The following is a 55,796-nucleotide window of genomic DNA, read 5'->3' on the forward strand; positions in this document are numbered from 1 at the left end:
CCCCCCCCCCCCCCCCCCCCCCCCCCCCCCCCCCCGGAAGGCGCAGGATCATCCCGATCATCGGCGGAACGGTTACCGGAGAGCGGCTGTCGGGACGCATTCTGAACGGCGGGGCTGACTGACAGACGGTCTTTGCCGACGGGTCGGCCGAACTCGATGCGCGCTACATGATCGAGACCCATGACGGGGCGGTCATCGATATTCGCGACTTCGGCTATCGGCGCGGTCCGGCCGATGTGATCGCGCAGCTTGCGCGCGGCGAGGAGGTCGATCCCTCGCTCTATTACATGCGCACCACGCCGCAATTCGAGACCGGAGATCCGCGCTATGCCTGGCTCAATTATACGTTGGTGGTCGGCACGGGCGGGCGGCAGAAGGCGTCGGTGACGCTGACCTTTTACGAGGTTTTGTGAGGGAAGTGGGGCGCTTTCGGGAGACGTTTCGGGGAGCGCCCCGCGGATCTTCGCGAGCTTGGGGCTCAGCTCTTGGTCTTGATGCCGAGTACCGTATAGAGTGGGCACCAGCCTATCAAGGCGGTGACGAGCGGCACGACGCCGATCCAGCCCACCCATTTCCAGGCGATATCGGCCGAGCCGGCCAGCGCAAAGTCGATGAGCGTGATGTCCACGATGACGCGGTCCGCCGATCCCATATTCGCGGAAATTCCTGCCGTGCTTTCAAACTCCTCCTTAGCCGCACGCCAGAATACTGCGACGGCGGCTGTTTGCGGACGCTTTTTCTGCGTCGGAACATGTGGGTTAGATAGGGGATGCGGTTAGGTGGTGCTCCGCACCATATAGATGAATTCGAATTTTATAATATGAAATCGATACACCTGGAACAGGTTAAAACGTTCATTTTGAAGGAGATTACAATTCTTCTCGAATCCCGTTCGAATTTCCCTCGGCGATGATGAAATTTCTAGCAGGCGTCAAATCGCGCGAAACGCGACGTCGCCTGTGCCATTTCAGAAGCTTGTGCGGGGATAAATCGGAGCCCAATTCTTCCCCTACGTTTACCATTGCGCATAATTGTTACATGGAATAACAATATTGGGACGACGGGCGGGAGGAGCCGGATCCGTCGATATATGGACGCCAAGCAGGGAGGGCGACGTGTCCAGGGCATTTCAAGCCATTGCCGAGCCGGAATTCCGGCTCGATGCCTATCGCGCTGTCGATCTGGCCGTATCCGGAAAAGCTGACTGAGCGGCTCGATCATTGGGCCGAAATCGCACCCGATCGCACTTTCATCGTGATGCGCGACAAGGCGCAGGCCGGGGCGTGGCGCGAGGTGTCCTATGCCGAGACGCGCGCCGTGGTGCGGCGCATCGCGTAAGGGCTGATCAACCGTAATTTAAGTGCCGATCGGCCGGTCGCTATCCTGTCCGGCAACGATATCGAGCATGCGCTGCTCGGGCTCGCCTGCCTTTATGCCGGGGTGCCTTACGCGCCGATTTTTCCTTCCTATTCAACGTTTTCGACCGATCACGCGAGGCTGCGCCATATCATCAATCTGCTGACGCCGGGGCTCGTCTTCGCTGCCTATGGGACGCGGTTTGCCGGTGCGATCGAGGCCGTGGTGCCGCCGGATGCGGAGGTGGTCGTCACCGAAAATCCGCAGCGCGGTCGCGAGACTACGCTGTTCGCAGCACTCACCGAAACTTCCGAGAGTGCAGCCGTCGATGCCACGCATGCGGTGGTCGGACTCGATACGATCGCCAAGTTCCTGTTCACCTCCGGTTCCACCGGGTTGCCGAAAGGCGTCATCAACACCCAGCGCGTGCTCACCTCCAATCAGGTGATGCTGAATACGGTTCTGGCCTTTCTGAAGGGCGAGCCGCTCGTCATCGTCGACTGGCTGCCCTGGAACCACACCTTCGGCGGCAATCACAATGTGGGGCTGGTGCTGTTCAACGGCGGCACGGCTCTATATCGACGAAGGCAAGCCGATGCCCGGCGGCATCGAGGAAACAGTCCGCAACCTGCGCGAGATCTCGCCCCACGGTCTATTTCAACGTGCCGAAGGGCTACGAGGCGCTGGTGCCGTACCTGGAGGCGGAGCCGGATCTGAGGGAGAAATTCTTCGCCCGACTGAAGCTCAATTTTTTTGCCGGTGCCCGGCTTTCCGAGCCGGTGTGGAATGCGCTCGATGAAATCGCGATTGCTGCCGCGAGACGGGCAAGAAGATCGTCATGCTGACGGGGCTTGGAGCAACGGAAAGCGCGCCGTTTGCGCTGTCGTGCTCGCCGGAGACGACAGCGTCGGGCCGTGTCGGCATGCTTGTGCCGGGGCTGGAACTGAAGCTTGCCCCTGTTAACGGCAAGCTGGAGGCCCGGCTCAAGGGCCCCAACATCACGTCCGGCTACTGGCGCGATACCGTCAACACAACCAAGGCCTTCGATGAGGAAGGCTTCTACAGGCTGGGCGATGCGCTGAAATTCGTCGACCCGGCGCGCCCCGATCTGGGCTTCTTCTTCGATGGTCGCGTGGCGGAGGAATTCAAGCTGGCGATCGGCACGTGGGTCAGCGTGGGGCCGCTGCGAGCGAACTTTCTCAATCACTTTTCCCCTTATGCGCGCGACGTGGTGATCGCCGGGCTCAACCGGGATGGCGTGACCGCGATGGTCTTTCCCGATCTCGAGGCCTGTCGGCGTCTGGCGAGCGATCTGGGGCGCGATGCGAGCGCGGCGGATGTCCTGCGCCATCCGCATCTATGATCGGAATTCACATTCCTGCTGAAGGCCATGGTGGCAGAGGCGACGGGCTTGTCTAACCGGATCAAGCGACTGATGACCTGGAGGAGTCGCCGTTCATCGATGCGGGCGAGGTGACCGACAAGGGGTTCGATCAATCAGCGCGCTGTTCTGGCGACACGCACGGCGCTGGTGGAGGAGCTCTACGAGGAGCCATGCCCGGCGCATTTAATCGAGATCGGGTGAGGGGGGAGAGATCGGCGGTTTTCCGAATGTTGTCATCCCCGCGAAGGCGGGGATCCAGCATTCCAGAGACGGGTCAGTTGTGCACGATAACCGCTCCCTGTGGTTACTGGATTCCCGCCTGCGCGGGGATGATAATCGAGGGGAGGGCGAGGTCCCCTTCCCGAAGCGACATTCGAGTTAGGACGACCGGCACGGAAAGCCGGAGAGTTTGAGGAGATACCGATGGCCGCAGGCTTTTGTCCCACCTTTTCCGATGCCTGGCTGCTTGACGGGGCGCGCACGCCGTTTGTCGACTATAACGGCGCGCTGGGGCTGATCTCGCCGATCGATCTCGGCATCAAGGCGGGCCGGGCAGCTCTTAAGAAGAGCGGCATCGATTCGGCCGATAGTCGGCACGGTCGTTTGCGGCAATATGGCTCAGGCGAGCTATGACGTCTACATGCTGCCGCGCCATGTGGGGCTTTATTCCGGCGTGCCGCAGGACGTGCCCGCCCATCTGGTGCAGCGCGTGTGCGGTACCGGGATCGAGGTGGTGATGCAGGCCGCCGATACCGTCTCGCTGGGTCGGGCCAATGCCGCCTTGTGCGTGGGCGCGGAATCGATGAGTCGCAATCCGATTGCCGACTATACTCATTACGGCGGCTTCCGCATGGGTCAGGTGGAGTTCAAGGACTTCCTGTGGGAGGCGTTGCTCGATCCCTCCTGCTCCTGCACCATGGGAGATACGGCGGAAAATCTCACCAAGCGCTACCAGATCACCCGTGAGGAGGTGGATCGCTTCGCCGCGCGCTCGTTCAAGCGGGCGGTTGCTGCACGCGACGCCGGTTTCTTCGATGGCGAGATCGTCCCGGTGGCCTCGGAGCTCTTCGCGCTGGAAGGCTACAATGATCGCGGCATCAAGCTGCCGCGCAAGGTCGAGGCGGTGGAGGGCGACAGCCATGTCCGTCCTTCGCCGCTGGAGGTGTTGACCAAGATCCGTTTGGCCTTCGGGGGCGTGCAGACGGGCGGCAATTCGTCGGCCGTGGTCGACGGGGCCGCGGGCACGATCGTGTGTTCGGGCGATTATGCGAAGAAGGCCGGCAAGGTGTCGTTGGCGCGAATCGTCGCCGGGGTCTCGGTCGGCGTGCCGCCGGAGATCATGGACATCGGTCTGGCGCCCGCCATCTCGCGGCTGTCGGAACTTACCGGCGTGCCGATCTCCGAGATCGACCGGATCGAGATCAACGAGACCTTCGGTGCGCAGATTCTCGCTTGCATCCGGGAACTGGGGCTCGATGAGGACTGCGTCAACGTCAATGGCGGGGCGATTGCCATAGGCCATCCGCTGGGGGCGGCGGGCGTTCGCCTGTCGCTCACCGTGGCGCGCGAGCTGAAGCGCTACGGCGTGGCCTCGGCCTGCATCGGCGGCGGGCAGGGGATCGCGCTTCTGGTCGAGAACACGGCGGCGGTGAACTGATTGCCGCTTGCCCGAAGCGTGCCGCGCCCTGACACTGCGCATCCAACGTGGGAGGACACATTGCATGCGTATCGAGGGTGGGTGCCATTGCGGTGCAATTACCTTTGAAGTGGACGTGGATCCGGAGAAGGTCTACGTCTGCAACTGCACCGACTGTCAGGTCCTGAGCGGATCGCCCTACCGGATCGTCGTGCCGGCGGAGGTAGCGAAGGTGCGGCTTTCGGCTAAGCCGAAGATCTACATGAAAACTGCGCAGAGCGGGCGATCGCGGCAGCAGGCCTTCTGTGCCGATTGCGGCACGCCGATCTATTCGCGCGGTGTGGGCGAGGACGAGGGTCGGCTGGCTCTTCGCTGGGGCACCATCAGGCAGTGCGAGGAACTCAAACCCGTGCGTCGGGCCCGGTGTCGCTCCTCCCCGTCATGGATTGGCGAGGTGAACGATCTTCCCGCAAGCGAGACCGCGTGAGCGCGACGTGTCGCGAAGGATCTGACAGGGCCGGATACGAAAACGGGCGCCTTAGGCGTCTATTGTTTCTCATTCCATCGATGCCTTCGCGGCCTTAAGCGGTCTGCGGCATCGGGCGGATGAATTCCATCAACACCCGATAGGGCACCAGCAGCGTCAGGGACACGGTCATCTTGACCGAGAAGTCGCCGATCGCCCAGAAGATCCAGCGCGGGGCCTCAAGCAAGAAAAGGCCCAGGAGCGGCGCCTGACCGGCGGCGAAAGCGTCGCCATGGCCGAGGAAGGCGAAGGCCACGCCGAAAAACACCACCGTATCCAGGATCGAGCCGAGCAGGGAGGAGGTTAACGGCGCCTTCCACCAGCTCAAACGGCGCAGCCGGTCGAAAACGAAGATGTCCAGCATCTGCGCCACCAGGAAGGCGGACCCGGACGCCAGCGCAATGCGCGGATCCGACAGCGCCACCGACAGGATGACCGCCACGCAGAAACCGACGAACACGATCCGGCGCGCAGCCGAAGGCCTGAAACGGCGGTTGGTGAGATCGGTCACCAGGAAGGCGGCCGGATAGGTAAAGGCGCCCCAGGTCAGCAGATCAGCCAGGTCGTAGCTGCCGATCGTCACCTGGAAGGGATACTGGACTAGGATGTTGGAGGCGGCACGACAACGGCCATCGCTGCGACGTCGAGCGCCAGGAAGCGGGCCGAGAAAGGTTGTGTCGGGGACATGGGAGCCTACCTTCGTCAGAACACACAGATACAGTGGGCGCCCTGACAAGAAGGCGCCCGCCGTATCGCGAATCCTAGAATTCAAGCCGGAAATGTAAGCCGAGCAACGTCGCGTGATGCGCCGTCGGCATCCGGGCTCAGGCCGAGGCAGCCTGCTGCTTGCGCTTGATCTCGCGCTTTAGCTGAGCGGCCTTCAGCGACAGAGCTTCGGTCTTGGCCTTGCCCAGGAACGCGTCGAGACCGCCGCGATGCTCCACCGAACGCAGTGCGTGAGCGGAAATACGCAGGCTGAACGAACGACCGAGCGTGTCGCTGATGAGCGTGACGTTGCACAGGTTCGGCAAGAAGCGGCGACGCGACCTGTTGTTCGCGTGGCTGACATTGTTGCCGGTCAACACGCCCTTGCCGGTGAGTTCGCACCGTCGGGCCATGGGAACACCCTTTCTTAATTAACGCTCGAAGTCGCCTGCGCGACTCACAAACACCTCGTCGAGGCCGAAGAATGCAGCCGATGGTCCAGGCCCCGGAGTGGTCGCTCTCGTCCATAGTGGACGAGTGGAGTGAGTGGTAAAAGGCAGAGGTCCACCCCGCCGGGAACTCTCCTCAAGAGTAGTGAGGTCCCCCCGTGGCGTCAAGGCCGAATGAGCGAGAGAGGCGGATTCCGACATTCGGGCGTTTCTTCTCGTCTTGTTAAGGTTCCAGTTACCATGATGCGAAACAATCGTCCCTTCACGGATTGCGTCCCTGATGGCTCATGGGACTCGCCTTTGTGGTTAATGGCTATTCCGTAAATTTCGCGGAACGGGTACTCTGAACAGACGCCCCTTCCGTTCGGAGGTTTCGAGCGTGTTCAGGAAGTTCGGTCGGTTTCCTTTCCTCGGTGTTGCGAGCGCACTGCCGGGGCTTGTCTGCGTGCTCGGGCTCTGGATGGTGCTGGGAACGCCAGCCGATGTCGCGCCGCGCGGAACCCGGCTTGGCGCGATCTACGACATTTACTTTTCCGGTCTGAACCTTTGCCAAGGGGACGCTGTCGGTGGACCTCAATGGCAATGCCTACGATGCGCGGGTGGGCTTCCGCACGTCGGGCATCGTCAGGCTTTTCGTGGCCTTCAAATCGAATGCGGAGAGCAAAGGGCAGCTGAACGGCGCCCACGTGATTCCGACCAAATATTCCATGATCGCGGAGGAGGCGGAGGTATCCTCGCGGGTGTCCATGGACATGGGACGCGGGCGGGTGTGCGATTTCGCGGTGATCCCGCATCTGAAAAAGCGGCCCGATCGCATTCCCGTCACCCAGCCCCATCGTTCCGACGTGGTCGATCATCTGTCGGCGGCATTGATGCCGATGGCGCGCGGGCGGGGCGAGCTGTCGGCCGATGCCTGCGACCGGCGGATTCCGATCTTCGACGGTTGGCAGCGCTATGACGTGCAGCTCTCCTACCGGCGCATCGAGAACGTGTCCGGGCACGGCTATGACGGGCCGGTGGTGGTGTGCGGTGCGCGCTAGATCCCGGTCGCCGGGCATCGTCCGAACAAGCGTTCGGTTCAGTACATGGCCGCGAACAAGCATATCGAGATCTGGCTGGCGCCCGTTGCCGATACCACGTTGCTCGTGCCTTATCGCATTTCACTCAGGACCATGAGCGGCGATATCGTGGTGAGTGCGCGTCAGTTGACGATGCGCGAACGCGAACGCCAGCAGTCAGTGCGCTGAAGAATCGCAGGGACGGCCGCGCCCACACGTATGCCGCGTCCTTCCACGCCTTTGTTTCACGCGACGTTACGGAACTTGAATCCCGTTCTTAATCGTTTCACGCACTTGCCTTACCTGGTCGCTTGACAGATATGGATAGTGCGGCCAGTGTTGCGCCGCGTTGAGGTGCCTGCCCTCGATCGCATATGTCGGCCGAAGACGGGCATCGGCATGTGCCGCAAAGTGCTGACCTTCCACGAGCGGAAAATGTGATGCGTAGCTATCTGGAATTCGAAAAACCGGTCGCCGATCTCGAAGGTAAGGTCCAGGAGTTACGCACGATGAGCGGAAATGACGCCGCCGTCGATGTGGATGAAGAAATTTCCCATCTTGAGTCGAAGGCCAACCAGGCACTCAAGGACATCTACGCCAAGCTGACCCCCTGGCAGAAGGCATTGGTCGCGCGTCATCCCGACAGGTCGCATGCCGCGGACTACATTGACCATCTGATCGAGGACTTCACGCCGCTGGCGGGTGATCGCAAGTATGCCGAGGATGCGGCGGTAGTGACCGGCATCGGCCGGTTCCGCGGGCGGCGGGTGGCCATCATCGGTCAGGAAAAGGGCCACGACACGCAGTCGCGGCTGAAGCACAATTTCGGCATGGCGCGGCCGGAAGGCTACCGCAAGGCGGTGCGCATCATGGAAATGGCCGACCGGTTCGGCCTGTCCGTCATCTCCTTCGTCGATACTGCCGGCGCCTATCCCGGCATCGGCGCGGAGGAACGCGGCCAGGCGGAGGCGATCGCGCGTTCCACCGAGGCATGCTTGAAGCTCGGCGTTCCCAATGCGGCGCTGATCATCGGTGAGGGCGGCTCGGGCGGAGCCATCGCCATCGCCACGGCCAACCGCGTCATCATGATGGAACATTCCATCTACTCGGTGATCTCGCCGGAAGGGGCGGCCTCGATCCTGTGGCGCGACAGCGCGCGGGCTCAGGATGCTGCGGCCAACATGAAGATCACCGCCCAGGACCTCAGCAAGCTGGGCGTCATCGACGAGATCGTGCCCGAGCCCATGGGCGGCGCCCATCGCGACCCGGAAAAGGCGATCGGCAGTGCGGGCGATGCGCTTGAGCGCGCGCTTGGCGCATTCGACGGCCAGTCGGCCGATGCGGTCCGCCGCCAGCGTCACGAAAAGTTCCTGGTTATCGGCCGGAACCTCTGAACCGTCATCATATCGCCGGATTCAAATTCGATTGAGCTTGCATGGCGGGTTGTGCCTTGCGGGACGGGAGCGCGTGCGTCTACGTTTCCGGTGCCGCTGGGATGCCGCAAGGCGAGGAGAAGGGCCGTTTTATCCGGGATTTCCGTCGGTTGCGGAAAGTCGGATATGGCGTCGTCGACGGGAGCGGACTAATTTTCCCGGGCCTGTAAACCTTTGCGAAAGGTTAACGGAATACATTTTACCTGTTCCCGCAGTGCCGCCGCAGCGATGAACGCGCGGCGCGACGGCCTGCCTGAGGCAGGACGTGGGTGCCGGAATTGGGGACCGGCAGACGAGCGGTGAACGGTCAGCATGGACGGGGCCTGCAGCCTGAAGAGCGCGGGCGTCGGCGAGTATTGAGGTGGACACATGTCTGCTTGTGACGGGTTTCGCAAGGCTGGCGCACAGGGTCTGCACCGCGCGCGGAATCACGATCTGAATCGCGCCTTGAGCGGGCATGCGCATTTCGCCATCTGCCGGTTTCGCGACCGGATCAGATCGGTTGCGCGCTGGGGCCTGATCGCGGCAGGGCTTGTGGCGCTGGCGGGCTGCCAGGCGGATGAACTCGGCTACGGCGCCAAGGCGGAACGCCCTCTTTCCCATGCGATCAAGGCCGAGATGCAGGCCAAGAACATGAAGGCGTCCGGCCCGATATTGGTTCGCCTTTTCAAGGAAGAATCGAAACTGGAAGTGTGGAAGCAAACCAAGACCGGCCGCTACGCGCTGTTGAAGGGCTACGATATCTGCAAGTGGTCGGGAAAGCTCGGCCCAAAGAAGAAGGAAGGCGACCGTCAGGCGCCGGAGGGCTTCTATACGATCCGCCCGGCGCAGATGAACCCGAATTCCTCCTATCACCTGTCCTTCAACACCGGCTTTCCCAATGCCTATGACCGTTCGCTCGGGCGCACCGGCTCCAATCTGATGGTGCACGGGGCGTGTTCGTCGCGCGGCTGCTACGCCATGACCGACGAACAGATCCAGGAGATCTATTCGCTGGCGCGCGAGGCGTTTCGCGGCGGTCAGCGGGACTTTCAGCTCGAGGCCTTTCCCTTCCGCATGACGGCGGAGAACATGGCCAAGCACGCCAACGACGAGAACATGCCCTTCTGGCGCGTGCTGAAGCGCGGATACGACCACTTCGCGATCACCCATATTCCGCCCAAGGTCGACGTGTGTGACCGGCGTTATGTGTTCGATGCCCAGCCGGAGGAAAGCGACGCCCGTTTCGATGCCACCCGTGCCTGCCCGGCCTATGAGGTGCCGGAGCCGCTGCGCGTGGCGGTGGCGGCCAAGGAAAAGGCCGACGACCAGAAGATGGCGGAAATCGTTGCCCAGCTTGCGGCGCGGCGCGGGCGCGAGGAAGAGTGGAAGGACGGCGACACGTCGATCGCCAAGTTGTTCGGTCCGGGTAACGAGGCCGGTGAGGAAGCGCGCGGAGAAAAGGTCGATACGACCGGGTCCGTGCTTTCCTACGCGACGCCCGACGGCACACCCGCACCGGGCGCCCCGGTGCCTGCGGGCAATCCGCAGCGGGTGAGCAGTTCCAAGGCTGATGAGGGCAGCGGGTTCTTCTCCAATCTCTTCATGGGCAAGGATCGTGCGGCATCTCCTGTGGCGCCTGCTTCCGAGCGCCCCGAGGGGGCTCAGATGCCGAAGGCCGCGGTCGGGCCCGGTGCAGGACAACGAAGCGGTCGCGCAAGCGAATGCCGACGCCACTCCGACGGCCCTTGCCCAAGAAAGCGGAGACCGGCGAGGAGACGAAGGACAGTGCCGAGGAAGGCACCGGCTCCAAGGTCTCCAAAATGGTTTCGCGCTGGTTCAGCTTCGGCAAATCCGCCGATTGAGGTGGTGCGCGTTGTTCTGATTTTTTTTGAGGATTTCTTGCGTTCGGGGCGTGGTGTGGGGCCTTTGGGGCCCGGCTGCGAGCGGCTTGGTATCGGTTTTGGTGGGGCCCATCCCCGCGACTTTTCGCATTCTGTTGCTTGAGGGCATGTCCCCGAGCTCCACGCCGCCACGATCCCCCATTCCTGCCCTCAACCCACGAATTTCCCTCTCATACACTTTCTCAGTTGCAAACGATTTGCATTTGCAATTTAATGTCATTGCCATAATGTAAAGTGATTCTAATTTGCATGAATTGGCCCCCGATTTCCCGCGGCGGGCGAGATCGGAGGATGAATGATCGAGTTGTCAGACCCGAAGCGATGGAGTGCTGTGTTGGGCATTGCTGTCGGACTTGTAGCCGCGATCGGGATGGGCAGCGCGGCTGAGGCGAAGCTGAAGGTCGCGACCAGATTCACCATTCTGGCCGACATGGCGCGCAACGTGGCCGGCGATCACGCCGAGGTCGTCTCGATCACCAAACCCGGCGCCGAGATCCACAATTACCAACCCACGCCCGGCGATATCCTGCGCGCGCAAGGGGCCGATCTGATCCTCTATAACGGGCTCAATCTGGAACTGTGGTTCGACAAGTTCTTCAACAATCTCTCCGGTGTCGAGAAGGTCGTGCTGAGCGAGAGCGTGGAGCCGATGTCGATCGGCGAGGGGCCCTATGAGAGCAAGCCTAATCCGCACGCCTAGATGTCGCCGTCCGACGGCGTGATCTACGTGGAAAATATCCGCAAAGCTTTGGTGAAGGCCGACCCGGACAATGCGGATGCCTACAACGCCAATACCGTGGCCTATACGGCGAAGATCGAGGACCTGACCAAGCCGCTGCGCGAGGAGCTTGCCGCCATTCCGGAAGAAAAGCGCTGGCTGGTGACGAGCGAAGGGGCCTTTTCCTATCTGGCGTGAGATTTCGATCTCAAGGAAATCTATCTCTGGCCGATCAACGCCGATCAGCAGGGCACGCCCCAGCAGGTGCGCAAGGTTATCGATGCGGTGCGTGACCACAAGATACCGTCGTCTTTTCCGAAAGCACGATCTCGCCGAAGCCCGCCCAGCAGGTTGCAGGTGAAACCGGTGCGGCCTATGGCGGCGTTCTCTACGTCGACAGTCTGAGCGAGGCTGACGGGCCGGTACCCACCACCTATCTCGATCTGATCAAGGTTACGGCCGGGACGATCGCCAAGGGGCTGACAACAACGGTTGCGGCGAACGGAGAAAGTGCGCAGTGACAAAATCGCAGGCAACTCTTGCCGGCGTCGAAATGAGCAAGGCCACGCCTTCGGGCGACGGCCTCGCCGTGTCGGACGTGACGGTGATCTATCGAAACGGGCATACGGCGCTGGTCGATGCCAGCTTCACCATTCCGCGCGGGTCGATTACCGCGCTCGTCGGCGTCAACGGGTCCGGCAAGTCCACGTTGTTCAAGGCGATCATGGGGTTCGTGCCGCTGGCGGCGGGAACGGTCGATATTCTCGGCATTTCGGGCGCCCGCGCCCAGCGCCGGAATCTCGTTGCCTATGTGCCGCAAAGCGAGGACGTGGACTGGAACTTCTCCGTGCTGGTGGAAGACGTAGTGATGATGGGGCGCTATGGCCACATGAACTGGCTGCGCATTCCCACCCGCCGCGATCACGAGATGGTCGAGGCCGCGGTTGAGCGCGTCAACATGGCTGAGTTTCGCAAGCGCCAGATCGGCGAATTGTCGGGCGGCCAGAAGAAGCGCGTCTTTCTCGCCCGCGCGCTTGCCCAGGAGGGCGAGGTGATACTGCTCGACGAGCCGTTCACCGACGTCGACGTCACCACCGAGGCGCAGATCATCGAGTTGCTGAAGTCCCTGCGCGACGAGGGCAAGGTGATGCTCGTTTCCACGTACAATCTCGGTTCGGTGCCGGAATTCTGCGACCGCGCGGTGCTGATCAATCGCACCATTCTCACCTCCGGTCCGATTGCCGACGTCTTCACCCGCGCCAATCTGGAGCGCGCTTTCGGCGGGATCTTGCGCGAATTCACGCTGGGCGGTGCCGCTCTTCACGATGATGACGATCCGCGCCGTCTCTCCGTCTTCACCGATGACGAGCGTCCGGTAGTCATGTACGGCGACGACACCGGACGTCTGCGTACGATGGCGGAGGCGGATGAAGCCCGAAGCCAGGACGCGCGCGAAGGGGAGCATCAGCGATGACGACGGCGCTCGAACCTTTCGCTTACGGTTACATGGTCAACGCCATGTGGGTTTCCGCTCTGGTCGGCGGAACGTGTGCGTTTCTTTCCGCCTATCTCATGCTGAAGGGCTGGTCGCTGCTCGGCGATGCGTTGTCGCATTCCATCGTTCCGGGTGTCGCGGGGGCCTACATGCTGGGGCTGCCCTTTTCCATCGGCGGGTTTCTGGCGGGCGGTCTGGCGGCGGGTGCGATGCTGTTCTTCAACCAGCGCACCAAGCTGAAGGAAGATGCGATCATTGGGCTGATCTTCACCTCCTTCTTCGGGCTTGACCTGTTCATGGTTTTGCTGTCGCCGACATCGGTGAACGTGCAGACCATCGTTCTCGGCAACATTCTGGTGATTACGCCGAGCGATACGCTGCAGATTGCCGTCATTGTGGGCGTGACGCTCACCGTGCTGCTGGCAAACTGAAAGGAGCTGATGCTGACCTTCTTCGATGAGGCGCATGCGCGCTCCATCGGCTTGAAGTCGGAGGTGCTGAAGGTCGTTTTTTTCACGTTGCTGGCCGCCTCCACGGTGGCGGCGCTGCAAACGGTCGACGCGTTTCTCGTCATCGCCATGGTGGTGACGCCGGGGGCGACGGCCTATCTGCTGTGCGATCGCTTTCCCCGCCTCATCATCACGAGCGTTGCCATCGGCACGGTGACGAGCTTTCTCGGCGCCTATGCGAGCTATTTTCTCGACGGCGCGACCGGCGGCATCATTGTCGTGGCGCAGACGCCGATCTCCTGATCATCTTCATTTTTGCGCCCAAGCACGGGATGCTGGCCAGCTGGGCGCAGGCCCGTGCGGCATTGAGGGAGGAGCGGCCGGACGCTCTTACAAGCGAGCCGGAGGCTGCGGAATGAGCGAGACGCTTTCCATGACTGCAATGCCGTTCCTCTTCCCCTTCATGCAGAAGGCCTTCGCGATCTCGCATGCGGTTCTGCCGGGCATCGTTCTGGTCTATGTCGCCGATCTGCCGTTGGCGGTGGGCGCTTTCGGGGCGGGCATGACCTGCGCGCTTGCCTCCGGGTTTCTGAAGGAAAACAGCCAAATCAAGGAAGACACGGTGATGGGCGTCGTCTTCTCCGGCATGTTCGGGCTAGGGCTCGTTCTCTATGTTTCAATCCGGACCGACGTGCACCTCGATCACATCCTCTTTGGCGACATGCTGGGCGTGACCTTGGGGCTATGTTTCGACGAGCGGGTTGATCTCACTGGCGATCGTCGCCGCGCTGAAGGCGGTGGGGATCATCCTAGCGATTGCCGTTCTGGTGGCGCCGGGGGCGATCGCCTATCTCATTGCCCACAACTTCGCGCAGATGATGGCGATTTCGGTGCTGGTCGCCGTCGGCTCCACCATCACCGGCATCTATGCCAGCTTCTTCCTCGATAGTGCGTCTGCGCCGACCATTGTGCTGACCATGACGGCGGTGTTCATCGTCACCTTCGTGAGCGTGCAGGTGAGGGCGCGGACGCGGTAGAGGGAAACGGAGGCGCTTGCGCGCCGTCTTCCTCTACTTCCCCTCACAACGGCCAGAACACCAGGATCGCCGGAACGCCCGTCGCGACGATGAGGATTTCCAGCGGCAGGCCCATGCGCCAGTAATCGGAAAAGGCATAGCCGCCGGGGCCGAGAATGAGCGTGTTGTTCTTGTGCCCGATGGGAGTGAGGAAGGCACATGAAGAGGCCACCGCCATCAGGAACGGGTCCGGACTGACGTTCAGGCTGTGCGCAATGTCGATGGCGATGGGGACGCCGATCACCGCGGTGGCGGTGTTGTTGAGCACGTCCGACAGGGTCATGATCACTACCATCAGCACGAACAGAACGGTGGCGGCGGGAAGGCCGTGGGTGAGATCGACAATGCCTTCCGCGATCAACGTCGTGCTGCCGGAATCTTCCAGCGCCACGCCGAGCGGGATCATCGAGCCGAGCAGCACGACGACCGGCCATTCGATGTGATCGTAGACCTCGCAGATGGGCACGATATCCGTTGCCACGTAGAGAGCGACGACGACGCCGAGCGCGATGGGAAGCGGCACGACCGCGAAGCTGGCGGCAACGAGGGCGAGGGCGAAGATCGCCACGGTGAGGGCGGCGCGGTTGTGCTGGGTGACGTTGACGCCGCGCGCGGCCAGCGGCAGGGCGCCGAGCCAGCGGGTGATGTCGGCCAGACGATCGGCCGCGCCGTAAAGAAGCAGGATGTCGCCGGCGTGGATGGTGAGGCGGTCGAGATGCTGGTAGAAGCGCTGGCCGTGACGCGAAACGCTGAGCAGCCCCACGCCCTGGCGGTGCAGAAGCTGCACGCCGAGCACGGAGCGGCCTTCCAGGCGGTTGTCGCGTGGCACCACCACCTCCGCCAGTCCCATGCCTTCGCCGGTGGTCGATCCGGTGCGCTTTTCGCCCGCGACCTCCAGCTTGGCGAGCCCGCGGAACTTGTCGAGTCCCTCCGGTCCCGCCTCCACGATCAGCACGTCGCCGGGGCGGATTTCCAGATGGCGGTTGGAGGCGGAAAACCGCGTCTTGCCGCGCGCCAGGTCGATCACGGCGACGTCGGCCTCGTCCGTTTCCTTGTCGATCTCGCCGAGCTTTCTGCCGGCAAGCTTGGAATCCTCGCCCACCACCAGTTCGGCGATGTAGTCCTCCAGATCGAACAGGCTTTCCTCACCGCCGCCGGTGCGCACGCGGGCGGGCAGCACCGCCAGCCGATGAAGGTGACGAACAGCACGCCGATGCCCGCACAGACGAGCCCCACGGGCGCGAAATCGAACATGCGGAAGGGGGCATCGAGCGTGCGCGCGCGGATCTGCGAGATGATGATGTTGGGGGGGGCGTGCCGATCAGCGTGACCATGCCGCCGAGGATCGTCGCGAATGCCAGCGGCATCAGCGTCAGGCCCGGCCCGCGCCGCCCGGCCTTGTGTGCGGCCTGCATGTCGACGGGCATCAGGAGCGCCAGGGCGGCCACATTGTTCATGAAGGCCGACAGCACCGAGCTGATGCCGCCCATCATCGCGATATGGGTTCCAAGCCCCCGCCCCGCGCCGGAGACCTGACGGGTGATGATGTCGACCGTGCCGGAATTCACAAATCCGCGCGAGACGACCAGCACCAGCGCGACGATGATCGTGGCCTCGTTGCCGAAGCCGGCGAAAGCCTCTTCAACCGGCACTGCGCCTGCGAGAACGCCGATGAGAAGGGCTGCAAAAGCGATGAGATCGTAGCGTCAGCGGCCCCACAGCATCATCGCGAAAACGCAGAAGAAAATGGCGAACAGAACGATCTGATCAAAGGTCATGAGGGGCCTGTAGCCGGTAACGAGAGATGCACGATAGTGGATATGCGATGTGCGAGAAACCGGCATCAGCGCCGGGCGACCTGTCGATAAGTCGGATCGAGGGCGTTTGGTTCCGAAAGGATGGGCCACGTGTTCCGACCCGGCCCGCTCAGGCCCAGATCGCCATTCTGAGCCCCCCGGCGTCGCGTTCGGGCTCCGGCGGGAAGGACTGCGCTTCGCCCTTCAGGATCCGCTTGGCAATGATCGAATTTACCGCCGCATCGACCAGATCATCCGCACCGACGCCGGAAGGGGGCGGCTGGTGCCAGAAATCAGCCGGGAAGCCGAAGCGCTCCAGAAGCGTCCGGCGTTCCTCGATGCCGGGTATGGAGCCTTGGCTGCGGATCATTTTCGGCAGGCTCATGGGCCTTTCGCCGTTCAACCGCCAGAAGCCAAGTTCGGGATGAACCTCGAAGACGTGCACCTCAAGCTCGGGCGTCATCAGCGCGTCGATCTCGCGGATCTTGGGAAACAGGTTGAAGGCCTGTTTGGAGACCTTGCGTGGCGGCTCGGAGGTGGCAAGGGCTGCCGTGCAGGCCTCGCGATAGTCCTCGCACATCACAGCGGCGCGCGTAGGGACCGAGAAGACGGGAGATTGCCGTTCGCCGAGATGCGGGCAGGCGCAGCTTTCCGGGCCACGTTCGCCGGGGCCTGAGCGTTCCGCAAGGCCGATGGGCATGTCGATCGCGAAAATCGCCGGGGCGGGGCTGAGTGCCAGAAGGTCGGTAAATTGTCTGAAGAGCGCAAAGCGTGGAGAAAAATCCGGACCGATTTCGCGCATGACCGCGATCCAGTCGCCGGGGCAGCCGTCGACGCCCGCAACGAGCGGGCGGGTGCCGTCCTCACACACGTTCCCTCCGTTCCATGATCCGCCGGGAGGTCACCATCGCCATCGGGCGCACGATCGTCTGCTGGTATTCGGTCAGCATCTGTTCGTCCGAACCGGCCTTGGCACTGCGTGCCGCCATCTCGAAGGTGCCCGAAACAGTCCGCGCGAGAGCCGTCTCGTCATCGGAGCCCTGCAGCAGTTCGGCGAGGAACAGTGCGGCTAGAAGGTCGCCAGTACCGTGGGGTACGCCGTCCACTTCCGCATGTTCCACCGCAAAGGCGCTGTGCGGGGTGGCGAGCAGCGTTGAGAGAGATTTCTTGCGCAGAGCTGGCGCGGAGGAAACCATCACGCGGTCGGCGGGAAGGGTGCGGGCCGCGGCGAGGGCGGCCATCTCCGTCTCGATTGTGCCGCCGGTGAACCAGCTCAGTTCGAACAGGTTCGGCGTCAGGATGTCGGCGCGGGGCATCAGCTCGTTCTTTTGCGCAGCCACCGTTTCCGGCGGCACGTAGAGCGTGCCCTCGTCGCCGATGATCGGGTCGCACAGGTAAAGCGCGTCCGGGTTCTGCTTCTTCACCGCTGAGATAAGCTTGCCGAGCGTCGGGCCCTGATGGGCCGCGCCGAGATAGCCAGTCAGAACGGCGCCGACCTCGCCCAGCCAGCGCGCGCCGATGAGATCGTCGACGATCCCGGCGAAGGTTTCTTTGTCCGGGATGAGCCGGGTGGAGGGGCCATATTTCGGGTTCCAGCCGAGCAGGATCGTCGGTAGATGCCAGACCCGGAAGCCGAGGCGTTCCAGCGTGAACAGCGAGGAGCGCCCACCCACGGTGCCGCGCACCACCTGCGAGGTGGCGACGATGACGGCTGGTTTGGGGCGGGGAGAGGAGGGCGGTGTTTCGGGTGTGTCTGTCATGTTCACTGCGGTCACGCGGATTTGGCGGCCGGACGGCTTTCGCCGGGGCCGAAGCGGGCTTCGATATAATCGAGCACCATTTTCTTGAATTCTTCCGCAATGCCGGACCCGTGCAACGTCTTCACCTTTTCGCCGTCGATGAAGATGGGGGCCGAGAGCGTCTCGCCCGTGCCGGGCAGCGAAATGCCGATATCGGCATGCTTGGATTCGCCCGGTCCGTTGACGATGCAGCCCATCACCGCGACGTTGAGCGCTTCCACGCCCGGATATTTCTGCCGCCACAACGGCATGTTGTCGCGAATGTGATCCTGAATGTCGCTGGCGAGCTCCTGGAAGACGGTCGAGGTTGTGCGCCCGCAGCCCGGGCAGGCGGCAACCACCGGCACGAAGGCGCGGAACCCCATGGTCTGCAGTAGTTCCTGCGCGACCTGCACCTCGCGGGCCCGGTCGCCGCCGGGTTCGGGGGTCAGCGAGACGCGGATCGTGTCGCCGATGCCCTGTTGCAGCAGGATGCCCATGGAGGCGGAGGAGGCCACGATGCCCTTGGTGCCCATGCCCGCTTCCGTCAGGCCCAGATGAAGCGCGTAGTCGCAACGCTCCGCCAGATCGGCATAGATGGCAATCAGATCCTGAACGCTGGAGACCTTGGCCGACAGGATGATCTTGTCGCGCCCCATCCCCAGCTCTTCCGCGCGCTCCGCCGATAGGAGGCCGGAGCGGATGATCGCCTCGCGCATGACGTCGGTGGCGGGCACGGGATGCGCGCTGGCTGCGTTCTCGTCCATCAGGTGCGTGAGAAGTTCCTGATCGAGCGAGCCCCAGTTGACGCCGATCCGGACCGGCTTGTCGTTCTTCAGAGCGATGTCGATGATCTGCGAGAACTGCGTGTCGCGCTTGGCGCGGAACCCCACATTGCCCGGATTGATGCGGTACTTGGCGAGCGCCTCGGCACAGGCCGGGTGATCGGCGAGCAGCTTGTGGCCGATATAGTGGAAGTCGCCGATCAGCGGCACGTTGATGTTCTTCAGCATCAACCGGTCGCGGATATGGGGGACGGCGGCGGCGGCCTCGTCGCGATCGACTGTGATACGCACCAGTTCTGACCCGGCCCGCGCCAGCGCCGCGACCTGGGCAATGGTGGCTTCCACGTCGGCGGTGTCGGTGTTGGTCATCGATTGCACGACGACCGGCGCGTCACCGCCCACGGTGACGGAGCCGACCTTGACGGCAACGGAATGGTGGCGGGGCTTGAGCAGGGTGGGATGTGTCATCGCCGAAACGGGGTCTCTCGGATCAATCTTTGGGCAGGGCGCTTCCGCCTACGCAATTAGGGCGCGGCGCCGTGTGCGCTAGTCTTCTAATGCAAATCGGCCGCAAGTGAAATCGGATCTATGCGGATTAAGGGGAAGCGGAGCACCTGCGGTGTAGCTTGCCCACGCTGGATTCCGGATCTGGTCATGCAGCTTGCGCTGCAGACCGTCCGGAATGATGAGCACGTGAGGGGTTGTAAGCACACGCGAGCGATGTGTGAGCAGTATGCGGCGCGTGCTTAGAACTCAGGCCTCTCCGGCCATCTCCCGGCAGCGAGCGCACAGGCCGCGGATTTCCAGCACTGAGCGGCGCGGTTCGAAACCGGCCTCCCTGGCGATGGCAGCGATCGGGCCCGCAAGCTGGATGGAAGTGACTTCATCTGCCGCACCGCATTTGTCGCAAAGCAGGAACACCACCTCGCCGCCCTCGTGCACGTGGCAGCAGGCGACGTAGGCGTTGCGGCTTTCGATGCGATGGACGAAGCCCTGCTCGGCCAGGAAATCCAGCGCCCGGTAGACGGTGATCGGTGCGGGGCGCGGTCCGTCGGCGGCGAGCCGGTCGATGATGTCGTAGGCGCTTGTCGGGACATGGCTTTCAAGAAGCGCTTCTAGCACGCGACGGCGCTGGGCCGTGAAATTCACCCGGCGGTCGGCGCATGCCGTTTCCGCCCGTTGGAGCGCATCGCTTTCGCAGTGCGCATGATCGTGATCTTCGTGTTCAAACACAGGGCGCGGTCTTCGTTGGAGGTGGAAGGCCCGGTGTCCGGCCAGGCGGGCAGCGCGGGCTCATCTCCCTCAAATCTCGTCTTTCGACGCTTAACATATACGCATGACCCAGGCCATGCGGGAAGTGTTGCAAGGAACGGGGTGGAAAGAATATGCCCTAACGTCAACTATTTTGTTGCGACGCAGCATCTCAGATAATAAGTCATTTTCCTGAAACCGATGGGGCTGCTGGCACGTTGATTGGACAGATTCCAAGATCATATTTTGGGAGTTTCAAAGATGCTGAAAACAAGACCGCTCTCGTCACCGGCTCCACCTCCGGTATCGGGTTCGCCTATGCGCGTGCATTCGCGTCTGAAGGCGCCAATATCGTTCTCAATGGGTTTGGAGATACGGACGAGATCGAGAAAACGCGAACGGGCATCGAAAAAGAATTTGGCGTCATCTGTCGCTACATCGGAGCTGACATGACCAAACCCGATGAGATCGAGAAGATGATCTCGCAAGCGGAAGAGGAATTCAGCGCGATCGATATCCTTGTGAACAATGCCGGGATCCAGTATGTGGCGCCGGTTGACGAGTTCCCGCCGGAGAAGTGGGATCAGATCATCGCGATCAACCTGACCTCGGCCTTCCACACGATCCGCGCCGCGTTGCCGGCCATGAAGAAGAAGGGCTGGGGCCGGATCATCAACACCGCCTCCGCGCATGCGCTGATCGCCTCGCCCTACGTGGCGGCCAAGCACGGCATCGCCGGACTGACCAAGACGGTGGTGCTTGAGGTGGCGGAGACGGGCGTGACCTGCAATGCGATCTGCCCGGGTTACGTCTGAACACCGCTTGTGGAGGCGCAGATCCCCGACACGATGAAGGCGCGGGGCATGAGTGAAGAGCAGGTCAAACGCGACGTCCTGCTGGCCGCCCAACCGACGAAGAAGTTCGTCACCGTTGACCAGGTGGCCGCGATGGCTATCTTCCTGTGCTCCGATGCCGGTGAAACGATCACCGGATCGCTGATGAGCATGGACGGGGGATGGACCGCGCACTGATACGAGTGCCGCCTCGACCTTCGGGCCGGGGCCCCTCAGCGCGTCACGATGATCTGCGTATTCGCCTTGCCGTATTTCTTCACCAGTTCGAAAAGCTTGCGCGCATTGTCGGGGTGCAGCCGGACACAGCCGTGAGAGGCGGGGCTGCCCAGGTGACGGACCGCGTTCGTCCCGTGAATGGCGAAGCCGTGGTAGAAGAAGACCGAATAGGGCATCGGTGAGTGGTGGTACTTCTTGGAGTAGTAGCGCTCGTACATCCGCGTGGGGCGGAAACTGCCCTGAGGGGTGCGGTAACCACGCCTTGCGGTCGAGACTTTCCACGAATACCGCTTCCAGCCATTGACCGTTACTTTCATCCTCTGGTCCTTGAGGCTGATGGTGGCGGTCACTTGCGCCGCCTGCGCACCGTTATCCGAAAAGGAACCAACGAAGACAAGCAGAAAGACGATGGCGGTCGCGGCAAGCAACCGTCTGAACAAAAGCATCTATCCCTCCCAGCCGGGATTTATGATGTAGGCAATAAAAGCTCCCGGCCGGAATATTGCAAAGTAAACTAATCGTTAAAGTAAAAAAGTAAATGTGACGCAACGGCCACGGCGCTTTGCCGCACGAACGCGATCTCGCAGGCGTAAGCAAGCGCATTGTTACGACCGGTCTGACGTCGCTCATGAGTCGGTCAGGAGCAGTGTCTGGTCACCGTTTCCGGTTAGCAGGATTGAGAGCTTCAAGAAAACGAGGGCGGCATGATCGGCAGGTTCGGAAAGGTCGGAGGGATGTTTGCGGCGGGGATCGTGGCGATCGGGCTTGTGAGCCTTGTCGCCAGCGGCACGGCGCAGGCGGAGCGCATTTCGCACTTCAAAATCGGCAATTGGGACGGGGGCGCCTACACCCATTCCAAGACCGGCGCCTTCAGCCATTGCGCGGCCTCCGCCAACTACCGGAGCGGGACGACGCTGATCTTTTCCATCCACGAGGATCTGAACTGGGCCTTCGGTCTCGTCAATTCGAAATGGAAGCTGAAGGTGGGCGCGGAATACCCGGTGCGTTACTGGATCGACCATAGCCGCGACTATATGGGAACGGCCGAAGTGGTGGCCGAAAGCCAGGTGAAGGTGCCGCTGCCCGGCGATGACCGGCTGTTTGCGCGCGTGCGCCGCGGCCGCATGATGACGGTGCAGGCTGCCAACACCACCATGAATTTCTCCCTGACCTCGACCAACCGCATGCTGTCGTGGTTGTTCGAATGCGCCCGCTACTGGCGCAACCGCGATCTGGGAACGGAGATGAACCCCTTCTCCAACGACAATGGCGGTGGTTCCAACAATCCCTTCTCCGACGAGGAGGAGAACAAGGACACGGGCAATCCGTTTGCCCGGCCGGAGGAAACGTCCGCCGGCTCAATGCCCGGATCGCCCCTGCTCAGGGAGTTCAACCTGATCGAACGGTGACGCCGGGTGCTTCGCGAGAGTGTGCGTAGCGGGCCCGAAGTGCCTCGCCGACAACACTTTCCATGCTAAACTGCGGGATCGGGCGACGGTGATTCCTCCCCGGTTTAGGTGGCCGGTCCAGTTGGTAAGACCAGCCTAGCCTTATCGCATTGCCGGGCTTGAACCGTCCGCCACAACGCAGTCACTCAGAGAGTACCGGAATTCCTGCATGAGCCTCGCCCGCGACATTCCCTTGCTGCGCCAGGTGCCGCTTCTGGGCGAGTTTTCCGACGAGCAACTCCGTCTTCTCGCCTTCTCGGCGGAAAACGTGATGGCTACGCCCAATGATGTCATCTACCGCGAAGGCGAGCGTTCGGACGCAAGCTACGTGATCATCTCCGGTGAGGTGGCGCTGAGCACGGCCGGCAAGGCCGATGGCAAGGGCAAAGGCAAGAAGGACGGCGGAGAAGGCGAAACCGTCACCTGTGGTCCCGGTACGCTTCTGGGCGAAATGGCGCTGTTCATCGAAACGCACCGCCCAAACACGGCCGTGGCGGTCGAGCAGACGGAAATGATCCGGATCCGCCGCGCGCTGTTCAAGCGCATGCTGCAGGAATATCCCGAGATCGCCCAGGCGATGCATGCAAGCCTTGCCCAGCGTCTGCGCTCCACGACCGGGGAATTGCTGAAGGTCACGGAAACGCTCGACGCGCTGAACGTCACGCCGCTCAATACCAAATCGAAATAGAGAACGGGCCTTGGAGCTTTTTCCGCTTCGAAGGTGAGTTGCGGAAGTGTGTCCGTTTCAGTCGTATGGCCCATCCTTCGAGACGCGCTCTGACGAGCGCTCCTCAGGATGACGTTATCGTGGTGTTGGTTTTGAAGAAGCGAGCCCCACACACAACGTCATCCTGAGGAGCCCGCGCGAGCGGGCGTCTCGAAGGATGGGCCATACAGCAAGCCGGAGCCGCACCTTTTCACATCATGCGTTTGATGCGAGGGCGGCTCCCATTTTCAGGCGGCCGTTTCGTCCTTCATTTCCCACGGGCGATGGCACCAACTGGTCGTGCCGGCGGTGTCGTGCATCGGGGGCACGAGCTGGCGGCAGATGTCGGCGGCGCGGGGGCAGCGCGGGTGGAAGGTACAGCCCGGCGGCGAGGCGATCGGGGAGGGCAGTTCGTCCGTCAGCACGATGCGCTCGCGCTTGCCTTCGGGATCGGCCACCGGCGTCGCCGACAGCAGCGCCTGGGTATAGGGGTGCTGCGGGCTTTCGAAGATCGCATCGCGCGAGTCCTGCTCCACGGGGCGGCCTAGATACATCACCATCACCTCGTCGGCGATGTAGCGCACCACCGAAAGATCGTGGGAAATGAAAAGATAGGCCAGGTTATGGCGCTTCTGGATGTCGCGCAGCAGGTTCAGCACCTGCGCCTGAATGGAGACGTCGAGCGCGGAGGTCGGCTCGTCGAGCACCAGGATCGACGGGTCCAGCATCAGGGCACGGGCGACCGCGATGCGCTGGCGCTGACTGCCGGAGAACATGTGCGGATAGCGGTCGTAGTGCTCGGGGCGCAGAGCGACCTCGTCCATCATGGCGCGGGCCTTTTCCTCACGCTGCTTCTTGGACAAGGTTGGTGTTGATCAGAAGCGGTTCCTCCAGGGTCGAGCCGGTCTTCTGACGCGGGCTGAGCGAGTCGTAGTGGTTCTGGAAGACGATCTGGACCTTGGAGCGCAGGCGGGCGAGCTGGCTTTTCGAGGCGTGGACCACATCGGTGTCGCCGATCTGCAGCGAGCCGCCGCTGGCCGGTTCGATCATGGTGACGAAGAGCGCCAGCGTGGACTTTCCGCAGCCCGATTCACCCACGACCGCAAGCGTGCGGCCGCGCTTCAGCTTGAAGCTCGCCCCATCCACCGCCTTCAGGATCTTCGGCTTGCCGAAGCGCCTTGTGGAATCTCGTAGTACCGCTTGATGTCGTCGGCGACGAGAACGGTCTCGTCGAGCTTGCGCGTCGGATGGGGTCGGGATTCGTTTTCGAAGTCATTTCGGTCTCAGCCATCATGCGGCCTCGTTCTGCGGCTCGCCGGCCAGAAGCGGCGTGTGGCAGAGCCCACAGCCCAGTGCCTCGCCAGCGGGAGCGGGCTGGATCTGCCGGCAGCGCTCGGTCGCAAACGAGCAGCGCGGCGAGAACAGGCACCCGGTCGGGCGGTCGAACTGGCCGGGCACGACGCCCGGGATCGAGGGCAGTTCATCGCTCGTGGCGCATTCGGGCAGGGCGGTCAGCAGGGCCGCGGTATAGAGATGATGCGGGTCGCGGAAGAGACCCTTGACCTCCTGCTGCTCGACCTGCTGACCGGCATATTGCACGATCACGCGGTCGGCCGTTTCCGCCACCACGCCCATGTCGTGGGTATCAGGACGAGCCCCATGTCGGTCTCCTCCTTGATCTTCATGAGGAGTTCCAGGATCTGCGCCTGAATGGTCACTCACGTCGAGCGCCGTCGTCGGCTCGTCGGCGATCAGCAGCTTGGGGTCGCAGGCGATGGCCATGGCGATCATCACGCGCTGGTTCATGCCGCCGGACAGCTGATGCGGGAAGGACGTGATGCGGCGCTCGGGTGCGGGAATGCCGACCATGCGCAGAAGCTCGATCGCCCGGTTCTTGCGTTCCGAACCGAGAGATCGGTGTGCTTCTTCAGCGTCTCGGTGATCTGGAAGTCGACGGTGAAGCACGGGTTGAGGCTCGTCGTCGGCTCCTGGAAGATCATCGAGATGTCCTTGCCGATGATCTTGCGCTTGTCCCGGGGGCGCATCTTCAGCATGTCGCGGCCCTGGAATTCGAGCTTGTCGGCTGTGGAGTTGGCGGTCCAGGGCAGGAGGCCGATCACCGCCAGCATGGAGACGGACTTGCCAGAGCCGGATTCGCCCACGATGGCGACGATCTCGCCCGGATCGACGGTCAGCGAGACGTTGTCGACCGCCTTGAAGCCGCCGTTCAACGTCGCGAACTCGACGGATAGACTGGAAAATTCAAGGAGGGACATGATCACGATCTCTCCAGTTTGGGATCGAGCGCATAGCGCAGGCCGTCGCCGAACAGGTTGATGGCGAGAACGGTCCGCAGGATGGCGACGCCCGGGAAAGTGAGGACCCACCAGGCACGCAGGATGAATTCGCGCGCCTCGGCCAGCATGGTGCTCCATTCGAGAGTGGGTGGTTGCGCGCCGACGCCGAGGAAGCCCAGTGCCGCGGCATCGAGGATCGCCGTGGAGAAGGACAGGGCGGCCTGCACGATGAGCGGCGCCATGCAGTTGGGAAGCACGGTGACGAGCATCAGCCGGAGGCCCTTCACGCCCGCCACGCGGGCGGGCGTGACGTAGTCGCGCGACATCTCGCTCATGACGGCGGCGCGTGTCAAGCGCACGTAGTGGAGTTGCTGCACGATGGCGATCATCGCGTTGGTGAGCGAGGAGCCGAGGATGGCGACCAGAACCAGCGCCAGCAGCAGGCTCGGGAAGGACAGAATGATGTCCATCACGCGCATGATGATGGTGTCGACCCAGCCGCGCATGGCACCGGCGACAAGGCCGAGGCAGATGCCGACAACGAGCGCGACGGTGACGATCACGCAGCCGATGAAGAGCGAGTAGCGCGAGCCGTAGATCAGCCGGGAGAGCACGTGGCGGCCGACCGCGTCGGTGCCCAGCAGGAAGCGCGGATTGCCGCCTGCCGTCCAGGTCGGGGGAACCAGCAGTGCATCGCGATACTGGTCGGTTGTGGAGTGGGGCGCGATGAAATGCGCAAACAGCGCCACGAAGACGATGGCGATGAAGAAGAGCCCGACCACCGCGCCGCGGTTGGTCGAGAAATACTGCCAGAACTCCTTGAAGAGCGCGATACGGCCGGTGGACCGCGTCGGTCCGGAGGTGGCAACTGAGCTATCCGCCATGACTTACCTCGTGTGCCGGATCTTAGGGTTGATCAGTCCGTAGGTTACGTCGACCAGCAGATTGACCAGCATGACGATGATCGCAATCAGCAGAAGTCCGCCCTGAACGGTGGGATAGTCGCGGCGGAAGATGGAATCGATCATCCATTTCCCGATCCCCGACCAGGAGAAGATGGTCGGTCAGGATGGCGCCGGCAAACAGCACGCCGACCTGCAGGTCGACGGTGGTGATGACCTGGATCATGGCGTTTCTGAGCGCGTGCAGGCCGATGACGCGGATCGGCGGCAGGCCCTTGGCGTGGGCCGTGCGCACGTAATCCTCGTCCAGCACTTCCAGCATGGCCGAGCGCGTCTGGCGTGCGATGACGGCGAGCGGAATGGTGCCCAGCACGATGGTTGACAGGATCAGGTGACTGACGGCCGATTCAAAGGCGCCCGACTGTCCCGAAAGCAGGCTGTCGATCAGCATGAAGCTGGTGATATTGGGGAAATAGTAGAGCAGCGATATGGGGCCGGACACCGGGGTCCAGCCGAGAATGCCGGAGAACAGGATGATCAACAGTAGGCCCCACCAGAAGATTGGCATGGAATAGCCGACCAGCGCCGTGCTCATGACCGCGTGATCCGGGGTCTTGCCGCGAAACAGCGCCGTGATGACGCCTGCGGGAAGTCCGACGATCACCGTGAAGACGATCGCGCACAGCGACAGTTCCATGGTGGCGGGGAAGAGGGTGAAGAATTCGGAGATGACCGGCCGCCTGGTGGCGATCGACGTACCGAGGTCGCGATGGAAGATCCCGACGAGATAATCGAGATACTGGCGCCACAAAGGTTGGTCGAAGCCGAGGCCAGCAGGAGAACCGGGTCACCCGGCAGGAGCCGGATGAACAGGAAAGAGATCACGGTCACGCTGATGAAAGTCGGAATCAGCAGATCGATCTTGTTTAGGATCAGACGAAACATGAGGTACCGATGAACCTGTGGGTCGCTACCGCTGCCGTTCAGGCAAGGGAAATCCCGGCCGCATACACGGCCGGGATCAATTTGTCGAAGTTGCTTACTTGATGTCGACGTCATCGAAGCGGTGGTAACCCAGCGGGTCCTGCACGAAGCCGGTGACGTTCTTGGCAACGGGCATGAAGACGGTCGAGTGGTCAGTGGTTGCCCAGGGCGCCTGCTCCTTGAAGATGACCTGAGCCTCTTCATAGAGCTTGGTGCGTTCCGCCTCGTCAGAAGTAATCTTCGCCTTGTGGAGCAGCTCGTCGAAGGGCTTGTAGCACTACTGCGAACGGTTGGCGCCGCCGACGCCGTCACAGCCCAGTAGAACGGCCAGGAAGTTGTCCGGGTCGCGTCCAGCCCAGCAGCACCGCGCCATCGCGCTTCACGTCGGAAGAGCGCTTCAGATACTCGCCCCACTAATAGGAGACGATCTCGACCTTGACGCCGACCTTGGCGAAATCCGCCTGGATCAGCTCGGACATGCGCCACGCATTCGGGTTAATAGGGACGCTGCACGGGCATCGCCCGGATCTTCATGGAAAGATCCCTAACGCTGGCTTCCTCGAGCATCTTCTTGGCAGTTTCGGGATCGTACGGATCGTCCTTCACCGCGTCATTGTAGGACCACATGGTCGGCGGTATCGGGTTCTTGGCGATCTGGCCGGAGCCCTGGAAGACGGCGTCAATGATGGCCATGCTTGTTCATGGCCATGTTCAGCGCCTTGCGGACCTTCGGATTGTCGAAGGAAGGCATCTGGGTGTTGTAGGCCATGTAGCCGACGTTCAGAACGGCCTTTTCCATCAGGTGGTTGATGGAGGTGTCGACCTTCATGACCTCGATGTAGGCCGGGTTCGGATACGGCATGATCTGGCATTCGCCGGCCTTCAGCTTCTCGTAGCGAACGGAGGCGTTAGGCGTGATGGCGAAGACGAGATTGTCGAGGGGTTCCTTGCCCTTCCAGTAGTCCGGGTTCGCCTTGTAGCGAATGACCGCGTCCTTCTGGTAGGCGACGAACTGGAAGGGGCCGGTGCCCAGCGGCTGCTGGTTGAGAAGCTCGGGCGTGCCGTCGGCTTCCAGCTTGTCGGCATATTCCTTCGACATGATCGAGGCGAAATCCATCGCGAGGTTCGCGATCATCGGAGCTTTGGGACGGGTCAGGATGAACTTGACCGTGTAATCATCGAACTTCTCGATCTTCTTGATCAGGTCGAGCATCGACATGGCGTTGAAATATTCCCACGACCCGTTGGAATAATCGAACCACGTGCCTTTCTTCTTGGCCTGACGATCGAAGGAGAAGATGACGTCATCTGCGTTGAAGTCGCGCGTCGGAATGAAGAAGTCCGTCGTCTGGAACTTCACGCCCTTGCGCAGATGGAAGGTGTATACGGTGCCGTCTTCGGAGACATCCCAGCCTTCCGCAAGACCGGGTTCGGTCTCCGTCGAGTTATGCTTGAACTCGACAAGTCGGTTGTAAACCGTGCGCCCGGCGGCGTCGAAAGTAGTACCTGCGGTATCAAAGTGCCGGATCGAAACCCTCGGGGCTGCCCTCGGAGTAATAGACCAGGTTTTCGACAAGGCCGGTGCGGCCAGAAGCATCGCGACGGAGGCGATAGCTCCGAAACACGTCGTCTTCTTTATAAACATGATTGTTCCTCTCTACTGAAGATACCGGAAAAATATTTCCACCCTCCAAGGTGCTGTTTGCGGAAGTTCTGCGGTATTCAGACAGCGGATTGCACTCTGTTTCCCAGAAAAACAAGTCGTAATGACTGGAAAATGATGTCTTTTTGACACAACCCATCTTACATGGCGCGTTCGTGCAGTCGGAGTTTTACGTAAAGTTCCCGAGGTAAGACCTAACACATGAGAAAGCGTCAAAACACATTGTCATTTATGTGGAAAATCCGCCAGTCGCCAGATAGTCGCGCTCAGGTTGTGTGATCGTCCGCGATAGCACGTCGTTGCGATGGAGAAAGCGACCGAAGCGGCGGATGACGTCCATGTGGATCAGGGCGTAGAGATAGGTCGTCTGCTCTCCGTTCTGGCGGAAGAGGTTGACGCTCATCTCCTGTGCGGCCATGTCCTCTGCATGTTCGAAGGGTAGGAAGAAAAAGGTGCGGGCCTCGCGGAGGAAGGCGCGGTGAAAGCCGTGCGCGTCGTTCTGGAAGAGATTGCGGGAGAATTGATCGAGCACGAGGATGAGCGCCAGCGATCCGTGCGGGGTCTCCGCCCAGCCGTCGAAACCGCCCCTGGCGGCGACGGCGTTGATCTCGCCGAAACGCTCCCTGATCTCGGCGTCGAAGCCGTCGTCGCGGGCAAACCACTTCATCGCCCCGGCGCTCCACCAGAAATCCAGAATGTCGAAGGGATCGGCATGGGTCGTCGTCACGGGTTCCTCCTTGAACGCCATTGTCGATGATCCGGTTTTAGCCTTTTCAAGAAAGAGCGGACATGCTTTTGTCGCGCCATGACCGAAAGTAATCCTGCCTCAGGCTCCCGTCCGGCAGACCGTGCCGCGCGAGCTCGACCTGCGCGGCCTCAATTGTCCGATGCCGGTGCTGAAGGCCGGCAAGGCGCTGCGCGCGCTGCAGCCGGGCGAACAGATCGTCGTGCTGACGAGCGATCCGCTGGCCGGGGTCGACATTCCTCATCTGTGCCGGGAACAGGGCCATGAACTGGAGGAAAGCGGCCGGGAAGGCGGGATTTCGCGTTTCGTCATTCGAAAGCGCGGTTGAGCGGCGCTTCAGACAGCCTTGGCGAGCGCGTTCATGGCGCGGGCGAGATCGATATCCTTCTGCGTCACGCCGCCTGTGTCATGGGTGGACAGCGTCACCTCGGGCCTGTTGTAGACGTTGAACCATTCGGGATGGTGGTCGGCCTTTTCCGCCGCCAGCGCCACGCGCGTCATGAAGCCGAAGCATTCGGAGAAATCGGCGAACCGGAAGGTTCTGGAGATGGCGTTGCGTCTTTCCGTCGCGCTCCAGCCGTCGAGCCCGGCCAGCGCCGTTTCGAGATCCTGCGCGTCTAACGGTTTGATTTCGATCGGCATGGATCTTTCCTCCGCGGTTTGAAGTTGAAAGGCGAGAGTTCGGTTCAGATCGAAGATGTAGGGCGTGGCTGTTTCATTCCAGCCGTCGTGCGCCTAATCTTTTCTTAGGGCAGGGTTCGCTCCTGCCTGTCGTACAAGCCGTAGGGAGCGACTTGATGGGTAGTATCAGAATAGCTCACAACGCATGGGTTCTCGTAGGCGATGGGGAGAAGGCCCTGTTCCTGAAAAACGGGGGTGAGCCTTTTGTGCCTAAACTGAAGGTCATTCAGGTTCTGGAAGATGAGAACTCGCCGGACCGGGATCAGGCCGCGGATGCGCCGGGTCGTCAGGTCGATGCGCTCGGGCCCCATGTCAGCGCCATGGAAAACGCCGACTGGCATGTGCTGGAAAAGGCGCGGTTTTCCAAGGTTCTGGCCGAGGCGCTCAACAAGGCGGCGCTCGCCGAGGAATTCCACGATCTCGTTCTCGTCGCCCCGCCGCTCACACTTGGAGCTTTGCGCAAGGCGCTGCACAGCGAGGTTCTCACGCGCATTTCGGCGGAAGTCGACAAGACGCTGACCGGGCACAGCGTGGGGCAGATCGAAAAGATCCTGGTCGACAAGGCCTGACCTCACGCCCGCACGACATGAAGAGCTGACGGTTGTTGCGGCGCGTTTTACGAAAGACGCGCCGCGACCCGGATCTTCAGGTCACGACCTTCTCGAGTACCGGCTCACTGGACGCGATGCGCTCGTAGCCGAAGATGGAGAGGTCGAGGGTTTCATACCGTCCTAGAACGATCCATTCCGCCACCGCGCGCCCCACGCCGGGCGCCTGTTGCAGGCCGGGGCCGGAAAAGCCGTTGGCGAAGATCAGGTTCGTCACCTCTGGATCGGGGCCGATGATCGCGTTCTGGTCGAGCGTGTTGTAGTCGTAATGCCCCGCCCAGGCCGGGCCGCACCGCTTCGAAGGCGGGGACGCGGTAGGCGAGCGCGGGTCAGATGATTTCCTCAAAAAGCGGCCAGTCGGGATCGAAGTCGTCGTCGCGCGCGCGCCGGTTCGTTTCGGCCGACGGCGACATGCCGCAAATGAAGGTCTCTCCTTCCGGGCGTACGTAGACGCCGGAGGTGTCGACTATCAGCGGCAGACCTGGCACGGGGCCCTTGCAGCGGAAGGTGAAGATGGAGCGCTTGCGCGGTTCCAACGGCGGCGACATCGCTCGCCGAGGGGTCGGCGACGTTGATCACCAGCCCGCAGGCGATCGTCTCGCCTGACGCCAGCACGACATGAGTGAGCCGCGATCTGTCGCGCGTCAGATTGACGACCTGTCGGTGAGGATCTCCACGCCGTCTTCCTTGCAGGCCGTCTTCAGCAGCGACAGCAGCAGGTGGGCGTCGAAGCAGCCTTCTCCGGTGCGGCCCCAGGTGGCCGGCCGCGATGCCTTCGATGTTGAGCCAGGGGAAGCGTTCCAGCAGCGCGTGCGGCTCGTCGAAGACGATATCGGCGCCTTCGGTCGACTGGACTGCGTGGTTCTTCCCCAGGACGGGGCGGCCGGACTCTTCGGCCAGAACCAGATAACCGCTTTCGGTGAAGTCGATATTGGCTTCACGCCCGAAGCGGTGCTTGAGGTCGCGGAAGAAGTCGCGTCCGAAAAAGGAGAGGCGGATGTTTTCGGGGGTGAATTGCTGCCAGATGGAGGTGGCGGAAAGCGTCGCCGCCGCACGGGCATAGGCGGGGTCGCGTTCGATGACGGTGACGGTTCCGTCGTATTTCAGATCGCGCTTCAGAAAATGAGCGATCGGCAGGCCGATGGCGGCCCCGCCGACAATGCAGACGTCGCGTACGAGCACGGATTGGACCTCCGGAAAGAGCGGTTCGGTCTATTGTCGTGAAGTTTTCTTGTGCGAACCATTTGTCATTTGGGCTTGTGGCGCGTGCGCCATTCCTGGCGCAGGCGGGAAAGGAAATCCTCAAGGCTGTCCTTCAGCCAGAACCCGAGCCGGGTTGCGCCGGTATCGAGCGCCTTGTCGGTGAGCCAGGCGGGGGGGCGCTGGTAGAAGAGACGGTAGAACAGCAGGATCAGCAGTCCGTTCAGGCACCAGGCTATCAACGTGTCGGACAGGAAATGCCCGCCGAAGGCGACCCGGTTGAGCGACACCATCGCGCCGATGGTCACCGTCACATAGACCGCCGGGCGGCGCCAGGTGAGCGGCAGGGCGAGCGCGAAGGCGACGAGCCAGGCCCCCGACGAACCTTCGCCGGAAACGAACGAACAGTTGGACTGGCAGTAATCGGTGAAGCGCCAGACCGGCACGTAGGGAAGATCTCCGCCGAATAGGTCGACGTTGTGCGGCCGGGGACGGCCAGAGACGGCTTTCAGGATGCCGTTGGCCATCAGTCCCGGGCCGAGCGTCAGGGTGATCAGCAGGAAGAGCGGCCCGCGCAAGGGAACAAGCGGCGGGCGTTCGGACAGGACCAGCTTCAGGAAGATGACGAGGCCGGAGCCTATTGCGATCAGCCAGACGAACATGGGGCCGAGACTGCGCAGGCGCTGCAGAAAGTCGCTGTGGCGCGCGGTAAAGCCGCCGAGATCTGCGTGGTGATAGAGGCCCGAGGCCCACAGATCAATGCCGGGGAAGATCAGGAACAGGGCGGAGATGATCGCCGTCGTCCACAGCAAACCCGGCAGGGGATGGTTCCAGCCGGCGCGCAGAATCCGCCCCACGCCGCGATAAAGCGATCGCGTCAGACGCAGAAGGAGATTTTCGGGCGGCGTATCAGACATGAACGTTCCGGCGGTTGGTGGGTTAGATCGGCTCAGTGAATACATGTTCGCGTTCCGACGCAAGCGTTCTTGGCGTGCGGTCGCGATCGGCCTCTCAGGCTGGACCGGACGAACAGCGGATGGAATAGTCGCACTGAACTTACTCAGGGAGATCGTTCATGGCACTCGCCTTCTGGTACGAATTCGCCTCCACCTACAGTTATCTTGCCGCCATGCGGGTTGAGGAGGAGGGACGAAGCCGCGGGATCGAGGTCGAGTGGCGGCCGTTTCTGCTGGGCCCGATCTTCAAGCGGCAAGGGTGGGAGAGTTCTCCGTTCGAGGTCTATCCGCTCAAGGGCCTCTACATGTGGCGCGACGTGGAGCGGCAGTGCGAGCGCTACGGTCTGCCGTTCATGCGGCCGGAGGACTTTCCGCAAAACGGGCTTCTGGCAGCCAGGCTCGCCTTCATCGGGTGCGCGGAGGGATGGACGCCCGCCTTTTCGAGCGCCGTCTACCAGGCGGAATTCGGCGAAGGGCAGGACATTTCCCGGCCCGAATTGCTGGCGGGCATCCTGATCGATCTGGTGCTCGATGCGGATGCGCTGTTCGCGCGCGCCGGATCGGCGGAGGTCAAGGCGGCGTTCAAGGCGCAAGGGGCGGAGGTGGAGCGGTGCGGCCTGTTCGGTACGCCGAGTTTTGTCGCCTCCGACGGCGAATTTTTCTGGGGGGACGATCGGATGGAGCAGGCTTTCGAGTGGGAAGCGCGGCTCGGGTAGGCGAGGTTGCCGTATCCATGTGAGATTGCATCCCCTCACCCTCTCCCCATGGGAGAGGGGATCTGTTCGTGCCGTGTTGGGCCTTCGGGGCAGTCGTCTTCGGAATGTGGTTCGTGGCACCATCTCTCCCTCGTCATCCCCGACTGGATCGGGGATCCATTGGCGGTGCGACTTTCTGCTGGCCTGAGACCGGTGCGCCGTTCGACGCACGTGATCGGTCCGGATAGTGCGGCGCGAACCGGGCCGAAGCTGCGCAGGAACCGCGCGCCGGAGCAGGTGCCATACCGAACGGATAGGACAATGGATCCCCGATCAAGTCGGGGATGACGGAGGAGAGTTCGGGAGAAGGCGCGCGCTTGTCGGCGATTGTTCCTGTCAGTTCCCGGCTGTCTGCCCGAGATAGGTCGCGCCGACGATGGGGCCGGGATGGCCGTTGGCATCCCGGCCCTGGATGAGGATCGCGCAGCCGCGCGCGCCGGACTTCATCAATTCGCCCTTCGGCATCTCGTAGGAAGCGGCCTTGCCCTTCCACATGTCGATCGTCTGCATGCGGCGCACCACGTTGTGATAGGTGATCTTGCGGCCCCGGTTTTCGCCGCGCCGGATCGTGATCTGACGGGCACGATCGAACAGGACTAGCCAGATGGTTGCCATCATGCCCGGCGTCCGCCCATCTCCAACGTCGACGGTCAGGGAATCGTTCGTCATGTGGGCGTTGACGTCGACGGGCAGGTCGCCGGAGGTCTTGACCGCGATGGAAATGGCGCGTTCGTCGGAGCCGATCGCATGGCGGCGACCGTTGATGACGGCTTGCGGGGTGTGGACGGTACGGTTGCCGCGCATAGGCGCACTGGTGGGCGCTGTTTTCCGGGTTGGCGAGCGTGTCCTTCCAGCCGAGATAACCCCAATAATCGATGGGCAGCGACAGGACGATCAGGTTCGGGTCCTCGGCAAGCGTGCCGAAGAGACGGCCGGCGGGTGGGCAGGAGGAGCAGCCCTGGCTGGTGAAAAGCTTGACGACCGCCTTGGGATTTGCATCCGCGGATCCGGTGAACAGGGCGCAAGGAACAGAAGGCCCGCACACAGGGCGATCGTGCGGCGTGAGATCTTCCTTCTCAAGATGTCGGCGGTCCCGTTCGACGGATTGGTCCGTTCCAGCATCCTCGTTTCCGTTCCTGACCCATTGTTGGTCCCGTTCGGGACCTGTTCTTGAGATGATTTCGGCTCACTCGCTCCCGCCGTCGCATGGGGGCAGGATGGCGGCGACACTAGTCACGGCCCGGATCAATGGAAAGTCACGTTGGGGTGACACGTCCGGTGTCTGCGGTCAACGGTCGCAAAGGGAGCGGGACGCGCAAGGAACGGGGGCGCAACGGCAGCTGGCCGGGCGCTTTCGCTCCCGACCGCTCCTGTCGGCGAGGGTCACTTTTGCGCGAGCACCGCGTCGATCTTGGGGATTAGGACTTCGCGTAAGGATTTGGGGTTGAGCGGGCCGATGAACTTGTAGCGGATGCGGCCAGTGCGATCGACGACGAAGGTCTCCGGCACGCCGTAAACGCCCCAGTCGATCCCGGCCCGACCCTTCTCGTCCACGCCGACGGCGTCATACGGATTGCCGAGCGTGCCCAGGAAGCGCAGGGCATTTTCCGTCTTGTCCTTGTAGTTCAGACTGACGAGGCGCACCTCGGGCCGTTCCGCCAGCGTTTCCAGAACCGGGTGTTCTTCCCGGCAGGGCACGCACCAGGAGGCGAAGATGCTGACGACCGTCACCTGATCCTTCAGGGCGGGACCGGTGCCGTTGTCGCCGATCAGATCGGCGGTGGAAATGCCCGGTACCTGTTTGCCGTCGCGCTTGAGACCTGCCAGTTCCGGCAGGTCGAACTGCGGCGCGGGCCGATTGATCAGAGCGGAGGGGATCTCGTTTGGGGCGCGGCCAACCTTCAACTGCATCAGGAACAGCGCGGCAAGCGCTGCAAAGATGATCAGCGGCAGCAGAACGAGGACCGGAACGCGACGGAGCTTTGCCGTCTCCGGCACGCCTTTGGTCTGCGGCGTCTCGGTTGCGTTGTCCTTCGACGACGTATCGTTCATGCCTTGGGATCCTTTGCGGCCGACCGGCGGCGCAGTCTGCGCGCTTCAAGCTCGGCCAACAGGGATTTCTGGTGGCGGAAATCGTACCGGATCCAGGCGATCAGCCCGCCGATGAGCACGAGCGAGACCGCATAGGATGCCAGGATGAAACCGGGATGATTGCCGAGATCTGGCAGCATCAGGACGGAGCCTCCACGGGGGCCTTGTTCGTCTTGGGCGAATGGGCGCTTGCCGTTGCCTGCACCGAGGTTGTTGCTCTGGCAACGCCCGCCGCACCTGCCGCCTCGTGCTGGCGCAGGGTGCGGATGCGACGCCGCAGGATTTCGCTGCGCATGGCGATGAAATGCAGCGTCATGAACAGGAGCGTGAAGGCGAGCGCATTTACGAGCAGCGGGATCAGTATGGACGGCGGCATGGACGGGCCGTCCATGCGCACGACAGATGCGGGCTGGTGCAGCGTGTTCCACCAGTTCACGGAGAACTTGATGATCGGGATGTTGATGTAGCCGACCAGGGTCAGCACGGCGACCGCCTTGCCCGCGCGGATCGGGTCTTCGATTGTGCGCCACAGGGCGATTATGCCGAGATACATGATGAACAGCACCAGCACCGAGGTGAGGCGCGCATCCCACACCCACCAGGTGCCCCACATGGGCTTGCCCCACAGCGAGCCGGTGACCAGGCACAGGAAGGTGAAGGCCGCGCCGATGGGGGCTGCGGCCTTTGCGGAGACGTCGGACAGCGGGTGCTTCCAGACGAGCGTGCCGAACGAGGCGATCGCCATCACCGTGTAGGCGAACATGGAGAGCCAGGCGAAGGGCACGTGGATGTACATGATCTTGACCGTCGCGCCCTGCTGATAATCCTCGGGCGAGACGTAGAGGGCGAGATAGAGCCCGATCGCCATGGAGACGACGGTTGCGCCCACGAGCCAGGGCAGCAGCCGGTCGGTCAGGCGCATGAAACGGGTCGGGTTAGCCAGATCGATGATTGCCATGGAATTGTTCTAATCCCGCATCGTTACGGCATCAATGCGGCGATGTGCGAAAGAGGGCCATGAGATTGGTCAATCGGACGCAAAACGCAGCGCGGTTGCAGCCGCATAGGGCTCGACGACGGCGGAAATCAGCGTCAGCGCGCAGAGAATCGCAAAGGGCGTTGTGAAGGGTAAAGTCAGGTTCAGCGCGGCGTTGGAGGCGCTGACGCCGAAAATCAGCACCGGAATCGTCAGCGGCAGAACGAGGATGGCGAGGAGCAAACCTCCGCGACGTAAAGACACGGTCAGCGCGGCGCCGATCGCGCCGATCAGGGTCAGTGCCGGGGTGCCTGCGACAAGCGTCACCGTCAGCGCGGCGGTGGCGATCGGGTCCATGTTCAGGAAAAGCGCGAAGACGGGGGCGGATATGACCAGCGGCAGGCCGCTCGCCGCCCAGTGCGCCAGGCATTTGACGAAGACGACCAGCTCCAGCGGCGTCTCCCCCATCAGCAGGAGATCGAGCGAGCCGTCGTCGCGGTCGGCCTGAAAGAGGCGGTCGAGCCCCAACAGCGAGGCAAGCAACGCGCCGATCCACAGGATCGCCGGGCCGATGCGCGACAGAAGATTGAGATCGGGGCCGATGCCGAAGGGCACGACGACGATCACGCACAGAAAGAACAGAACGCCCATCCAGACGCCGCCGCCGATGCGAATCGCCAGCTGCATCTCGCGCACGAAAAGGGAGGTAAGGGCCCTCATGCCGTGACCTCCGCCGTCTGGAACCGCAGGTGACGGGCCGGGGAAACGGGCAGGTCCTGATGGGTGGTGGCGACGATCAGTCCGCCGTCGGCCAGATGGGCGTGCATCAGCTCAAGAAGCTTTTCCTCCGAGGCCGCATCGAGCGCGGAGGTCGGCTCATCGAGCAGCCAGACCGGGCGCCGGGAGACGAGAAGACGGGCAAGAGAGAGGCGACGGCGCTGGCCCGCGGACAGATATCCGGCGGGCAGGTGGTCGATGAAATCGAGGCCGACGGCAGCGAGCGCCTCATTGACGGTTGCCGCCAGTTCGCCGTTGTATTGCCGCCAGAAGGCGAGATTTTCGGCGACCGTGAGCGGCGGCTTCAGGGCGTCCGCATGGCCGAAATAGTGGCACTGGGTGGGAACGCTCGTGTCCGCCGCGCCCCCTTCCAGCAACATCGAGCCGGAGGCTGCGGGCACCAGCCCGGCCAGAACGCGCAGGAGGCTCGACTTGCCGACGCCGTTGGGGCCGGTGATGATCAGCGCCTCGCCGGTCTCCACCTCGAAAGTGAGATGGTCGAACACACGGCGGCCGCCGCGTTCGCAGGCGAGATTTTCCGCGATCAACTTCACCGGCAGGCCCCCCGTCTCGTCAGAGCATGGTCTCGTTGCTCAGGCGATTTGCCTGAACGGAAAGTGCTCCAGGTCGCCGAGGCACTTACGCCGGTTTTGCGGTTGTAATCAAGACTGAAGACGCGGACGGGGCGTCAATCGGGGCAAACGAAAACGGCCTGCGAGGAGAAAATCGCAGGCCGCACGGCTTGTGGGACGCCTTGTGTGACGTAACGCATCACCCCTTGGATAACCGGTTCGGGCGCCGGTGCCGGGGCCGCGTTTCGTCAGGCGGCGCGGACGGTGCTTAGGAAGCGGTCCAGCTCCGCCTGCAGGTTTTCCGCCTGTTCCGATAGGGCATTGGAGGCGGAGAGAACGTCGTCCGCCGCGTCGCTCGATTCCTGGGCCATATCTTCGTCACGGTGGTGATGGAATCCGTCACCTCCATCGTGCCGACGGAGGCCTGCTGCACGTTGCGGGCGATCTCCTGGGTGGCGACGGACTGTTCCTCCACGGCGCCGGAAATCGCGGTCGAGATTTCCGAGATCTGATGGATGGTCTCCGCGATGCTGTTGATGGCTGTCGCGGAATCGGTCGTCGATCCCTGGATCTCGGACACTTGCGTGGAAATCTCCTCGGTCGCCTTGGCGGTCTGGTCGGTACGCTGCTTGACCTCGGCTGCAACGACCGCAAAGCCCTTGCCCGCTTCGCCGGCGCGGGCCGCCTCGATGGTGGCGTTGAGCGGCAGCAGGTTGGTCTGTTCGGCGATCTCCTGAATGAGCGAGACCACGTCGCCGATCTTATGGGCAGCGTTGGATAGGTCATCGATCTTGGTGGCCGCCGAATCCGCGTCGGTCACCGCCTTGCCGGAGATCTTGCTGGAGTTTGTGACCTGGTTGGCGATCTCCTGCACGGAGGTCGTCAATTCCTCGGTGGCGGCGGCAACGGTCTGCACGTTGCCGGAGGCCTGCTCAGAGGCGGCGGCTGCGGACCCGGAACGGGCAAATGTCTGCTTTGCGTTGTCCGTCATGGTCCGCGAGGAGGCCTTCATCTGGCCTGCGGAGGCGGAAAGGGTTTGAGCGATGCTGCCGACGGCAAATTCAAAGTCGTCGGCGAGCTTGTGAAGCATGCGTTCGCGTTCTGCTTCCGCTTTCGCCTTCTGAGCCGCGGTCTCCTCGCTCATGCGGGCGTTCTGCAGGGATTGCTCGCGGAAGAACTCGGCCGCCTTGGCCAGAGCCCCAACCTCGTCGGCCCGGTCCGTGTCGGAGATCTCCATGTCGGTGCGTCCCTCCGCCAGGTTCTTGAGGAGGGTGACGACGCCGTTGATGGGTTTGGCGATGCCGAAGCGGGCGATCCACAGACCGAAGCCGACGCCGAAGAGAATCGCCAGGATCGCCGTAACGATCAGCGTGTCGGCGGCCGACTGGGCCTCCGAGATCGCTTCCTCGCGCTCGGCGTTCATGTGCTTCGCGGTGTACTGGCTGTAGACCTTGATCGCGCTCGTCACCATGCCCTGGCCCTCAAGGGCCGATTGCAGGGTCGCATCGATCCGCGCCTTGTCGTCGGGGGTGTTCTCGACGGTGTCGATCATGGCGTCGATGCGGGTGAAGTAGCTCTTCAGGGCGCTTTCGACGGCTTGGAGTTGGTTCTGCTGGTCCACGTCGGCGGCGGCGCGCAGTTTCGGCAGGCGACCGAGCATCTCGTCGGCGCGGCGTTTGGCTTCGGCGCGGAATTCGTCCGCGGCATTGACTGACTGGGCGAGCTGGTAGGTCATGCGGCTGATCGCGATGATGTCGATGCGCAGATCCATTGCCTCGCGGGCGGCCTTTTCCGTCACGCCGATCCGATCGAAGGTTCGCGTCAGGGCATTCAGGCTGGAATAGGAAACCCAGGCGATTCCGGCCGCGGAAAGGCCCATAATCGTCACGACTGCAAGGATCTTGCGGACGATCGTAATGTTCTTCAACAACGCGACGTACTCCTCGGGAGGGTCAGGGCGCTTTCCAGAAGGTCTGAGGACCATATTTCTTCAATGGGATTATGTATTGTGAATATTAATCAATTATATTTTTGAAACGATGAGAAAAAACGAGTTTTGATGGTGAGAAATGACAATTTTGGAAAATGGACGCAAGATTGCGTTGGTCCGATATTTTACGTAGGCAACGTATTTGCGAAATATATTGTAAATCATTGACCTATAAAGGATGCCGCAGAGCGTGAAACGAGGGGCCGGAGCTTCGGCTCGTCGGACTAATCCAACGCTGAATTCGGCCGGGTTTCAGCGACATGCCGCAGGGAAAATCACCGGAATAAATCGGATAATGGCCCGCGGACGCGGAATTCGGGTGGGCCGGGTGACGATGCGTGATATTCCGCTTCGGAAGGTGTCCTGTGCGGAATGTGCCCGGAATGCGCATGGTATGTCGGCCTTGCGTCGCGTCTTCGTCGTTTCAGGGAAGAAGGCGCCGGTGCCGAGGTCGGAGAGATAAAACGGTCCGTGGGGCAATTGGCACGTGATTTTTGTATACCATTGTATATAAAGCGCGCCGAACGGACCCGAAGACGGGGTGGACAAATGTATCGTTTGGCTCTTGCCGCACTGGTGCCGTACCGCAAGATTCGTATCACCGGCCATCCGGATACGCTCACGGCCATTCTTGCCGGGTGCTTGAAACGGATCGTATCGTCGTTGCGATCGTGATCCCGTCAGATTGCAACGATCTGACCGGATCAGGATCGATGGGTTGGGTTTGAAGCGTCTGCCTGTCCCTCGGACGTGATCGTCCGGGCGACAAGTGCTCCAATACCTGCCGTCGGTCCGGCCACCGATCTGGTGGGAGCCGGGTCGTCAACAGGATGCTCTGCCGTCGGCGAATGGCGGAACGTTCTTGAATGAAAGGGGATCGCCAGCCGTGACAAAATCGCTCGACACCTTCAAATGCCGCAAGACGCTTGCCGTCGGCGACAAGACCTACACCTACTTTTCGCTGCCCGATGCGGAGGTGAACGGGCTTGAGGGTATCTCCAAGCTGCCGTTCTCGCTGAAGGTCCTCCTGGAAAACCTGCTGCGCTTCGAGGATGGGCGCACGGTGATCGCAGACGACATCTGCGCGATCGCAGACTGGCTGAAGGAGCGCAAGTCCTCGCACGAGATCGCCTATCGTCCCGCGCGCGTGCTGATGCAGGACTTCACGGGCGTTCCGGCCGTGGTCGATCTGGCCGCGATGCGCGATGCGGCGACCAAGCTCGGCGGCGATCCGAAGAAGGTCAACCCGCTGGTGCCGGTCGATCTCGTCATCGACCACTCGGTGATGGTCGACTATTTCGGCACCACCGCCGCGTTCACGCAGAACGTGGAGCGCGAATACGAGCGCAACGGCGAGCGCTACGAGTTCCTGCGCTGGGGCCAGTCGGCTTTCGACAACTTCCGCGCTGTGCCGCCGGGAACCGGCATCTGCCACCAGGTGAACCTCGAATATCTGGCCCAGACGGTCTGGGCCAAGGACGAGGACGGCGAGACGATCGCCTATCCCGACACGCTGGTGGGTACGGATAGCCACACGACGATGGTCAACGGTCTGGCCGTTCTCGGCTGGGGCGTGGGCGGTATCGAGGCGGAGGCGGCCATGCTCGGCCAGCCGATCTCGATGCTCGTTCCTGAAGTCATCGGCTTCAAGCTCGACGGCGAGCTGCCGGAAGGCGTCACCGCCACCGACCTGGTGCTGACCGTCGTCGAAATGCTGCGCAAGAAGGGTGTGGTCGGCAAGTTCGTGGAATTCTACGGCCCCGGCCTCGACAACCTGTCGCTGGAAGACGCCGCGACCATCGCCAACATGGCGCCGGAATACGGCGCTACCTGCGGCTTCTTCCCCGTCGACGACGACACGCTGGAATATCTCACTGCCACGGGCCGTGCCGACGACCGCGTCGCGCTGGTAGAAGCCTATGCCCGCGCACAGGGCATGTTCCGCGACACTCATTCCGAGCCGGTCTTCACCGACACGCTGCAGCTCGATCTTTCCTCTGTCGTTCCCTCCATCGCCGGGCCGAAGCGTCCGCAGGACCGCGTTCCGCTGGACATGGCGCCTGAAGGCTTCGCCAAGGTCATGGACGAGGAGTTCAAGAAGGCGGAAGAGTTCGGCAAGCGTTATGCCGTTGAAGGTCGCAACCACGATCTCGGCCACGGCGACGTGGTGATCGCGGCAATCACTTCGTGCACCAACACCTCCAACCCCTCCGTGCTGATCGGTGCGGGCCTGGTGGCGCGCAATGCGCTGGCCAAGGGCCTGAAGGTGAAGCCGTGGGTGAAGACCTCGCTGGCACCAGGCTCGCAGGTGGTGACCGACTATCTGCAGCGCGCCGGCCTGCAGGACGATCTCGATGCTCTCGGCTTCGATCTGGTCGGCTACGGCTGCACCACCTGCATCGGCAATTCCGGCCCGCTGCCGGAGGAAATCTCCAAGTCGATCAACGACGACGATCTGGTGGCCTGCTCGGTTCTTTCGGGCAACCGCAACTTCGAGGGTCGCGTCAATCCGGACGTGCGCGCCAACTACCTGGCTTCGCCCCCGCTGGTCGTCGTCTATGCGCTGGCCGGATCGCTCAACGTCAACGTGGCGAAGGATCCGCTCGGCGAGGACAAGGACGGAAAGCCGGTCTATCTCAAGGACATCTGGCCCTCCAGCAAGGAGATCGCCGATCTCATCCGCACCTCGATCACCGAGGAGATGTTCCGCGAGCGCTACGGCGATGTCTTCAAGGGCGACAAGCACTGGCAGGCGATCAAGATCGAGGGCGGCCTTACCTATGACTGGTCCGCGACGTCGACTTACGTGCAGAACCCGCCGTATTTCGAAGGCATGACCATGGAGCCGAAACCGCTCGAGGAGGTCGAGAGCGCGGTGGTCCTGGGCCTGTTCCTGGATTCGATCACCACCGACCACATCTCGCCGGCCGGTTCCATCAAGGCGGAGAGCCCGGCCGGACAGTATCTGGTCGAGCATCAGGTGCGTGCGGTGGACTTCAACTCCTACGGCTCGCGGCGCGGCAACCACGAGGTGATGATGCGGGGCACGTTCGCCAACATCTGCATCAAGAACCAGATGGTTCCGGGCGTCGAGGGCGGCGTCACCATGAAGGACGGCGTCGAGAAGTGGATCTACGACGCGGCGATGGAATATCGCGATGCGGGCCAGCTGCTCGTCATCTTTGCGGGCAAGGAATACGGCACCGGTTCCTCGCGCGACTGGGCGGCCAAGGGCACGCGCCTTCTGGGCGTGCGCGCGGTCATCGCGCAGTCGTTTGAGCGTATCCACTGCTCCAACCTCATCGGCATGGGCGTGCTGCCGCTCACCTTCAAGGAAGGCGAGAGCTGGCAGAGCCACGGCATCACCGGCAAGGAGAAGGTCACGATCAAGGGCGTGGCCGACCTCAAACCGCGTCAGATGGTGAACGTCGAGGTCGAGTACGAGGGCGGCACCAAGAAGACGATCGAGGTGCTGTGCCGGATCAATACGCTGGACGAGCTGGACTACATGAAGGCCGGCGGCATCCTGCACTACGTTCTGCGGAACCTGGTGGCGTAAGGGCCCCAGGTTTTTCGCCAGTTTGTGAGATGACATGGGCCGCCCCAATGGGGCGGTCTTTTTTCTTTTCCAATAATCTGAAAATATTTCTAGTTTTCTTCAAAAGGGTCTTGATCCATTATCATCAAATGATTCCGCTTTGTTATACATGTGCTCTATTCCTTTTCGTATTTTTTGCGAAAACTGAATTTTTCATTTAGTATGACAAACGTGCCTGCGAATGGGCCAACTAACTTGAAAATCTTGGCAGTCGGTTCATCCGCTAATTTGTGATGGCCCACTAACGCACTCGGGAAGTAATGCCCTGCTTCATGTTCAAGGAGAAATTTGTCAAGTCTTTCGTCAAAATGCTCAAGCGCATTGCGTAAACTGCAGTCTCTTAGAGCGAAACAATCTTGGGCGCCAAAGGCTTCTTTCAATCTCGTTGAGTGAATTTCGTAAATTAGCTTCTGCCTCGGGGGCCAAAAAAACAAGACAACGCGGCTGCGTGCGACAACGACTCATTTATTGGCGAAACTATTTCTTCTTCTGTCGTTGCGTTTATTGACATTTCGTCATATCTAGAGAAGGCAGCGTTTGACCTGCTTGAGGGATATAGAATTGAACTGATATATATATAGAATTGAACTGATATAAAAGACCTCATTATAGGGGAATATCCCGCCATGATCCTCAGCAATGCTTATTCTTCTGGAAATTTCTGATTTTTCCATATCTAAATCTAGGGCTTCTTGTTTTCTAAGATATTGAAACTCTCATGTCGTAGCGGAGCGATTCTACAAGGTGTTAAGGCTTATTGATCGAATTGCAAATGTCAATCCGAGGAAGTCAATGAGATTCATTTCCTCCGCTGGATTGCGCTTTCCGACAGGCGACCGCTTCGTCGCGATGTTTCCTGGCGTCCCGGAGGCGATTACCGGCGGAGGGCGTGCTCGCCGTTGCGCTGCTCGGCTGGCTCGATGATGGCGTGCCTCTTCCCGCAGCCACGCCTCTCGACAAGGATCGTGTTTCCATCGCCGTTCCCGATCACAAGACCAAGCTGCCGGCACTTGACGAGACGTTGAAGGCACTCGGCAAGCGGCTGGTTGTCAGTGTCGAGTATGCGGCCTGAACGAGGGCGTCTGAATACGTGCCGGATCTTGCGTTGTTGCACATTCTGGCTCTCTCCGTCGTCATCCCCCGGCGAAGTCCGGGGGATCCAGCACTCTCCGCATATGCTGGTACCCGCTGGATTGCCCGGACTTCGCCGGGCAATGACGGAGGAAAGTATCGGCCGGGGGAATGAACGAGAGTTGCGCCGCAGGGGGGTAGAGGCGTGTTGCGGACGAAGACGCGTTCTCTCTCGCCATCCCCCGTCCCCCCGCTCTAAAACCGCTCCCGCTGAACTCAACGGGAGGTAACGTTCATGCTCGTTTCAAGCCGTGACATCCAGATCGAGTGGGGGGATTGCGATCCGGCGGGAATCGTCTGGTATCCGCGCTATTTCGGCATGTTCGACGCCTGCACCGCCGCGCTCTTCCACAAGGCGATGGGGTTGAAGAAGATCCAGCTCATCGAGAAGTACGATTTCGTCGGTTTCCCAATGGTCGACACGAGTGCGAAGTTAGTGGTTTCGTCGGCGTTCGACGATGAAATCCACATCGACACCACGGTGACTGAACTCGGGCGCTCCTCCTTCAGCATCCTGCACAAGGTGATGAAGGGCGATCAGCTTGCCATCGATCGAGGCGACGGAAAAGCGGGTGTGGGTGGGCAAGCATCCGGACGACCCGGCGCGGATCAAGTCCAAGCCGATCCCCGATGAAGTGGTGGTGGCGCTCAAGGGTTAGCGCGTTTTAACGTTCATTTTCCATTTTCCAAATTCGACCGCAAAATCAGGTGATGCAGCGGAACGAGCCGTTGCGTAAATCGCGTTCGCACGGCACGCTCAACTGATATGGCCGACCGCCGTTTGCGCGTGACGGCTTTTCTCGCGCGTCGACGGATATCGCGCGAACCGACCGACGGACCTGACCGTGAACCGCTGCCTTCGCCTATTTGTCCTTCTTGCATGCTGCCTGATCGGCGCCAGCGTCGTGTCGCAGGTGCATGCCCAGTCCGCAAGCCAGATCATCGAGCGCGCCCTGTCGCCGGCCGACAAGGGGAGCGATGCGGCAAGCAAGACGGCCTCGGGAGAAAAAGCGGCGGCCGGGAAATCGGCGGCCGCCGAGACGACTGACTCTCAAACGGCCGACACTCCGGCTGCGGATGTGGGCAAGGCTGCGGCCGACGGCGACAAGGACGACACGAAGGCGGCCGCCGCCGTTCCCCTCGATCCCACGTTGCAGACGACGCTCGACGGTGCGCAGCGTCGCATTGACGGCTGGGGCAAGCAGCTCGACCGGATCGAAGCCGATCTGCAGCGCAAGATCATCGAGGCGCAGCGGGTGGACGAGATGCGTTCTCAGGTTTTGGACGTGCGCTCGGCCGGTGAAGAGATCCAGTCCAATCTGAAGCCGCGTGGGGAGGCCATCGAGAAGCGAGTGAAGGAACTGTCTCTGGCGGAAGGCTCGAAGGAAGCCGTGTCGGATGCGGTCACCGCCCAGCTCGACGATCAACAGGCCCAGCTGGCGGCCGTCAACGGCGTGCTCAAGCAGGTGCAGGTCGTCCAGCTTTACGCCGACGAGCTGTTGACTCGGATCATCCAGTATCGCCGCGATCAACTTATCCGCCGTCTGCTGACCCCGACCCCAAGCATTCTGGAGCCGCATTTCTGGTCGCGTGTGGCGCATGATCTGCAGCCGACGGTGAAATCGGCCGGATTGCTGATCTCCGACTGGTTCGGCCTGATCTATGCGCGTGCGGGCGCCTGGGCCGTGCTGCTGGTGGTCATCGCGCTGATCGGCACCTATGGGCTGATCTGGCCGGTGAGACGTCTGCTGCTCGATCTAACGGCGCGCGATCCTGGTGCGGCGCCGGTGGCCCCATGCATCGCTCCACCGCGCCGGGCGATCTCGTTCTGGCGCTGTAATCGGTGATCGCGGTCGTGCTCGGCTTCCTCACCATCGCCGGGTGGAAGGCGGTGGCGCGCTCGTCGAACCCGGAAGCCGAAACCATCGAGAACGGGGACTTGAGCTCCGTTGCGCGCTGGGTGATGCCGCTGTTCTGGCTCGGCGCACTCACGACGCTGTGCGCGCCGCTCATCGGCTATATCCGCGTCTCTTCTTTCGTGACCCAGCAGATCGTGTGGTCGGTGTCGGTGTTCGGCGTCACCCACCTGCTGCTGATGGTCACCGATGACGTGGCAACGGCACTGTTTCGCGGCGATACGCGGCTGGGCCGGGCCATGCGCGAAACCATGGCCCTGGGCAATGGAACATCGAGCAGATCGGCGTGCTGCTGTCCGGCATCCTGCGCATCCTGCTGATCGCCAGCGCTGTCATTTCTCTGCTGGCGCCGTGGGACGTTTCCACCGGCGACGTGACCGGGCTGGTGCGTCAGGCGATCTTCGGGTTCAAGATCGGGTCCTTCACCTTCTCGCTGTCCGATATCGTTCTGGCGCTGATGATCTTCATCGTCGGGCTGGCGGTGACGCGCGCCATGCAGCGCTGGCTGGAGCGCGGTATCTGCCGCATACAAGACTCGACGTGGGGCTGAAATCCTCGATCCGCACGGGCTTCGGCTATGTCGGCGTGATCGTGGCGGGCATGGTCGCCTTCTCCTACATGGGGTTGAACCTCCAGAACATCGCCATCGTCGCCGGTGCGTTGTCGGTCGATGTCGACTTCGGCCTGCAGTCCATCGTCAACAACTTCATCTCGGATCTGATCCTGCTGGCGGAGCGGCCGATCAAGGTGGGCGACTGGATCGTCGTGGGTGAGGCCCAGGGCTATGTGCGCCACATCAACGTGCGGGCGACGGAAATCGAGACCTTCGACCGCCAGACGGTGATCGTGCCGAATTCCGATCTGATCTCCGGCGTCGTGAAGAACTGGATGCACGACGACACGTCGGGCTGCATCATCCTCACTGTGGGCGTGTTTTATGACAGCGATCCCGAGCAGGTGCGTGATATCATGATGCAGATCGCGCGCGACAATTCCGAGCTGCTCGCCTATCCGGCGCCGGTCGTCTATTTCATGGATTTCGAGGCCTCGTCCCTCGATTTCGAATTGCGCGCCTATCTCGCGCAGAGCGATTATTCGCTGTCGGTGAAGTCGGATCTGCGTTTCGAGATCATGCGCCGCTTCAGCGAGGCGGGGATCGAGATTCCCTTCCCGCAGCGCGATCTCAACCCGCGCGACATGGACCGGCTGGAAGACGTCATTCGCGGTCGTGGCGAGACGAGCCGGAACCTTCAGCCGACCTCTTCTGCGGCGGGTGAAACGTCCGGAGCTCCCAGCTCCACGCCGCACAAGCAGATACCCTCGACCCACGAAAGCCCCGCCGATGCAGATGGCGACGGAGACGCCGTATGACGAAGACCTTTCGCCACCTCGCCCTCGCGGTTGCCGCGACCGGGTTTTGCCGGTTGCGGTCCCGAGGCCACGGTGACGCCGCCGTTCTACCTGGATCTCGGGCGCAGCGGGGTTGAGGTCGATGCCGCTGCCGCCCGCACCATGATTTCGTCCTACCGCGAAAAGCACGGCGCTCCGGCGCTCAGCGTCGATCCGGAACTGACGAAGGTCGCCGAGGCGCAGGTGCGCGACATGGCGGCACGGTAATCGGTCGATGCATCTTTGGAAAAGGGCAAGGCGGCGCGGGCGCGTCTCGATGCGGTGGGCTATCCCAAGGGGCCCGTCGTGACGAACGTTTCGGCCGGATACCGGCGGCTGGCGGAAGCCTTCTCCGGCTGGCGAGATTCGCCCCAGCACAACGCACATATGCTGGACAAGCGCATGACGCGGATGGGCATTGCAACGGCCTATGCGCCGGGTTCCAAGTACAAAGTGTTCTGGTCGCTGGTTCTCGCCGCACTGGAGGAGTGAGGGGCGAAGCTCCACGCTCTCGCGATCTCTCCTCCGGGATGACGGCGGAGAGATCGCCCAAAGATGCTACGTCCGCATGCGGCGACGCGCAGGCTTCCTCCATCCCGAAACTCGTCTATGCTCCGCGAGCCAAGAACAAGATCGGGTTTGGGAGGAATCATCATGCTTACGCGCACCGACAGCTATGCCGACCTTTATGCAAGCTTCCGCTGGCAGATCCCCGACTTCTACAGCATCGCCGCCGACACCTGTGATTGCTGGGCCGGGGCAGATCCCGAGCGAATCGCGCTGATCGATCGCCGGGCTGACGGGCGCATGCAGGAAATCAGCTATCGGACCTTGCGCGAAAAGGCGAACCGGCTGGCCAATGCGCTGGCGTCGCTCACGATCACGCGCGGCGACTGGGTGGCGATCCTGCTGCCGCAGATGCTGTTTGCTTATCTGGCGATCTACAAGCTTGCCGCCATTCCCTGCCACTCGCCTCGTTCTTCGGCGTGGAGGCACTGGAACACCGGCTCGGCAATGCGGGCGCGAAGGCGATCATCACCGACAGCGCAGGGCTCGCGAAGGTCGCGGAATTGCGCGACAAACTGCCGGAGCTGGAGGTGGTTCTCACGGTCGATGATCCGGCGAGCACGCCGTTTGAAGGTGTCGAGAGCTTGTCGGGATTGATGGAACAGGCCTCCGACCGGTTCGAAACTTCGGTCACACGACCCGACGATCCGGCGCTGATGATCTACACCTTCGGCACGACGGGGCTCGCCAAGGGCGCGTTGCACGGGCATCGGGTGCTACTTGGGCATCTGCCCGGCGTGGAGATGCCGCACGAATTCCTGCCCCAGCGCGGAGATCGCTTCTGGACGCTTGCGGACTGGGCTTGGGCGGGCGGTCTGCTGAACGTCCTGCTGCCCTCGTTTCATTTCGGCATTCCGGTGGTCGCCTACAGGGCGGCGAAGTTCGATCCGGAGGAAGCGCTGTCGCTGATGGCAGAGATGGGGGGGGGGGCGCAATGCTTTCATTCCGCCGACCGCGCTGAAGATCCTGCGTACGGTGGAGCGTTCGAGCGAACGGTTCGATCTGAAGATCCGGTCCATCGGATCCGGCAGCGAGTCGCTCGGTCGGGAGGTCTACGAATGGGCGCAGGAGGGGCTCGGCGTTACCATCAATGAATTCTACGGTCAGACGGAGTGCAATCTGGTGCTCTCCTCCTGCGCGTGGTTCGGCGTGTCGCAGCCCGGCGCCATCGACAAGCCGGTGCCGGGGTACGAGGTTGCCGTGATCGGCGTGGACGGCGAAGCGCTGCCTGCCGGCGAAAAGGGGCAGATCGCCGTGAGGCGGTCGGATCCGGTGATGTTCCTGGAATACTGGAAGCGGCCCGAGGCCACGGAGCAGAAATTCGCCGGAGACTGGATGCTGACCGGCGATCAGGGCGTGGTCGATGAGGACGGCTATTTCCATTTCGTCGGCCGCGACGACGACGTGATCACATCTGCCGGGTACCGCATCGGACCGGGCGAGATCGAGGATTGCCTGATCGCCCATCCGGCGGTCGCGCTTGCCGCCGTCGTCGGCAAGCCGTATCCGGTGCGCACTGAGATTGTCAAGGCGTTCATCGTGCTGAAGGAGGAGGCGGAGGCGACGCCGGAAACGGCGGAAGAGATCCGCCGTTACGTGCGCGACCGGCTCGCCGCTCACGAATATCCGCGCGAGATCGAATTCGTGGAGGATCTGCCGATGACGACGATGGGCAAGGCCATCCGCAAGGCCTTGCGCGAACGGGTGCGGGCGGAGGTCGTTTAGGGGCGCGAGCTTCGGGGGCTGACTCAGGCGCGGTATCATAATGCCTCAACTTCGCAATATCGGCATGTGTCTGTGTCGAGAGCCACAGGCACAATTGTCATCCCCGCGCAGGCGGGGATCCAGCATCCCGTGGGCTCGCATTCTTGCCCTCAGCGCTTGATCCTGTGGTTACTGGGTCCCCGCCTGCGCGGGGATGACGATCGAGCGAGTGAGGACTCGTGCAATCAGCACCGAACATTGCGCCGGATGCACGGTCGAAATCCGGCTTCTGCCCCGCCTCCTCAGCTTATTCCGTGCATGAGGTAAACGGCGGCGAGGACGATGACGATGGTGAGCGCCTGGGCGATCACGCGGGCGCGCATCAGGCGTTGCGAGACGTCCGGCGAACCTCGGCGCAGCATGTTGAACAGTCCCGCAATCAGAATCAGCCCGACGATGCCGATCCCGACCGGAATGAGATTGTAGAGAATCAGTCCCATCGAGCCCCCCCTCTCCGGGCACGAGCGTTTCCCTCCGCAACCCGTGCCCGCGTCTTGATCGAATTCACGTCAATTGATGACGGAAAACTTCCCTTACGTCCAATATCATTGTTCGCGGTCTGAGGCGCCGCCGAGCAGACGGTCCAGAAGGCGGCCGGGAATGAGGCGGCGCGCGACCGTCGCCAAATGGGCGGGGACGGTGACCGGATAACGCAGTTTCGGCCGTTCCGCTTCAAGAGCTTTCGCGATTCGCTCCACCACCGCTTTCGGGGGAAGCTTGAAGCGTTTGCCGCCGCCGCGTTCCATCCGCGCCTTGCGCTTCTCATAAACTGCGCGGTGGACGGAATGCTTCGCATCGATGTGCAACCGGAACTGTTCGGCGGCGTTGGCCGAGAACCGCGAGGCGATGGGGTCGGGCTCGACCAGCACCACATAGATGCCGGACCCGGCAAGTTCCAGGCGCAACGTGTCGGTGAGCCCTTTGAGCGCGAATTTCGAGGCGATATAGGCGCCACGATACTTCATGGCGATGAGGTCGAGGACGGAGGAGATCTGCACGATCCGTCTCTGTCCGCGCGCCCGCATGGCCGGGATCATCCAGCAGGTGAGGTCGTGCCAGCCAAAGAGATTCGTCTCGAATTCATCCCTGAGAGCAGCGCGGGACGTCTTCCACCGCACCCGGCTGGCTGTAGGCGCCGTTGTTGATGAACCGTAAAGCGCCCCGTCGGTGGCCTTCAGGGCCGCCTCGGCGGCGCGCGTCACGCAATCGAGATCCTGATAATCGAGATGGAAGGCCTCGAAGCCGTCTGCCTTCAGGCGCTCCACGTCCTCCGGCTTGCGGACGGAGGTGAGCACCCGGTAGCCGCGCGGCCCTCAGGCCCGTTGCGGCTGCAGCGCCGATGCCGGGCGAACAGCCGGTGATGAGGACAGGGCGTCCCTGGCCGCTTTCTGCATCGACAGATCGTGCCACCTCAGATGGTTTCGCCGGTGAGAAGCCGGGGCACCTGACCGGCAAGCCCGGCGGCCTCACGGATGAACATGCGCTTCATGCCGGGCATCCGATCGACGAGCCCGAGGCCGAAATCGCGTGCGGCGCGCAGGATGTCCGATTCGTTGGAGAACAGACGGTTCAGCACATCGGTGACGACGCCCATCTGGAAGGTGTCGAACCGGCGCCAGCGCGCATATTGCTCCAGCACGTCGAAGGCGCTGATATCGCGGCCGAGGCGGCGGGCCTCCACGATCACTTCGGCAAGTGCGGCTGCGTCGCGGAAGCCGAGATTGAGTCCCTGACCGGAAATCGGATGAATGCCGTGCGCCGCATCGCCGACAAGGGCGAAGCGCGGCTTGATGAAATCGCGCGCCAGCGTCAGCGACAGCGGATAGGCATGGCGGCCGCCCGCGATCTTCAGTTTGCCCAGGTGATGGCCGAAACGGCGCTCCAGCTCCATCTCAAAGGTGAAGTCATCGCCCTTGACCAGCGTTTCGGCGACCGACGTCTTCTCGCTCCACACGAGCGAGGAGCGGTTGCCGGTGAGCGGCAGGATGGCGAAGGGCCCGGAGGGCAGGAAGTGCTCTTCTGCCCGGCCCTCGTGCGGGCGTTCGCGCTCGACCGTGCACACGATGCTGGACTGGCCGTATTCCCAGCGCACGGTGGAGATACCCGCCAGATCGCGCAGGCGCGAGCGCACGCCGTCGGCGGCCACCAGAAGACGCGAGGTGCGCATCTCCCCGCTTGCCAGCTCGATCTCGACGCCCTCGCCCTTTGTCTCGAAACTGGTGACGCTGTCGGGGGCGATCATCTCCACACCGACCGCAACCGCCTTGTCGTGCAGCGCGCCGACCATGTCGGCATTGGCGACCATGTGGGCAAACGGCTCGCCGGCTTCCACCTCGCCGGAGAAGGTGAGGAACACCGGGCGCACCGCATCGCGCAGGCGGCTGTCGGTGATGATCATTTCCTTGATCGGCTGGGCGCGGTCGGCGAATTCCTGCCAGACGCCGAGGAGGGTCAGCATGCGTTCGGCCGCCGATGCGATGGCCGAGCAGCGCAGATCCTTCGAAATGGCGTTGCGCGGACGGGTATCGACCACGGCGACCGCGATATCCGGGTCCGATGCCTTCAGCGCCAGCGCCAGGGAAAGCCCGACATAGCCACCGGCAACCAGAACGTCCAGCGTTTCCGTCTCATGTTGGGCATCCGTCATTTCCGTTCCTTACGATGTGCGAACCACTGCGGGGCCGCTTGCGACTTGACTTTTTCGCCTCGCCCCGCGCAGGGTTCCGCCGGTCGGCCTGCGGCGACGTCTTTTGCGTCTGCCGTTCTATCTAACGTTTTTCCCGCTCATTGGAAGCTTTGGGGACGCTTCGGCTGCAAAGCGTCGCCCGTTCGCAATGGGCAGGCCACAGGAAGCAATCGCATATGAGTACGGCTGTCGAGACCCTTCTGGAAATCCTTGATCTCGAAACCCTTGAATGCAACCTTTTCCGTAGGAGCAATCCGCAGTCCGGCTGGCAGCGGGTGTTCGGCGGACGGGTGATCGGGCAGGCGCTCGTGGCGGCCTCGCGTGCGGTCGGCGAGGAACGCACCGCCCATTCCATGCACGGCTATTTCCTGCGCTCCGGCGATCCCTCGGTTCCCATTCTCTATGACGTGGAGCGCATTCGCGACGGCCGGTCCTTCACCACGCGCCGGGTTAAGGCGATTCAGCACGGCGAGGCGATCTTTTCGATGGCCGCTTCCTTCCATGTCGCGGAACAGGGGCTGAACATCAGGCGAAAATGCCCGAGGTGCCGATGCCGGAGGATCTGCCCAGCGAGGAGGAGCTGAAGGAAAAGATCATCAAGGGCGCTGCGGGAGGGGCGTCGGAATCGGTGCGCCGCTATTTCGAGCGCGACCATCCGATCGAGTTGCGCCCGGTCGATCTGCGCCATTATTTCACCAACGAGAAGCTGCCAGCCGAACAGTATGTCTGGGTGCGCGCCACCGACACGCTGCCCGACGACAACCGCATCCACCGCTGCGTGCTGGCCTATGCTTCCGACATGACGCTGCTCGACACGTTGTTGTTCGCGCACGGTCTGTCGATCTTCTCTGACCGGATCCAGCCGGCAAACCTCGACCATGCACTGTGGTTCCATCGGCCGTTCCGTGCCGATGACTGGCTGCTCTATGCTTCCGACAGCCCCTCGGCAGGTGGCGCGCGCGGGTTCAGCCGCGGCTCGTTCTTCACGCGAGAGGGAGAGCTCGTGGTCTTCGCCACGCAGGAAGGATTGATCCGTCAGCGCAAGGACTGGTTCTGAGGGGAAGAGTTGGCGTAAGGGGTTTGTCGTAGCCCATCCTTCGATACGCTATCTTGCGACGGCTCCTCAGAATGACGTTATGTGTGTTGTTGGTTTGATAGAAATTTCAATACGATAACGTCATCCTGAGGAGCGCCGAAAGGCCCATCTCGAAGGATGGGCCGCGCATTCAAACCACAGCCCGTTGGCAAACCGCGGCCCGTTGGCGTTGTGCTTTACCCTTCAAGCGTCGCCAGGACGGGGGCGTGGTCGGAAGGACAGTCCCAGCCGCGGGCCTCGCGGACCACTTCCACGTTGACCACCTTTGGGGCCAGCGGCGGGGTCACCCAGACGTGGTCGAGCCGGCGGCCCTTGTTGGCCGCCTCCCAGTCCTTCGCGCGGTAGCTCCACCAGGTGTAGAGCTTTTCTTCCATCGGCACGAAGCAGCGCATGGCGTCGACGAAGGGGCCGGCCTTGCGCACATCCTCCAGCCGTTCGCGTTCCAGCGGCGTGTGGCTGACGACGCGCGAGAGCTGTTTCGTCGACCAAACGTCCTGCTCGTAGGGGGCGATGTTCAGATCGCCGACGACCATGCACGGGAAGGTCGTGGCTCCTAGCCAGTCTTCCATCTCGTCGAGAAAATCGAGCTTGTGCTTGAACTTGTCGTTGATGTGCGGATCCAGCTCATCGCCGCCTGCGGGGACGTAGAAATTGTGGATCCGGAGATGGCGCCCGCAAAAGGGCACGTCAGTGGCGATGTGGCGGCAATCGCTGTTGTCGCAGAACTTGCGCCGCTCTGTTTCCGTCAGCGGTCGTTTCGAGATCGTGGCGACGCCGTGATAGCCCTTCTGACCCGAAATCTCGATGTTCTGGTAGCCGGCCTTGCGCAACGGCGCGAAGGGGAAATTGCCGTCCGGACACTTGGTTTCCTGAAGGCACAGGACGCCGGGCTGATACGTCTTCAGGAAGCGCTCGACGATCGGCAGGCGCAGTCGCACCGAGTTGATATTCCAAGTGGCGATCGTCAATCGGTCGGTCATGGCCTTCGGGGAGTTTGAAAGAGGGCGGGAGCGTCGTTTGCGACGGCGCGAATAACGGCAAGATCCTACCGCTTTGTCGGCGTACAATCCAGTCCATTGGCCAGCCAAATTTCGGAAGAAGACAAGCGCGATTTCGTGATGAGCCTCGGCGCCAAGGGCGTGATCAACCGCAAGGACTTCGACTGCTGGGGCCAATTGCCGAAGGTCAACTCGCCCGAGTATCAGAAGTGGTTTTCCGAGGTCCGCAAGTTTGGCAAGGCGATCTGGGACATCACCGGCAAGGGCGTGAACGTCGATTTCGTCTTCGAGCATCCCGGCGAGCAGACCTTCCCCGTCTCCACCTTCGTGGTGAAGCGCGGCGGCATGGTGGTCTTCTGCGCGGGTACGACGGGCTTCAACATCACGTTCGATGCACGCTACGTGTGGGTGCACCAGAAGCGCATCCAGGACTCGCATTTCGCCCATCTGAA

The 55,796-nt window shown here is 62.2% G+C and carries 51 protein-coding genes and 15 pseudogenes (1 of these 66 running past the window's edge); 33 read left to right on the plus strand and 33 right to left on the minus strand.

What is annotated here, in order from left to right; genetic code table 11:
• A pseudogene (locus QNJ43_RS13180) lies at window positions 1-413 on the plus strand (DUF3237 family protein); the annotation flags it as partial.
• Window positions 414-478: 65 nt separating this feature from the next.
• Here the strand turns inward: QNJ43_RS13180 and QNJ43_RS13185 are convergent.
• Window positions 479-652 (minus strand): DUF2892 domain-containing protein, encoded by a 174-nt coding sequence (locus tag QNJ43_RS13185; protein WP_346432977.1) that lies wholly within the window; start codon window positions 650-652, stop codon window positions 479-481.
• 509 nt (window positions 653-1,161) lie between these two features.
• Between QNJ43_RS13185 and QNJ43_RS13190 the strand changes: the two genes are divergently transcribed.
• The 7 genes from QNJ43_RS13190 (at window position 1,162) to QNJ43_RS13220 (ending at window position 4,863) form a co-directional block, all read left to right on the plus strand.
• Entirely contained in the window at window positions 1,162-1,338 is a 177-nt protein-coding gene (locus tag QNJ43_RS13190) for a hypothetical protein (protein WP_300470687.1), read from the plus strand.
• Window positions 1,339-1,398: 60 nt separating this feature from the next.
• Window positions 1,399-2,073: an AMP-binding protein gene (locus tag QNJ43_RS13195; RefSeq protein ID WP_300470821.1), complete on the plus strand. Its 675-nt coding sequence runs from the start codon at window positions 1,399-1,401 to the stop codon at window positions 2,071-2,073.
• Window positions 2,043-2,201, plus strand: a complete 159-nt coding sequence (locus QNJ43_RS13200) for a hypothetical protein (protein WP_300470689.1) — start codon at window positions 2,043-2,045, stop codon at window positions 2,199-2,201. The genes QNJ43_RS13195 and QNJ43_RS13200 overlap by 31 nt, the downstream gene beginning before the upstream one ends.
• Window positions 2,195-2,719 (plus strand): AMP-binding protein, encoded by a 525-nt coding sequence (locus tag QNJ43_RS13205; RefSeq protein ID WP_300470691.1) that lies wholly within the window; start codon window positions 2,195-2,197, stop codon window positions 2,717-2,719. The genes QNJ43_RS13200 and QNJ43_RS13205 overlap by 7 nt, the downstream gene beginning before the upstream one ends.
• A 444-nt stretch (window positions 2,720-3,163) precedes the next feature.
• Window positions 3,164-3,373: a hypothetical protein gene (locus QNJ43_RS13210; protein ID WP_300470693.1), complete on the plus strand. Its 210-nt coding sequence runs from the start codon at window positions 3,164-3,166 to the stop codon at window positions 3,371-3,373.
• A complete protein-coding gene (locus QNJ43_RS13215) occupies window positions 3,354-4,397 on the plus strand; it encodes a thiolase family protein (RefSeq protein ID WP_300470695.1) in 1,044 nt (347 codons plus the stop codon). Before QNJ43_RS13210 ends, QNJ43_RS13215 begins: the two co-directional genes overlap by 20 nt.
• Before the next feature lie 64 nt (window positions 4,398-4,461).
• Window positions 4,462-4,863: a GFA family protein gene (locus tag QNJ43_RS13220; RefSeq protein WP_300470698.1), complete on the plus strand. Its 402-nt coding sequence runs from the start codon at window positions 4,462-4,464 to the stop codon at window positions 4,861-4,863.
• Window positions 4,864-4,957: 94 nt separating this feature from the next.
• Here QNJ43_RS13220 and QNJ43_RS13225 read toward each other — a convergent pair.
• Window positions 4,958-5,535 (minus strand): annotated as a pseudogene (locus tag QNJ43_RS13225) (VUT family protein).
• A gap of 191 nt (window positions 5,536-5,726) precedes the next feature.
• A complete protein-coding gene (gene rpmB, locus QNJ43_RS13230; RefSeq protein ID WP_300470700.1) occupies window positions 5,727-6,020 on the minus strand; it encodes a 50S ribosomal protein L28 in 294 nt (97 codons plus the stop codon).
• Window positions 6,021-6,613: 593 nt separating this feature from the next.
• On the opposite strand from rpmB, the pseudogene QNJ43_RS13235 reads away from it, so the two are divergent.
• From QNJ43_RS13235 to QNJ43_RS13270, 8 genes and pseudogenes are all read left to right on the plus strand, one after another.
• A pseudogene (locus QNJ43_RS13235) lies at window positions 6,614-7,096 on the plus strand (DUF3108 domain-containing protein); the annotation flags it as partial.
• Window positions 7,097-7,141: 45 nt separating this feature from the next.
• Entirely contained in the window at window positions 7,142-7,303 is a 162-nt protein-coding gene (locus QNJ43_RS13240) for a hypothetical protein (RefSeq protein WP_300470702.1), read from the plus strand.
• Window positions 7,304-7,554: 251 nt separating this feature from the next.
• Window positions 7,555-8,508 carry an acetyl-CoA carboxylase carboxyltransferase subunit alpha gene (locus QNJ43_RS13245; RefSeq protein WP_300470705.1) on the plus strand — a complete coding sequence of 318 codons (954 nt, stop codon included), beginning with the start codon at window positions 7,555-7,557 and terminating at the stop codon, window positions 8,506-8,508.
• Window positions 8,509-8,994: 486 nt separating this feature from the next.
• Window positions 8,995-10,533, plus strand: a complete 1,539-nt coding sequence (locus QNJ43_RS13250; RefSeq protein ID WP_300470707.1) for a murein L,D-transpeptidase family protein — start codon at window positions 8,995-8,997, stop codon at window positions 10,531-10,533.
• Window positions 10,534-10,800: 267 nt separating this feature from the next.
• Window positions 10,801-11,669 (plus strand): annotated as a pseudogene (locus tag QNJ43_RS13255) (metal ABC transporter substrate-binding protein).
• Window positions 11,670-11,701: 32 nt separating this feature from the next.
• Window positions 11,702-12,622, plus strand: coding sequence for a manganese/iron ABC transporter ATP-binding protein (locus QNJ43_RS13260; RefSeq protein ID WP_300470709.1), 921 nt, complete (start codon window positions 11,702-11,704; stop codon window positions 12,620-12,622).
• Window positions 12,619-13,511, plus strand: a pseudogene (locus QNJ43_RS13265) (metal ABC transporter permease). The gene QNJ43_RS13260 and the pseudogene QNJ43_RS13265 overlap by 4 nt, the downstream one beginning before the upstream one ends.
• A gap of 14 nt (window positions 13,512-13,525) precedes the next feature.
• Window positions 13,526-14,129 (plus strand): annotated as a pseudogene (locus QNJ43_RS13270) (metal ABC transporter permease).
• A gap of 43 nt (window positions 14,130-14,172) precedes the next feature.
• Here the strand turns inward: QNJ43_RS13270 and QNJ43_RS13275 are convergent.
• The 7 genes from QNJ43_RS13275 to QNJ43_RS13295 form a co-directional block, all read right to left on the minus strand.
• Window positions 14,173-15,348, minus strand: a complete 1,176-nt coding sequence (locus tag QNJ43_RS13275) for an SLC13 family permease (RefSeq protein WP_346432978.1) — start codon at window positions 15,346-15,348, stop codon at window positions 14,173-14,175.
• Complete coding sequence (locus tag QNJ43_RS27190) at window positions 15,314-15,820, minus strand: SLC13 family permease (RefSeq protein WP_346432979.1); 507 nt, start codon at window positions 15,818-15,820, stop codon at window positions 15,314-15,316. Before QNJ43_RS27190 ends, QNJ43_RS13275 begins: the two co-directional genes overlap by 35 nt.
• A 54-nt stretch (window positions 15,821-15,874) precedes the next feature.
• On the minus strand, window positions 15,875-16,012 hold the full coding sequence (locus QNJ43_RS27195) for a hypothetical protein (protein WP_346432980.1): 138 nt from the start codon (window positions 16,010-16,012) through the stop codon (window positions 15,875-15,877).
• 82 nt (window positions 16,013-16,094) lie between these two features.
• Window positions 16,095-16,835 (minus strand): DUF429 domain-containing protein, encoded by a 741-nt coding sequence (locus tag QNJ43_RS13280; protein WP_300470711.1) that lies wholly within the window; start codon window positions 16,833-16,835, stop codon window positions 16,095-16,097.
• Window positions 16,828-17,724 carry a pyridoxal kinase gene (gene pdxY / locus QNJ43_RS13285; protein WP_300470713.1) on the minus strand — a complete coding sequence of 299 codons (897 nt, stop codon included), beginning with the start codon at window positions 17,722-17,724 and terminating at the stop codon, window positions 16,828-16,830. The genes QNJ43_RS13280 and pdxY overlap by 8 nt, the downstream gene beginning before the upstream one ends.
• 11 nt (window positions 17,725-17,735) lie before the next feature.
• Window positions 17,736-18,995, minus strand: coding sequence for a flavodoxin-dependent (E)-4-hydroxy-3-methylbut-2-enyl-diphosphate synthase (gene ispG / locus QNJ43_RS13290; protein WP_300470715.1), 1,260 nt, complete (start codon window positions 18,993-18,995; stop codon window positions 17,736-17,738).
• A gap of 285 nt (window positions 18,996-19,280) precedes the next feature.
• Entirely contained in the window at window positions 19,281-19,760 is a 480-nt protein-coding gene (locus tag QNJ43_RS13295; protein WP_300470718.1) for a Fur family transcriptional regulator, read from the minus strand.
• A gap of 248 nt (window positions 19,761-20,008) precedes the next feature.
• Between QNJ43_RS13295 and QNJ43_RS13300 the strand changes: the two are divergent.
• Window positions 20,009-20,809 (plus strand): annotated as a pseudogene (locus QNJ43_RS13300) (3-hydroxybutyrate dehydrogenase).
• Window positions 20,810-20,844: 35 nt separating this feature from the next.
• Here QNJ43_RS13300 and QNJ43_RS13305 read toward each other — a convergent pair.
• Window positions 20,845-21,294: a L,D-transpeptidase gene (locus QNJ43_RS13305; RefSeq protein WP_300470721.1), complete on the minus strand. Its 450-nt coding sequence runs from the start codon at window positions 21,292-21,294 to the stop codon at window positions 20,845-20,847.
• 258 nt (window positions 21,295-21,552) lie between these two features.
• On the opposite strand from QNJ43_RS13305, the gene QNJ43_RS13310 reads away from it, so the two are divergent.
• Window positions 21,553-22,257, plus strand: coding sequence for a hypothetical protein (locus QNJ43_RS13310; protein ID WP_300470723.1), 705 nt, complete (start codon window positions 21,553-21,555; stop codon window positions 22,255-22,257).
• Between the two features lie 208 nt (window positions 22,258-22,465).
• Window positions 22,466-22,984, plus strand: coding sequence for a cyclic nucleotide-binding domain-containing protein (locus tag QNJ43_RS13315; RefSeq protein ID WP_300470725.1), 519 nt, complete (start codon window positions 22,466-22,468; stop codon window positions 22,982-22,984).
• Window positions 22,985-23,250: 266 nt separating this feature from the next.
• On the opposite strand, the pseudogene QNJ43_RS13320 reads toward QNJ43_RS13315, so the two are convergent.
• The 6 genes and pseudogenes from QNJ43_RS13320 to QNJ43_RS13345 form a co-directional block, all read right to left on the minus strand.
• Window positions 23,251-24,207 (minus strand): annotated as a pseudogene (locus QNJ43_RS13320) (dipeptide ABC transporter ATP-binding protein).
• An 85-nt stretch (window positions 24,208-24,292) separates the two neighbouring features.
• A pseudogene (locus QNJ43_RS13325) lies at window positions 24,293-25,278 on the minus strand (ABC transporter ATP-binding protein).
• A 2-nt stretch (window positions 25,279-25,280) separates the two neighbouring features.
• Window positions 25,281-26,183 (minus strand): ABC transporter permease subunit, encoded by a 903-nt coding sequence (locus tag QNJ43_RS13330; protein WP_300470727.1) that lies wholly within the window; start codon window positions 26,181-26,183, stop codon window positions 25,281-25,283.
• A gap of 3 nt (window positions 26,184-26,186) precedes the next feature.
• Window positions 26,187-27,146 (minus strand): annotated as a pseudogene (locus QNJ43_RS13335) (ABC transporter permease subunit).
• 94 nt (window positions 27,147-27,240) lie between these two features.
• A pseudogene (locus tag QNJ43_RS13340) lies at window positions 27,241-28,830 on the minus strand (ABC transporter substrate-binding protein).
• Window positions 28,831-29,077: 247 nt separating this feature from the next.
• Window positions 29,078-29,596: a DUF924 family protein gene (locus tag QNJ43_RS13345; RefSeq protein WP_300470729.1), complete on the minus strand. Its 519-nt coding sequence runs from the start codon at window positions 29,594-29,596 to the stop codon at window positions 29,078-29,080.
• 100 nt (window positions 29,597-29,696) lie between these two features.
• Between QNJ43_RS13345 and QNJ43_RS13350 the strand changes: the two genes are divergently transcribed.
• Window positions 29,697-29,921, plus strand: coding sequence for a sulfurtransferase TusA family protein (locus QNJ43_RS13350; protein WP_300470731.1), 225 nt, complete (start codon window positions 29,697-29,699; stop codon window positions 29,919-29,921).
• Window positions 29,922-29,929: 8 nt separating this feature from the next.
• Here QNJ43_RS13350 and QNJ43_RS13355 read toward each other — a convergent pair whose 3' ends face one another.
• Window positions 29,930-30,223 carry a 4a-hydroxytetrahydrobiopterin dehydratase gene (locus QNJ43_RS13355; protein ID WP_300470823.1) on the minus strand — a complete coding sequence of 98 codons (294 nt, stop codon included), beginning with the start codon at window positions 30,221-30,223 and terminating at the stop codon, window positions 29,930-29,932.
• Between the two features lie 167 nt (window positions 30,224-30,390).
• Here QNJ43_RS13355 and QNJ43_RS13360 point away from each other — a divergent pair, with 167 nt between their 5' ends.
• Window positions 30,391-30,843, plus strand: coding sequence for a host attachment family protein (locus QNJ43_RS13360; RefSeq protein ID WP_300470733.1), 453 nt, complete (start codon window positions 30,391-30,393; stop codon window positions 30,841-30,843).
• Between the two features lie 76 nt (window positions 30,844-30,919).
• Here QNJ43_RS13360 and QNJ43_RS13365 read toward each other — a convergent pair whose 3' ends face one another.
• The 3 genes from QNJ43_RS13365 to QNJ43_RS13375 form a co-directional block, all read right to left on the minus strand.
• Window positions 30,920-31,228 carry an FAD-binding oxidoreductase gene (locus QNJ43_RS13365; protein WP_300470736.1) on the minus strand — a complete coding sequence of 103 codons (309 nt, stop codon included), beginning with the start codon at window positions 31,226-31,228 and terminating at the stop codon, window positions 30,920-30,922.
• A complete protein-coding gene (locus tag QNJ43_RS13370) occupies window positions 31,225-32,064 on the minus strand; it encodes an FAD-dependent oxidoreductase (RefSeq protein ID WP_300470738.1) in 840 nt (279 codons plus the stop codon). The genes QNJ43_RS13365 and QNJ43_RS13370 overlap by 4 nt, the downstream gene beginning before the upstream one ends.
• A 65-nt stretch (window positions 32,065-32,129) precedes the next feature.
• Complete coding sequence (locus QNJ43_RS13375) at window positions 32,130-32,999, minus strand: phosphatase PAP2 family protein (protein WP_300470740.1); 870 nt, start codon at window positions 32,997-32,999, stop codon at window positions 32,130-32,132.
• A gap of 158 nt (window positions 33,000-33,157) precedes the next feature.
• On the opposite strand from QNJ43_RS13375, the gene QNJ43_RS13380 reads away from it, so the two are divergent.
• The gene (locus tag QNJ43_RS13380) at window positions 33,158-33,754 is read left to right on the plus strand and encodes a 2-hydroxychromene-2-carboxylate isomerase (RefSeq protein WP_300470742.1); all 597 of its coding nucleotides are present in this window, start codon (window positions 33,158-33,160) and stop codon (window positions 33,752-33,754) included.
• 375 nt (window positions 33,755-34,129) lie between these two features.
• Here QNJ43_RS13380 and QNJ43_RS13385 read toward each other — a convergent pair whose 3' ends face one another.
• The 7 genes from QNJ43_RS13385 to QNJ43_RS13415 all read right to left on the minus strand — a co-directional run bounded on the left by QNJ43_RS13385 (window position 34,130) and on the right by QNJ43_RS13415 (window position 40,139).
• Window positions 34,130-34,597 carry a DUF1223 domain-containing protein gene (locus QNJ43_RS13385; protein ID WP_300470744.1) on the minus strand — a complete coding sequence of 156 codons (468 nt, stop codon included), beginning with the start codon at window positions 34,595-34,597 and terminating at the stop codon, window positions 34,130-34,132.
• Between the two features lie 579 nt (window positions 34,598-35,176).
• A complete protein-coding gene (locus tag QNJ43_RS13390; protein ID WP_300470747.1) occupies window positions 35,177-35,845 on the minus strand; it encodes a DsbE family thiol:disulfide interchange protein in 669 nt (222 codons plus the stop codon).
• Window positions 35,842-36,024, minus strand: coding sequence for a heme exporter protein CcmD (gene ccmD / locus QNJ43_RS13395; protein ID WP_300470750.1), 183 nt, complete (start codon window positions 36,022-36,024; stop codon window positions 35,842-35,844). The genes QNJ43_RS13390 and ccmD overlap by 4 nt, the downstream gene beginning before the upstream one ends.
• Window positions 36,024-36,842, minus strand: coding sequence for a heme ABC transporter permease (locus QNJ43_RS13400; RefSeq protein WP_300470752.1), 819 nt, complete (start codon window positions 36,840-36,842; stop codon window positions 36,024-36,026). The genes ccmD and QNJ43_RS13400 overlap by 1 nt, the downstream gene beginning before the upstream one ends.
• Before the next feature lie 69 nt (window positions 36,843-36,911).
• Window positions 36,912-37,580 (minus strand): heme exporter protein CcmB, encoded by a 669-nt coding sequence (gene ccmB / locus QNJ43_RS13405; protein WP_300470754.1) that lies wholly within the window; start codon window positions 37,578-37,580, stop codon window positions 36,912-36,914.
• Window positions 37,577-38,191: a heme ABC exporter ATP-binding protein CcmA gene (ccmA, locus tag QNJ43_RS13410; RefSeq protein ID WP_300470756.1), complete on the minus strand. Its 615-nt coding sequence runs from the start codon at window positions 38,189-38,191 to the stop codon at window positions 37,577-37,579. The genes ccmB and ccmA overlap by 4 nt, the downstream gene beginning before the upstream one ends.
• 286 nt (window positions 38,192-38,477) lie before the next feature.
• Window positions 38,478-40,139, minus strand: a complete 1,662-nt coding sequence (locus QNJ43_RS13415; RefSeq protein ID WP_300470758.1) for a methyl-accepting chemotaxis protein — start codon at window positions 40,137-40,139, stop codon at window positions 38,478-38,480.
• 946 nt (window positions 40,140-41,085) lie between these two features.
• Here QNJ43_RS13415 and acnA point away from each other — a divergent pair.
• The gene (gene acnA, locus QNJ43_RS13420; protein ID WP_300470761.1) at window positions 41,086-43,758 is read left to right on the plus strand and encodes an aconitate hydratase AcnA; all 2,673 of its coding nucleotides are present in this window, start codon (window positions 41,086-41,088) and stop codon (window positions 43,756-43,758) included.
• 155 nt (window positions 43,759-43,913) lie between these two features.
• Here acnA and QNJ43_RS13425 read toward each other — a convergent pair whose 3' ends face one another.
• Window positions 43,914-44,177 carry a hypothetical protein gene (locus QNJ43_RS13425; RefSeq protein WP_300470763.1) on the minus strand — a complete coding sequence of 88 codons (264 nt, stop codon included), beginning with the start codon at window positions 44,175-44,177 and terminating at the stop codon, window positions 43,914-43,916.
• Between the two features lie 509 nt (window positions 44,178-44,686).
• Between QNJ43_RS13425 and QNJ43_RS13430 the strand changes: the two genes are divergently transcribed.
• The 8 genes and pseudogenes from QNJ43_RS13430 to QNJ43_RS13465 all read left to right on the plus strand — a co-directional run bounded on the left by QNJ43_RS13430 (window position 44,687) and on the right by QNJ43_RS13465 (window position 50,525).
• Entirely contained in the window at window positions 44,687-44,869 is a 183-nt protein-coding gene (locus tag QNJ43_RS13430; protein ID WP_300470766.1) for a hypothetical protein, read from the plus strand.
• 294 nt (window positions 44,870-45,163) lie between these two features.
• Window positions 45,164-45,562: an acyl-CoA thioesterase gene (locus tag QNJ43_RS13435; RefSeq protein WP_346432981.1), complete on the plus strand. Its 399-nt coding sequence runs from the start codon at window positions 45,164-45,166 to the stop codon at window positions 45,560-45,562.
• 211 nt (window positions 45,563-45,773) lie between these two features.
• Complete coding sequence (locus tag QNJ43_RS13440) at window positions 45,774-46,775, plus strand: DUF3772 domain-containing protein (RefSeq protein WP_300470768.1); 1,002 nt, start codon at window positions 45,774-45,776, stop codon at window positions 46,773-46,775.
• A complete protein-coding gene (locus tag QNJ43_RS13445) occupies window positions 46,772-47,164 on the plus strand; it encodes a hypothetical protein (RefSeq protein ID WP_300470769.1) in 393 nt (130 codons plus the stop codon). Before QNJ43_RS13440 ends, QNJ43_RS13445 begins: the two co-directional genes overlap by 4 nt.
• On the plus strand, window positions 47,131-47,394 hold the full coding sequence (locus tag QNJ43_RS13450) for a hypothetical protein (RefSeq protein ID WP_300470771.1): 264 nt from the start codon (window positions 47,131-47,133) through the stop codon (window positions 47,392-47,394). The genes QNJ43_RS13445 and QNJ43_RS13450 overlap by 34 nt, the downstream gene beginning before the upstream one ends.
• Window positions 47,385-48,215: a mechanosensitive ion channel domain-containing protein gene (locus QNJ43_RS13455; protein ID WP_300470774.1), complete on the plus strand. Its 831-nt coding sequence runs from the start codon at window positions 47,385-47,387 to the stop codon at window positions 48,213-48,215. The genes QNJ43_RS13450 and QNJ43_RS13455 overlap by 10 nt, the downstream gene beginning before the upstream one ends.
• 141 nt (window positions 48,216-48,356) lie before the next feature.
• Window positions 48,357-48,725 (plus strand): annotated as a pseudogene (locus tag QNJ43_RS13460) (CAP domain-containing protein).
• A 162-nt stretch (window positions 48,726-48,887) separates the two neighbouring features.
• Window positions 48,888-50,525: pseudogene (locus QNJ43_RS13465) on the plus strand (AMP-binding protein).
• Between the two features lie 281 nt (window positions 50,526-50,806).
• On the opposite strand, the gene QNJ43_RS13470 reads toward QNJ43_RS13465, so the two are convergent.
• The 3 genes from QNJ43_RS13470 to QNJ43_RS13480 all read right to left on the minus strand — a co-directional run bounded on the left by QNJ43_RS13470 (window position 50,807) and on the right by QNJ43_RS13480 (window position 53,211).
• Window positions 50,807-51,004: a twin transmembrane helix small protein gene (locus QNJ43_RS13470; RefSeq protein ID WP_300470777.1), complete on the minus strand. Its 198-nt coding sequence runs from the start codon at window positions 51,002-51,004 to the stop codon at window positions 50,807-50,809.
• Between the two features lie 105 nt (window positions 51,005-51,109).
• Complete coding sequence (locus tag QNJ43_RS13475; RefSeq protein ID WP_300470779.1) at window positions 51,110-51,859, minus strand: SDR family NAD(P)-dependent oxidoreductase; 750 nt, start codon at window positions 51,857-51,859, stop codon at window positions 51,110-51,112.
• A gap of 116 nt (window positions 51,860-51,975) precedes the next feature.
• Complete coding sequence (locus tag QNJ43_RS13480) at window positions 51,976-53,211, minus strand: ubiquinone biosynthesis hydroxylase (RefSeq protein ID WP_300470781.1); 1,236 nt, start codon at window positions 53,209-53,211, stop codon at window positions 51,976-51,978.
• Between the two features lie 215 nt (window positions 53,212-53,426).
• Between QNJ43_RS13480 and tesB the strand changes: the two are divergent.
• Window positions 53,427-54,307, plus strand: a pseudogene (gene tesB / locus QNJ43_RS13485) (acyl-CoA thioesterase II).
• 215 nt (window positions 54,308-54,522) lie between these two features.
• Here tesB and QNJ43_RS13490 read toward each other — a convergent pair.
• Window positions 54,523-55,326 (minus strand): exodeoxyribonuclease III, encoded by an 804-nt coding sequence (locus tag QNJ43_RS13490; protein WP_300470783.1) that lies wholly within the window; start codon window positions 55,324-55,326, stop codon window positions 54,523-54,525.
• A gap of 108 nt (window positions 55,327-55,434) precedes the next feature.
• Between QNJ43_RS13490 and QNJ43_RS13495 the strand changes: the two are divergent.
• Window positions 55,435-55,796, plus strand: a pseudogene (locus tag QNJ43_RS13495) (zinc-binding dehydrogenase); its annotated part runs 205 nt beyond the window's last position; the annotation flags it as partial.

Source organism: Breoghania sp. (assembly GCF_030066895.1).
Classification (GTDB): Bacteria; Pseudomonadota; Alphaproteobacteria; order Rhizobiales; family Stappiaceae; genus Breoghania.

What these genes read in the sequence shown, in the direction of transcription:
- QNJ43_RS13190 (WP_300470687.1), top strand. Translation starts at nt 1,162, where the DNA reads ATGCCTATCGCGCTGTCGATCTGGCCGTATCCGGAAAAGCTGACTGAG.
- ccmB (WP_300470754.1), bottom strand. Translation starts at nt 37,580, where the DNA reads ATGAGGGCCCTTACCTCCCTTTTCGTGCGCGAGATGCAGCTGGCGATT.
- QNJ43_RS13400 (WP_300470752.1), bottom strand. Translation starts at nt 36,842, where the DNA reads ATGGCAATCATCGATCTGGCTAACCCGACCCGTTTCATGCGCCTGACC.
- ccmD (WP_300470750.1), bottom strand. Translation starts at nt 36,024, where the DNA reads ATGCTGCCAGATCTCGGCAATCATCCCGGTTTCATCCTGGCATCCTAT.
- QNJ43_RS13345 (WP_300470729.1), bottom strand. Translation starts at nt 29,596, where the DNA reads ATGGCGTTCAAGGAGGAACCCGTGACGACGACCCATGCCGATCCCTTC.
- pdxY (WP_300470713.1), bottom strand. Translation starts at nt 17,724, where the DNA reads ATGACAGACACACCCGAAACACCGCCCTCCTCTCCCCGCCCCAAACCA.
- QNJ43_RS13435 (WP_346432981.1), top strand. Translation starts at nt 45,164, where the DNA reads ATGCTCGTTTCAAGCCGTGACATCCAGATCGAGTGGGGGGATTGCGAT.
- QNJ43_RS13185 (WP_346432977.1), bottom strand. Translation starts at nt 652, where the DNA reads ATGGGATCGGCGGACCGCGTCATCGTGGACATCACGCTCATCGACTTT.
- QNJ43_RS13375 (WP_300470740.1), bottom strand. Translation starts at nt 32,999, where the DNA reads ATGTCTGATACGCCGCCCGAAAATCTCCTTCTGCGTCTGACGCGATCG.
- QNJ43_RS13215 (WP_300470695.1), top strand. Translation starts at nt 3,354, where the DNA reads ATGGCTCAGGCGAGCTATGACGTCTACATGCTGCCGCGCCATGTGGGG.
- ispG (WP_300470715.1), bottom strand. Translation starts at nt 18,995, where the DNA reads ATGACACATCCCACCCTGCTCAAGCCCCGCCACCATTCCGTTGCCGTC.
- QNJ43_RS13305 (WP_300470721.1), bottom strand. Translation starts at nt 21,294, where the DNA reads ATGCTTTTGTTCAGACGGTTGCTTGCCGCGACCGCCATCGTCTTTCTG.
- QNJ43_RS13360 (WP_300470733.1), top strand. Translation starts at nt 30,391, where the DNA reads ATGGGTAGTATCAGAATAGCTCACAACGCATGGGTTCTCGTAGGCGAT.
- QNJ43_RS13385 (WP_300470744.1), bottom strand. Translation starts at nt 34,597, where the DNA reads ATGCGCGGCAACCGTACCGTCCACACCCCGCAAGCCGTCATCAACGGT.
- QNJ43_RS27195 (WP_346432980.1), bottom strand. Translation starts at nt 16,012, where the DNA reads ATGCCGGTTTCTCGCACATCGCATATCCACTATCGTGCATCTCTCGTT.
- QNJ43_RS13245 (WP_300470705.1), top strand. Translation starts at nt 7,555, where the DNA reads ATGCGTAGCTATCTGGAATTCGAAAAACCGGTCGCCGATCTCGAAGGT.
- QNJ43_RS13380 (WP_300470742.1), top strand. Translation starts at nt 33,158, where the DNA reads ATGGCACTCGCCTTCTGGTACGAATTCGCCTCCACCTACAGTTATCTT.
- QNJ43_RS13315 (WP_300470725.1), top strand. Translation starts at nt 22,466, where the DNA reads ATGAGCCTCGCCCGCGACATTCCCTTGCTGCGCCAGGTGCCGCTTCTG.
- QNJ43_RS13480 (WP_300470781.1), bottom strand. Translation starts at nt 53,211, where the DNA reads ATGACGGATGCCCAACATGAGACGGAAACGCTGGACGTTCTGGTTGCC.
- QNJ43_RS13330 (WP_300470727.1), bottom strand. Translation starts at nt 26,183, where the DNA reads ATGGCGGATAGCTCAGTTGCCACCTCCGGACCGACGCGGTCCACCGGC.
- rpmB (WP_300470700.1), bottom strand. Translation starts at nt 6,020, where the DNA reads ATGGCCCGACGGTGCGAACTCACCGGCAAGGGCGTGTTGACCGGCAAC.
- QNJ43_RS13390 (WP_300470747.1), bottom strand. Translation starts at nt 35,845, where the DNA reads ATGAACGATACGTCGTCGAAGGACAACGCAACCGAGACGCCGCAGACC.
- QNJ43_RS13220 (WP_300470698.1), top strand. Translation starts at nt 4,462, where the DNA reads ATGCGTATCGAGGGTGGGTGCCATTGCGGTGCAATTACCTTTGAAGTG.
- QNJ43_RS13205 (WP_300470691.1), top strand. Translation starts at nt 2,195, where the DNA reads ATGCTGACGGGGCTTGGAGCAACGGAAAGCGCGCCGTTTGCGCTGTCG.
- QNJ43_RS13210 (WP_300470693.1), top strand. Translation starts at nt 3,164, where the DNA reads ATGGCCGCAGGCTTTTGTCCCACCTTTTCCGATGCCTGGCTGCTTGAC.
- QNJ43_RS13490 (WP_300470783.1), bottom strand. Translation starts at nt 55,326, where the DNA reads ATGACCGACCGATTGACGATCGCCACTTGGAATATCAACTCGGTGCGA.
- QNJ43_RS13260 (WP_300470709.1), top strand. Translation starts at nt 11,702, where the DNA reads ATGAGCAAGGCCACGCCTTCGGGCGACGGCCTCGCCGTGTCGGACGTG.
- QNJ43_RS13240 (WP_300470702.1), top strand. Translation starts at nt 7,142, where the DNA reads ATGGCCGCGAACAAGCATATCGAGATCTGGCTGGCGCCCGTTGCCGAT.
- QNJ43_RS13470 (WP_300470777.1), bottom strand. Translation starts at nt 51,004, where the DNA reads ATGGGACTGATTCTCTACAATCTCATTCCGGTCGGGATCGGCATCGTC.
- QNJ43_RS13310 (WP_300470723.1), top strand. Translation starts at nt 21,553, where the DNA reads ATGATCGGCAGGTTCGGAAAGGTCGGAGGGATGTTTGCGGCGGGGATC.